Source organism: Megasphaera jansseni (assembly GCF_047974155.1).
Classification (GTDB): Bacteria; Bacillota; Negativicutes; order Veillonellales; family Megasphaeraceae; genus Megasphaera.
Map to the genome: position 1 here is coordinate 57,672 of NZ_JBHYRR010000004.1, position 57,671 is coordinate 115,342.

General features: G+C 55.5%; 45 protein-coding genes, 5 tRNA genes and 1 other RNA gene (2 of these 51 cut by a window edge). 1 reads left to right on the plus strand and 50 read right to left on the minus strand.

Annotated elements, in window-relative coordinates:
• From ACE418_RS02500 to tkt, 18 genes are all read right to left on the minus strand, one after another.
• Positions 1 to 591, minus strand: the 5' portion of a protein-coding gene (locus ACE418_RS02500) for a segregation and condensation protein A (protein ID WP_416449112.1). Its footprint begins 129 nt before the window's first position; the window shows 591 of its 720 coding nt (coding positions 1-591); the start codon lies at positions 589 to 591; the stop codon falls past the left edge of the window.
• Between the two features lie 135 nt (positions 592 to 726).
• Positions 727 to 815: transfer RNA gene (locus ACE418_RS02505), tRNA-Leu, on the minus strand.
• Between the two features lie 19 nt (positions 816 to 834).
• A tRNA-Cys gene (locus ACE418_RS02510) sits at positions 835 to 908 on the minus strand.
• 5 nt (positions 909 to 913) lie between these two features.
• Positions 914 to 988, minus strand: a tRNA-Gly gene (locus ACE418_RS02515).
• Positions 989 to 993: 5 nt separating this feature from the next.
• Positions 994 to 1,069, minus strand: a tRNA-Phe gene (locus ACE418_RS02520).
• A gap of 3 nt (positions 1,070 to 1,072) precedes the next feature.
• Positions 1,073 to 1,149: transfer RNA gene (locus ACE418_RS02525), tRNA-Asp, on the minus strand.
• Between the two features lie 185 nt (positions 1,150 to 1,334).
• Positions 1,335 to 2,870 carry a ribonuclease Y gene (rny, locus tag ACE418_RS02530; RefSeq protein WP_416449114.1) on the minus strand — a complete coding sequence of 512 codons (1,536 nt, stop codon included), beginning with the start codon at positions 2,868 to 2,870 and terminating at the stop codon, positions 1,335 to 1,337.
• Between the two features lie 201 nt (positions 2,871 to 3,071).
• Entirely contained in the window at positions 3,072 to 3,515 is a 444-nt protein-coding gene (locus ACE418_RS02535) for a regulatory protein RecX (RefSeq protein WP_416449115.1), read from the minus strand.
• A complete protein-coding gene (gene recA, locus ACE418_RS02540; protein ID WP_416449116.1) occupies positions 3,516 to 4,592 on the minus strand; it encodes a recombinase RecA in 1,077 nt (358 codons plus the stop codon).
• 15 nt (positions 4,593 to 4,607) lie between these two features.
• Positions 4,608 to 5,867 (minus strand): competence/damage-inducible protein A, encoded by a 1,260-nt coding sequence (locus ACE418_RS02545; RefSeq protein ID WP_416449118.1) that lies wholly within the window; start codon positions 5,865 to 5,867, stop codon positions 4,608 to 4,610.
• 15 nt (positions 5,868 to 5,882) lie between these two features.
• Positions 5,883 to 7,217, minus strand: a complete 1,335-nt coding sequence (rimO, locus tag ACE418_RS02550) for a 30S ribosomal protein S12 methylthiotransferase RimO (protein WP_416449120.1) — start codon at positions 7,215 to 7,217, stop codon at positions 5,883 to 5,885.
• 6 nt (positions 7,218 to 7,223) lie between these two features.
• The gene (locus ACE418_RS02555; protein WP_416449121.1) at positions 7,224 to 8,267 is read right to left on the minus strand and encodes an ABC transporter substrate-binding protein; all 1,044 of its coding nucleotides are present in this window, start codon (positions 8,265 to 8,267) and stop codon (positions 7,224 to 7,226) included.
• Positions 8,268 to 8,272: 5 nt separating this feature from the next.
• Positions 8,273 to 10,162, minus strand: coding sequence for a YgiQ family radical SAM protein (locus ACE418_RS02560; protein WP_416449122.1), 1,890 nt, complete (start codon positions 10,160 to 10,162; stop codon positions 8,273 to 8,275).
• Positions 10,163 to 10,174: 12 nt separating this feature from the next.
• A complete protein-coding gene (locus tag ACE418_RS02565; protein WP_226884402.1) occupies positions 10,175 to 10,579 on the minus strand; it encodes a helix-turn-helix domain-containing protein in 405 nt (134 codons plus the stop codon).
• A gap of 72 nt (positions 10,580 to 10,651) precedes the next feature.
• Positions 10,652 to 13,270 carry an FtsK/SpoIIIE family DNA translocase gene (locus ACE418_RS02570; protein WP_416449124.1) on the minus strand — a complete coding sequence of 873 codons (2,619 nt, stop codon included), beginning with the start codon at positions 13,268 to 13,270 and terminating at the stop codon, positions 10,652 to 10,654.
• A gap of 24 nt (positions 13,271 to 13,294) precedes the next feature.
• Positions 13,295 to 14,614 carry a replication-associated recombination protein A gene (locus ACE418_RS02575; protein ID WP_416449126.1) on the minus strand — a complete coding sequence of 440 codons (1,320 nt, stop codon included), beginning with the start codon at positions 14,612 to 14,614 and terminating at the stop codon, positions 13,295 to 13,297.
• A gap of 78 nt (positions 14,615 to 14,692) precedes the next feature.
• A non-coding RNA gene (ssrS, locus tag ACE418_RS02580) (6S RNA) lies at positions 14,693 to 14,870 on the minus strand.
• 313 nt (positions 14,871 to 15,183) lie between these two features.
• Positions 15,184 to 17,175 (minus strand): transketolase, encoded by a 1,992-nt coding sequence (gene tkt / locus ACE418_RS02585; protein WP_416449127.1) that lies wholly within the window; start codon positions 17,173 to 17,175, stop codon positions 15,184 to 15,186.
• 160 nt (positions 17,176 to 17,335) lie between these two features.
• Here tkt and ACE418_RS02590 point away from each other — a divergent pair, with 160 nt between their 5' ends.
• Positions 17,336 to 18,097, plus strand: coding sequence for an HAD hydrolase family protein (locus tag ACE418_RS02590; protein WP_416449128.1), 762 nt, complete (start codon positions 17,336 to 17,338; stop codon positions 18,095 to 18,097).
• On the opposite strand, the gene ACE418_RS02595 is transcribed toward ACE418_RS02590, so the two are convergent.
• The 32 genes from ACE418_RS02595 to ACE418_RS02750 form a co-directional block, all read right to left on the minus strand.
• A complete protein-coding gene (locus ACE418_RS02595) occupies positions 18,094 to 19,245 on the minus strand; it encodes a toxic anion resistance protein (protein WP_416449130.1) in 1,152 nt (383 codons plus the stop codon). The genes ACE418_RS02590 and ACE418_RS02595 overlap by 4 nt on opposite strands.
• A 9-nt stretch (positions 19,246 to 19,254) precedes the next feature.
• Entirely contained in the window at positions 19,255 to 19,986 is a 732-nt protein-coding gene (locus ACE418_RS02600) for a 5-bromo-4-chloroindolyl phosphate hydrolysis family protein (protein WP_416449165.1), read from the minus strand.
• Positions 19,987 to 20,212: 226 nt separating this feature from the next.
• Entirely contained in the window at positions 20,213 to 21,127 is a 915-nt protein-coding gene (locus ACE418_RS02605) for a lysophospholipid acyltransferase family protein (protein ID WP_416449131.1), read from the minus strand.
• A gap of 12 nt (positions 21,128 to 21,139) precedes the next feature.
• Positions 21,140 to 22,171 carry a UDP-3-O-(3-hydroxymyristoyl)glucosamine N-acyltransferase gene (lpxD, locus tag ACE418_RS02610; RefSeq protein ID WP_416449132.1) on the minus strand — a complete coding sequence of 344 codons (1,032 nt, stop codon included), beginning with the start codon at positions 22,169 to 22,171 and terminating at the stop codon, positions 21,140 to 21,142.
• A gap of 18 nt (positions 22,172 to 22,189) precedes the next feature.
• Positions 22,190 to 22,609, minus strand: coding sequence for an OmpH family outer membrane protein (locus tag ACE418_RS02615; protein WP_020309649.1), 420 nt, complete (start codon positions 22,607 to 22,609; stop codon positions 22,190 to 22,192).
• Between the two features lie 16 nt (positions 22,610 to 22,625).
• Positions 22,626 to 23,561 carry an OmpH family outer membrane protein gene (locus tag ACE418_RS02620; RefSeq protein ID WP_416449133.1) on the minus strand — a complete coding sequence of 312 codons (936 nt, stop codon included), beginning with the start codon at positions 23,559 to 23,561 and terminating at the stop codon, positions 22,626 to 22,628.
• 9 nt (positions 23,562 to 23,570) lie between these two features.
• On the minus strand, positions 23,571 to 24,137 hold the full coding sequence (locus tag ACE418_RS02625) for an OmpH/Skp family outer membrane protein (protein WP_416449135.1): 567 nt from the start codon (positions 24,135 to 24,137) through the stop codon (positions 23,571 to 23,573).
• Between the two features lie 21 nt (positions 24,138 to 24,158).
• On the minus strand, positions 24,159 to 25,439 hold the full coding sequence (locus ACE418_RS02630; RefSeq protein WP_416449136.1) for a hypothetical protein: 1,281 nt from the start codon (positions 25,437 to 25,439) through the stop codon (positions 24,159 to 24,161).
• Positions 25,440 to 25,457: 18 nt separating this feature from the next.
• Entirely contained in the window at positions 25,458 to 27,671 is a 2,214-nt protein-coding gene (locus ACE418_RS02635; RefSeq protein WP_416449138.1) for a BamA/OMP85 family outer membrane protein, read from the minus strand.
• A gap of 16 nt (positions 27,672 to 27,687) precedes the next feature.
• Positions 27,688 to 28,290: a hypothetical protein gene (locus ACE418_RS02640; RefSeq protein ID WP_416449139.1), complete on the minus strand. Its 603-nt coding sequence runs from the start codon at positions 28,288 to 28,290 to the stop codon at positions 27,688 to 27,690.
• Positions 28,291 to 28,459: 169 nt separating this feature from the next.
• Entirely contained in the window at positions 28,460 to 29,095 is a 636-nt protein-coding gene (locus tag ACE418_RS02645; RefSeq protein ID WP_416449140.1) for a sigma-70 family RNA polymerase sigma factor, read from the minus strand.
• A gap of 270 nt (positions 29,096 to 29,365) precedes the next feature.
• A complete protein-coding gene (locus tag ACE418_RS02650) occupies positions 29,366 to 33,652 on the minus strand; it encodes a translocation/assembly module TamB domain-containing protein (RefSeq protein WP_416449141.1) in 4,287 nt (1,428 codons plus the stop codon).
• A gap of 155 nt (positions 33,653 to 33,807) precedes the next feature.
• On the minus strand, positions 33,808 to 35,487 hold the full coding sequence (locus ACE418_RS02655; protein ID WP_416449143.1) for a TolC family protein: 1,680 nt from the start codon (positions 35,485 to 35,487) through the stop codon (positions 33,808 to 33,810).
• 28 nt (positions 35,488 to 35,515) lie between these two features.
• Positions 35,516 to 36,751 (minus strand): MlaD family protein, encoded by a 1,236-nt coding sequence (locus ACE418_RS02660; protein WP_416449144.1) that lies wholly within the window; start codon positions 36,749 to 36,751, stop codon positions 35,516 to 35,518.
• Positions 36,748 to 37,500, minus strand: coding sequence for an ABC transporter ATP-binding protein (locus tag ACE418_RS02665; protein WP_416449145.1), 753 nt, complete (start codon positions 37,498 to 37,500; stop codon positions 36,748 to 36,750). The genes ACE418_RS02660 and ACE418_RS02665 overlap by 4 nt, the downstream gene beginning before the upstream one ends.
• A gap of 8 nt (positions 37,501 to 37,508) precedes the next feature.
• Positions 37,509 to 38,273 carry an MlaE family ABC transporter permease gene (locus tag ACE418_RS02670; protein WP_416449146.1) on the minus strand — a complete coding sequence of 255 codons (765 nt, stop codon included), beginning with the start codon at positions 38,271 to 38,273 and terminating at the stop codon, positions 37,509 to 37,511.
• 319 nt (positions 38,274 to 38,592) lie between these two features.
• Positions 38,593 to 40,608, minus strand: coding sequence for a SpoIVB peptidase S55 domain-containing protein (locus tag ACE418_RS02675; protein WP_416449166.1), 2,016 nt, complete (start codon positions 40,606 to 40,608; stop codon positions 38,593 to 38,595).
• Between the two features lie 11 nt (positions 40,609 to 40,619).
• Positions 40,620 to 40,910, minus strand: a complete 291-nt coding sequence (locus ACE418_RS02680; protein ID WP_292296421.1) for a hypothetical protein — start codon at positions 40,908 to 40,910, stop codon at positions 40,620 to 40,622.
• Between the two features lie 40 nt (positions 40,911 to 40,950).
• Positions 40,951 to 42,021 (minus strand): rod shape-determining protein, encoded by a 1,071-nt coding sequence (gene mreB, locus ACE418_RS02685; RefSeq protein WP_416449147.1) that lies wholly within the window; start codon positions 42,019 to 42,021, stop codon positions 40,951 to 40,953.
• Positions 42,002 to 43,276, minus strand: a complete 1,275-nt coding sequence (murA, locus tag ACE418_RS02690; protein WP_020309665.1) for a UDP-N-acetylglucosamine 1-carboxyvinyltransferase — start codon at positions 43,274 to 43,276, stop codon at positions 42,002 to 42,004. Before murA ends, mreB begins: the two co-directional genes overlap by 20 nt.
• Before the next feature lie 403 nt (positions 43,277 to 43,679).
• Positions 43,680 to 44,645 carry a class II fructose-bisphosphatase gene (gene glpX / locus ACE418_RS02695; RefSeq protein ID WP_416449149.1) on the minus strand — a complete coding sequence of 322 codons (966 nt, stop codon included), beginning with the start codon at positions 44,643 to 44,645 and terminating at the stop codon, positions 43,680 to 43,682.
• A gap of 516 nt (positions 44,646 to 45,161) precedes the next feature.
• On the minus strand, positions 45,162 to 46,442 hold the full coding sequence (gene serS, locus ACE418_RS02700; protein WP_416449150.1) for a serine--tRNA ligase: 1,281 nt from the start codon (positions 46,440 to 46,442) through the stop codon (positions 45,162 to 45,164).
• Between the two features lie 54 nt (positions 46,443 to 46,496).
• A complete protein-coding gene (locus ACE418_RS02705; RefSeq protein ID WP_416449151.1) occupies positions 46,497 to 47,141 on the minus strand; it encodes a histidine phosphatase family protein in 645 nt (214 codons plus the stop codon).
• A 12-nt stretch (positions 47,142 to 47,153) separates the two neighbouring features.
• On the minus strand, positions 47,154 to 48,746 hold the full coding sequence (serA, locus tag ACE418_RS02710; RefSeq protein ID WP_298585930.1) for a phosphoglycerate dehydrogenase: 1,593 nt from the start codon (positions 48,744 to 48,746) through the stop codon (positions 47,154 to 47,156).
• 24 nt (positions 48,747 to 48,770) lie between these two features.
• Positions 48,771 to 49,844: a 3-phosphoserine/phosphohydroxythreonine transaminase gene (gene serC / locus ACE418_RS02715; protein ID WP_416449152.1), complete on the minus strand. Its 1,074-nt coding sequence runs from the start codon at positions 49,842 to 49,844 to the stop codon at positions 48,771 to 48,773.
• 987 nt (positions 49,845 to 50,831) lie between these two features.
• Entirely contained in the window at positions 50,832 to 53,114 is a 2,283-nt protein-coding gene (locus tag ACE418_RS02720; protein WP_416449153.1) for an adenosylcobalamin-dependent ribonucleoside-diphosphate reductase, read from the minus strand.
• Between the two features lie 140 nt (positions 53,115 to 53,254).
• On the minus strand, positions 53,255 to 54,211 hold the full coding sequence (locus ACE418_RS02725) for an alpha/beta hydrolase (RefSeq protein ID WP_416449155.1): 957 nt from the start codon (positions 54,209 to 54,211) through the stop codon (positions 53,255 to 53,257).
• Between the two features lie 6 nt (positions 54,212 to 54,217).
• Positions 54,218 to 54,595, minus strand: a complete 378-nt coding sequence (gene dhaM, locus ACE418_RS02730) for a dihydroxyacetone kinase phosphoryl donor subunit DhaM (protein WP_416449156.1) — start codon at positions 54,593 to 54,595, stop codon at positions 54,218 to 54,220.
• Positions 54,596 to 54,616: 21 nt separating this feature from the next.
• On the minus strand, positions 54,617 to 55,246 hold the full coding sequence (gene dhaL / locus ACE418_RS02735; RefSeq protein WP_416449158.1) for a dihydroxyacetone kinase subunit DhaL: 630 nt from the start codon (positions 55,244 to 55,246) through the stop codon (positions 54,617 to 54,619).
• A gap of 6 nt (positions 55,247 to 55,252) precedes the next feature.
• A complete protein-coding gene (gene dhaK / locus ACE418_RS02740; RefSeq protein ID WP_416449160.1) occupies positions 55,253 to 56,242 on the minus strand; it encodes a dihydroxyacetone kinase subunit DhaK in 990 nt (329 codons plus the stop codon).
• 205 nt (positions 56,243 to 56,447) lie between these two features.
• A complete protein-coding gene (gene pyrR / locus ACE418_RS02745; RefSeq protein WP_292261590.1) occupies positions 56,448 to 56,981 on the minus strand; it encodes a bifunctional pyr operon transcriptional regulator/uracil phosphoribosyltransferase PyrR in 534 nt (177 codons plus the stop codon).
• A 15-nt stretch (positions 56,982 to 56,996) separates the two neighbouring features.
• On the minus strand, positions 56,997 to 57,671 hold the 3' portion of the coding sequence (locus ACE418_RS02750; RefSeq protein WP_416449161.1) for an RluA family pseudouridine synthase. 243 nt of this gene lie beyond the right edge of the window; the window shows 675 of its 918 coding nt (coding positions 244-918); its start codon lies beyond the right edge, outside the window; it ends in the stop codon at positions 56,997 to 56,999.

The following is a 57,671-nucleotide window of genomic DNA, read 5'->3' on the forward strand; positions in this document are numbered from 1 at the left end:
GGTCCGGAAAATGGCGTCGACAGTCATCGTCCCCTGGTTCCTTCGCAAGGCGTACGTGACGCGGCGCATGCACTCTTCGACGCTGTAGATTTCCTTCTGTATACGGATTTCTACGGCTGTCGGCTCGGGAAGGGCCTGGCAGACCTTGTGGAACGCCTGATAAAGGGCCTGTGTGTCGATGTGGCCGGCAAAGCGGGCCTCATAGGGCATGGCTGTCGGCAGGCGCCCCAGCATGAGGCTGCGGGCATCCCACAACTGTCCCATAGCCTGGGACAGGGCTTTCATCTTCTTATATTCGACGAGCTGGCGGACCAGCGCTTCCTGCGGGTCTTCTTCCTCCTCTTCAGCCAGTTTCGGCTGCTTGGGCAGCAGCAGGCGGGACTTGATCTGTAAGAGCGTCGCTGCCATGACGAAGAACTTGCTGGCATAATCGACATCGAAGGTGTCGATGTCCGCCACGTAGGCGTTGAACTGGTCCGTAATCTCGACGATGGGTATGTTATAAATATCGACTTTATTCTTTTCGATGAGATAGAGCAGCAGGTCCAGAGGACCTTCAAAATCCGATACTTTATACTTGTATTCTGTCATGATTCATTATAACTCATTTTCCCATGAATGTGAATTTAACTGGACTGCGAAAAGGAGCTGTCCTAAGACAGCTCCTTTGTTTTGCAAGGGACTCGTCGGCCACGGCCAACGCCGCTTACACGCTCGTTGTTTTTTTGGTGCCGGGGACCGGAATCGAACCGGTACGGATATCTCTATCCGACGGATTTTAAGTCCGTTGCGTCTGCCAGTTCCGCCACCTCGGCATGACGAAAGATGAAAATATGGAGGCGGCACCCAGAATCGAACTGGGGATGAAGGTTTTGCAGACCTCTGCCTTACCGCTTGGCTATGCCGCCATATATGGAGCGGAAAACGAGACTCGAACTCGCGACCCCCACCTTGGCAAGGTGATGCTCTACCACTGAGCTACTTCCGCATTTGTGGTGCTCAGGGACGGAATTGAACCGCCGACACGGGGATTTTCAGTCCCCTGCTCTACCGACTGAGCTACCTGAGCAATTGGCGACCCCGATCAGATTTGAACTGACGATCTTCGCCGTGACAGGGCGACATGTTAAACCGCTACACCACGGGGCCACTTTCTTTCGTTCTTTCGAGGTTGTTTCGGTATTTCTTAGTGCCTCGAACAAAAACTATTCTACTACAAGAAAGATGTTTTGGCAAGTACTTTTTTTATTTTTTTCAAACTTTTTTGGATGGTAAAAAAAGACGCCCGTCATGGCCGAAACCATCACAGGGCGTCCCGATGAATTCAAAAAAGGTTATTTTGCATAATCCACCATCCGCGTTTCGCGGATGACGACGACTTTGATCTGGCCTGGATATTCCAGTTCCGCTTCGATGCGTTTGACGATGTCGTGGACCAGCAGGACACAGTCCGATTCATCCAGCTTGTCCGGTTTGACCATGACACGGATTTCGCGGCCAGCCTGGATGGCGAAGCAGTCTTCGACGCCATCGAAAGATTCGGCGATTTCTTCGAGTTTCGTCAGGCGTTTCAGATAGTTTTCCAGCGTTTCCCGGCGGGCACCCGGACGGGCAGCCGATACGGCATCTGCCGCCGATACCAGGACGGCTTCGACGCTGTGCGGTTCTTCATCGCCGTGATGAGCCGCGATGCAGTTGACGACCAGCTTGGATTCGCCATATTTCTTGGCGATTTCCGTACCGATCGAAACGTGAGTCCCTTCCAATTCGTGGTCCAGGGCCTTGCCGATATCGTGAATCAGGCCAGCCCGTTTCGCCAGGTTTTCATCGACGCCCAGTTCAGCCGCCATGATGCCGGCCAGCTGAGAGACTTCAATGGAATGGCGCAGGACATTCTGGCCATAACTGGTACGATAGCGCAGGCGGCCGAGGATTTTGATGAGTTCAGGATGCAGACCGTGAACGCCCGTTTCATACGTCGCCTGTTCGCCAGCTTCGCGGATCTTCTGATTGACTTCTTTGCGGGCCTTTTCGACCATTTCTTCAATGCGTGCCGGATGGATACGGCCATCGGCAATCAGTTTTTCCAGGGCAATGCGGGCGATTTCGCGGCGGATTGGATCAAAGCACGACAAGATGACGGCTTCCGGCGTATCGTCGATGATGAGGTCGACGCCGGTCAGCGTTTCAATAGCCCGGATATTGCGCCCTTCACGGCCGATGATGCGGCCTTTCATTTCATCGTTCGGCAGGGAAACGACGGATACCGTCGTTTCGGCGACGTGGTCGGCAGCACAGCGCTGGATGGCCATAGAAATGATTTCCCGGGCCTTGCCTTCGGCTTCTTCCTTGGCCTGGTCTTCCAGGTTCTTGATCATCTGCGCCGTTTCGTGCTTCACTTCCGTCTGGACGTTGTTCAGGAGCAATTCCTTGGCATCTTCATATGTCAAGCCGGAAATCCGTTCCAGTTCAGCCATCTTCTGTTCATGAAGAGCTTCAATTTTCTCCTGCATCCGCGTCACTTCATCTTCCTTGCGCTGCAGGGCATCTTCTTTCTTCTCCATGGAATCGGATTTCTTGTCCAAATGTTCTTCTTTCTGCAACAGGCGCCGTTCAAAACGCTGCAATTCATTGCGGCGTTCCTTATGTTCCCGTTCTGCGTCGTTGCGCATCTTGTGGACTTCTTCTTTCCCTTCCAGGACGAGCTCCTTCTTACGGGCTTCTGCGTTCTGCTGGGCTGTGGCAATGATGCGCTGCGCTTCGACTTCAGCCTGGCCGATCTTACCTTCGGCAATCTTCTTACGGTAAATATAGCCCGTACCGCCGCCGATGAGACCGCAGGCGACTGCTGCAGCAATAATCGTTAGCATAGTAATGGATTCACCTCCCCTTTCACAAAAAAAAGCCGAACTCACAGTCCGGCTTTTTTTATGAGTATGTAAAATTTACTTCATGTTCAAAAAACCTACAATTATGCAAAATATAGACCAGTGTATCAAACCGGCTCTCTTAATTGTAAATTTTTTTTATATCAATGTCAAGATAGACTTGACGTTTCTGGCACACTGTCATCACACTTCGTCCCCGCCGCTATCGGCAGTGAAATCTTCCAGGACGTCCCGTATGACAGCTGGCGAAAAACCGCGGTACTGTAAAAAGCGGGCCGCCTTGCGGGCTTCATCAGCGCGATAAGAGAACTTGCGCTTCACCAGGGCCCCGGCCAGGGTATATTCATCGGGCCGCTCGACATCTTCCGGTACGGGCAGGCAGCGGCGGCGCAGGCGGTTGACGATATACAGGTGGCCGTACTGCCCTTTGCGGGCATAATAGCGATACACTTCTCCAGCCAGGCGCTGGTCGTCGAGGAAGTGTTCCTCTTCCAGGGCGGCTACGACGGCTTCGATGACTTGGTCATCGGCACCGCGGCGGCGCAGCTTGGCCTTCAGCTCCCCTTCGCTGAGAAAGCGGACGTTGAGGAGCTGCAAAGCTTTTTCATAGGCTTGGCGATAGTCCATTTATGCTTCGTCGCTGCTTTCAGCAGCTGTATCCGCCGCTTCCAGGGACGCCGTATCTTCTTCTTCCATGGCTTCGTCGAATTTTTCCGGTTCCGCTGCCAGGGTATCGCGGATGATCTTTTCGACTTCGTCCGTGATTTCCGGATGTTCCTTCATGAAAATCTTGACGTTTTCCTTGCCCTGGCCCAGACGTTCGCCCTTATAGGAATACCAGGTACCGCTCTTTTCGATGATATCCATGGACGTGCCCAGGTCGAGGACCGTGCCTTCGCGGGAAATGCCCGTGCCGTACATGATATCGAATTCACAGTGCTTGAAAGGCGGAGCCACTTTGTTCTTGACGACTTTGACCCGCGCCCGGTTGCCGATGACATCACCGCCGGACTTGATGGCTTCGCCCTTACGGATTTCCATGCGGATCGAAGCGTAGAACTTCAGGGCCCGGCCGCCTGTCGTCGTTTCGGGGTTGCCGAACATGACGCCGACTTTTTCACGGAGCTGGTTGATAAAGATGACGATGGCCTTGGACTTGGAAATGATGCCGGTCAGTTTGCGCAGGGCCTGGCTCATGAGGCGGGCCTGGAGGCCGACGTGGGAATCGCCCATTTCCCCTTCGATTTCTGCCTTCGGGACCAGGGCGGCTACGGAGTCGACGACGATGATGTCGACGGCGCCGCTGCGGACGAGTTCTTCCGTGATTTCCAGGGCCTGTTCGCCATTATCCGGCTGAGAGATGAGCAGTTCATTCGTATCGACGCCGAGATGGCGGGCATAGACTGGATCCAGGGCATGTTCGGCATCGATGAAAGCGGCAATACCGCCGCTCTTCTGGGCCGAGGCGATGGCATGCAGGGCCAGCGTCGTCTTGCCGGACGATTCAGGTCCGTAGATTTCGATGACACGGCCGCGGGGATAGCCGCCGACACCGACGGCCAGGTCGACGGCCAGGGACCCGGATGAAATAACTTCCAGGTTCATCTTATCGGCGACATCGCCGAGGCGCATGATGGCACCTTTGCCGAAATCCTTTTCAATCTTGCGCATTGCATTTTCAAGTGCTGTCTGTTTTGCGTCCAAATTGTCTCCTCCTAACTATGCTTTCTTTGTATGTGTCACTATGTAGTGGACTAAGTAATAGACGGCCCGCAGGGCAGCCCGCTGTTTGACTTCAGCCCGGCCGCCGTGGTAGACGTTGCGGTGGGTCACGGTCCCCCAGGGACCGCTGATGCCCGTATAGACCAGGCCGACCGGCTGTTCCGGCGTACCGCCGCCGGGACCGGCGATGCCCGTCGTGCTGACGGCCAGGTCCGTCCCATACAGGCGGCGGCTGCCATCGGCCATTTCCGCAGCCGTCTGTGCGCTGACAGCCGTATATCGTTCCAGCGTATCGTGAGAAACGCCGAGTATTTTTTCTTTCATTTCGTTGCAGTACGTCCCGGCAGAACCGCGGAAGTAATCGGAAGCCCCGGGCACGTCGGTGATGAGCGAACCCACCAGGCCGCCCGTACACGATTCGGCCGCGCTGACGGAATAACCGCCTTGGCGGACGATCTGGCCCAGGACATGGGCCATAGTATCGTCGTCGAAGCTGACGATCTGACCGGCCAGCCGGCGGCGGACTTCCCCTTCCAGCGGAGCCAGCAGGGCCCGCGCCTGGTCTTCCCGGTCAGCCCGGGCCGTCAGGCGGACTTCGACGAAGCCCGGACGGGCATACATGGCCAGTGTCGGATTAGACTGCTCCTTAACCAGGTCCATGAGTTTCTCTTCGATGAAGGCTTCGCCCATGTCGTAGATTTTGATATAGCGCGAAGCGATGCATCCCTGGCTGCCAAAGGTCTGGAGCAGCCACGGTTTCAGGCGGTTTTCATACATCCAGCGCATTTCCGTCGGCGGTCCCGGCAGGTGGACCAGGGTCTTGCCGCCTTGCTGCATAGCCACGCCCGGCGCCGTACCGGCGCCATTATCGAAGAGGACGGCCCCTTGCGGGACCATGGCCTGGCGCTTCTGGTTTTCTGTCATGGCCGCGCTGCCATGATGGACGAGGACCCATTGGCGGACTGATTCGGCAATGGCTTCATCGTAAACGAGGGGCAGCCCCATGAGGCGGGCGCCGATGATTTTGGTCATGTCGCCCTGGGTCGGCCCGAGGCCGCCCGTCGTGATGACCATGTCGACGCGGGACAGTGCCGTTTTGAGGGCTTCTTCCATGCGCTGCGGGTTGTCGCCGACTGTCGTGTGATAAATGACAGAATAGCCGATTTCATTGAGTTTCCTCGATAAGTAAGCTGAGTTATAATTGGTAATTTCACCTAACAGTAATTCGGAACCTGTCGTAACCAGTTCCACTAACATAAGCGATCACCTCGGTTAATCCATCCGTTCCGCTACGAGGTCATAGGCAAAGCCCTGGGCGATGCGGACGGGAATCATATCGCCAGGCTGTACGTCCTGGGCGTCTTCCAGATAGGTCAGGCCATCGACGTCAGGAGCCTGGATTTCAATGCGCCCGACGGCCTGGCGGACACCTTTTTCTTCTTCAACTCGTTCGACGAGCATCGTATGGACGGACCCTTCCAGTTCCTGATTGCGGATTTCCGATACCTTGGCCTGGATAGCCATGAGCTGATGGTACCGTTCTTCCTTGACTTCTTCCGGTATCTGGCCATCCATGAGGGCTGCCGGTGTACCGTCTTCGCGGGAATACGTGAAGACGCCGACGTCGTCGAATTCCGTTTCCTTGACGAAATCACAGAGTTCCTGGAATTCGGCTTCCGTTTCGCCAGGGAAGCCGACGATGAACGTCGAGCGCAGGGTCAGCTTGCGGCCGTGGCTGCAGAGCTTCTTCATGAGGCGGCGTACATCCTCTTCGGAATCGCGGCGGTTCATGCGCTTCAAGACGGATTGGGAAATGTGCTGGAGCGGCAAGTCGACGTAAGGACAGATTTTTTCTTCCTTGACGATAAGGTCCATCAATTCATCGGTAAAGTAATGAGGATAGAGATAGAACAGGCGGATCCAGCGGATGCCGTCGATTTTCACCAGCTGGCGCAGCAGTTCCGGCAAGAGGGAATGACCGGCCAGGTCGACGCCATAACTCGTCGTATCCTGGGCGATGAGGTTGATTTCCTTGACGCCATCAGCTGCCAGTTGCTGTACTTCAGCGACGACGGAATCGACGGGGCGGCTGTACAATTTTCCCCGTACATGTGGGATGATGCAGAACGAACAGCCGTTATTGCAGCCTTCGCCGATTTTCACATAGGCGCTGTACTTCGGCGTCGTCCGCAGACGGCTCGTATTCTGGTTGTAGAGATGGCTGACGTCATCCATAAAGCAGGCCTTGCGCCCTTTCTTGACCGTATCGATGGCTTCCCAGATGCGATCCCACGAACCGGTCCCCAGGAGGGCGTCGATTTCCGGCATTTCCTTCATCAGATCTTCTTTATATTGCTGGCTCAGGCAGCCCGTGACGATGAGTATCTTGCATTTCCCTTCTGTCTTGTAACGGGCAGCCTGCAATATCGTATCAATGGATTCCTGCTTGGCTTTTTCAATGAACGTACATGTATTGACAATAATGATATCCGACTGGGCCAGGTCTTCCGTGATCTCCATATGGCGGTCGCGGAGGATACCCAGCATGACTTCCGTATCAATAAGGTTTTTGGAGCAGCCTAAGCTGACAAATCCGATTTTTTCCATGTATCTTTACTTTTCCTTTCCGAAGCGAATTGATTTGATCCACCAGGCCTGCAAATCGCGGCGGCCTTGATCAGAATACTGTTTTTTTACGGGGAACAAGATGAGCTCCCGGCCTTTGGCATCGACTTCCGGATTGGCCGGCGGCAGGGCTTCGCTCAAAAAAATGTGTTTTTGCCGCAAGACGGCACTGGCATCGGGCGAATAGAGCCAGTCGATGAAGGCGTTGGTCAATTCCCCATCTTCACACCAGTTAGTGACGGCCGCACCGGTCAGCCAATACGACGTACCATCCTGGGGATAGATGATAAAGATCGGCGCCCCATCATTATAATACTGCCGGGCGACGGACGCATCGGCGACACCCATATCGGCTTCGCCGCTGGCTACGCGGCGGACATTGACCGACATGGATTTAGAATAGGCCGCTACATGGCTCTGGAGCGAGCTTAGATAGCGGGCACTGTCTTCCATGCCTCTCATTTCTACGAAAGAACAGAGGAATTCACCGGCCATATCCATGGACGCCAAGTCCGGGAAAGCCAGGACCATTTCTGGATCCGTCAAGAGATCGTCCCAGGTCTGGATCTGCATGCCCCGCCGTTCGTAATAGGACTGGCTGAGGACGAAGACCATGGGATTATACCAGAGGCCGTTCCAAAGCTGTTCCGGATCCTTCATGGACGGCGGCACCTTGTCGGTGACCGGCGAGGCATAGGGCTGTAAGATGCCATTTTTCTTCTGGGCCTGCAAGTTGTTTTCCGAGGCAATGAGGATGTCCGGTTTGATACCGCCGTCGACCTTCAGGGACTGGCGGATGTCGCTGTCGCTTTTGGAATAAATCTGGACGCGCAGATGTGTCTGTTCATAAAAGCGCTGGGCCAGGCCGTCGTTGACATCCTGAGGCAAGTCAGAAAAGACGACGAGATGGCGTTCGGCTTCATACGCCCGCTGTGCTTCTTCCTGCTGGCGCTGTTCCAGGATAGGGCCGCACAGGCCCAGGAGCAGGATGACGAAAAGGCTGAGCACAATAAAAGGCACGAATTTCTTCATTAGCTTCACCTGAATTTTCTAGTCTTAGCCGGTCCCCTCCCCTGCCTGCGGGATGGAGCGGCATGACGGCCGGCCTTATCGGGCCGTCTTCCTGTCTGATGGCGCCGCGGCGCAATGAGGCATTTCGGGCCGTAACCGATGAGGTCCCGCCGGCCAGCCAGGCATAGAGCCTTATAGACAATATCATAATTGGCCGGGTTCTTATACTGCATCAGGGCCCGCTGCATCTGTTTCTCTTCCGGCCGGCGGGCGACGTAGACCTTTTCGCCCGTCAAGGGGTTGAGGCCCGTATAATACATAGCCGTCGACAGGCTGCCCGGCGTCGGGATGAAGTCCTGTACCTGTTCCGGCTGCATATGCATATCCCGCAGGAATTCGGCCAGGGCGACGGCATCCTTCAGGGTGCAGCCGGGATGGCTGGACATGAAATACGGGACGAGATACTGTTTCTTCCCCAGTTCCCGATTGGCTTCATCGAACCAGTCCTTGAACTTCAGGAAGGCATGGACGTCGGCCTTGCCCATGAGGTCCGTCACGTGCTTGACGACGTGTTCCGGAGCTACTTTCAGCTGGCCGCTGACATGGTACTGGCAGAGTTCCTTGACGAAAGCCTTGTTGTGGTCGGCCAGGACGTAATCATAGCGCAGGCCCGAACGGACGAAGACTTTCTTGACGCCTTTGACGCTGCGTATTTCCCGCAGCAGTTTCACGTAATCGTCGTGGGATGTATTAAGGTTAGGGCACGTTTCGCTGCCGATGCAGTGGCGGTTGCGGCAGGCCCCGTCCGTGAGCTGCTTGGCGCAGGCCATGTGGCGGAAGTTCGCCGTCGGACCGCCGACATCGTGGATGTAGCCCTTGAAACCCGGCAGATGAGTCATGCGCTCCGTTTCTCTGATGAGCGATTCATGGCTGCGGTGCTGGATGATGCGGCCCTGATGGCTGGCAATGGCACAGAAATGGCAGTGACCGAAACAGCCGCGCTGGCTGGTCAGGCTGAACTGGACCTCATGGAGGGCCGGAACGCCGCCAGCTGCGTCGTAATCGGGATGCCAGCGCCGCTGGAAGGGCAGTTCGTAGATGGCATCCATCTCTTGGGTCGTCAGCGGCAGGGCCGGCGGCGTCTGGACGACGAAGCGGTTCTCCGATGGCTGGATGAGTGTCTTGCCGTAAAAGGGATCCTGTTCTTCATACTGCATCTTAAAAGCCTTGGCAAAGGCCAGCTTATCGGCCTTGACTTCTTCGTAAGATGGACAGACGACGGTCTTGTCCGAAATGGGCGGCCGGCTGGTGACGTAGCAGATGCCGCGGATGTCGTACATTTCAGCGACCGTCTTGCCTTCGGCCAGGGCGTCGGCGATTTCGACGACGGAATGTTCCCCCATACCGTAGCTGAGGATATCGGCCTTGCTGTCCAAGAGGATGGAATGGCGCACTTTATTGGACCAGTAATCATAATGGGCAAAGCGGCGCAGGCTGGCTTCGATGCCGCCGATGATGATGGGCACGTCCTTATAGGCTTCCCGCATGCGGTTGGCATAGACGATAGTCGCCCGTTCCGGCCGGTGGCCGGCTTCGCCGCCTGGCGAATAATTATCGCGGCTGCGGAATTTCTTGGCTGCCGTCTTTTCATTGAGCATGGAATCGAGATTGCCAGCCGTAATCAAAGCGGCCAGCCGCGGCCGTCCCAGCTTCTTGAACGGTTCGGCACTGTGCCAGTCGGGCTGGGAAATGATACCGACACGATAGCCCCGGCTTTCCAATACGCGGCCGATGAGGGCTGCGGCAAAACCGGGGTGATCGACATAGGCATCGCCATTGATGTAGACAAAATCGAGCTGATCCCAGCCGCGGCGTTCCATGTCCTCCCGGCTGGTTACTAAGAATTTCTCGCGCATATGGCTCCTTATTTAAATTAAAATCCAAATGATGAGCAGCAGGAAAATGATGATGCCGGCAATGATGGTGATTTCCGGCCATTTCCCCTGGCGCTGCTTCTTCTTTTTATTGCTGTCCTTGCGGACTTTCTTTTTCTTTACGGGCATGATGGTCCGCACTTCCGGCTGCGGTGTCCGTTCTTCGACGTTTTCCTTATATTCCCGGGCCAGGGCGATGCCGTCCAGTTCCAGGAAATTGCCGTAATTGCGGATGAAGCCCTTAACGAAGACGGCGCCGGGAATGGCATCGTATTCGTCCTTTTCCAGGGCTTCCAGGTATTCCCGCTTTATATTGAGGGCATCGGACACATCTTGCAGTGTCAGCCCTTGTTGTTCTCTTGCCAGTCGCAGCACTTCTCCGATCGACGATTCATTCACTGTTGTTCCTCTCCCCATTCTCTATAATCGTACCTTTTATTATATAACAGATACGGCCAGGGGTACAGGGGGTCAGCTTAAATACTTCTGCTGGACTTCGTCGGCCGTCATGAGGATTTCCCTGGGCTTGCTGCCGTTATTGGGGCCGACGATATGCATGGCTTCCATCATATCGATCATGCGGGCTGCCCGCGTATAGCCGACGCGGAAGCGGCGCTGGAGCATGGACGTCGAGGCCTGGCCCGTTTCCAGGACCATGTCGATGGCCTGGCGCATGAGGTCGTCTTCAAAGAAATCGATGCTGTCTTCGGGATTTTCCGACTGGGCTTTCTGGACGGCTTCATCGTAATGAGGTCCGCCCTGGGCCTTGATGAATTCGACCATTTCATCGATTTCCGAGTCGGAGATGAAAGCCCCCTGGACGCGGAGCGGCTTGGAAGCGCCGAGCGGATAGAAGAGCATGTCGCCCTTGCCGATCAGTTTTTCTGCCCCGGCCATGTCGAGGATGGTCCGCGAATCGACCTGGCTGGAAACGGCGAAGGCGATGCGGCTCGGGACGTTGGCCTTGATGAGGCCCGTCAGAACATCGACAGACGGCCGCTGCGTGGCCAGGACGAGGTGCATGCCACAGGCACGGGCTTTCTGGCCCAGGCGGATGATGGATTTTTCGACATCGTCCGACGCCATCATCATGAGGTCAGCCAATTCGTCGATGATGATGACGATGAAAGGCATCGTGTCTTCGGGATGGAGTTCATTATAACGGGAAATATCCCGCGTATGCGTGATGGCAAAGCGTTTATAGCGGTCGTCCATTTCCCGGACAGCCCAGCGCAGGACGCTGGCGGCCTTCTTCGGGTCCGTGACGACTGGCGTCAGCAAGTGCGGGATGCCATTGTAATTGGATAATTCGACGACCTTCGGGTCGATGAGGATGAGCTTGACGTCTTCCGGCCGCTGCTTGAAGAGGATGCTGGCAATGAAGGTGTTGATGCAGACACTCTTACCGGACCCGGTCGAACCGGCTACCAGGAGATGGGGCATCTTGGTCAGGTCGGCGACGATGGGGTTGCCGGCAATGTCCTTGCCCAAGCAGACCGGTACGCCGCCGGCAGCCTTGCGGAAGGTGTCCGTATCGATGACGTCGCGCAGATTGACGCCAGTCAGCTTTTTATTCGGTACTTCGATGCCGACAGCCGCTTTACCGGGGATAGGCGCTTCGATGCGGATATCCGTAGCAGCCAGTTTCAAGGCGATATCGTCGGCTAAGTGGACAATCTTGCTGACTTTGACGCCCGCTGCCGGTTCCAGTTCATAGCGGGTAATGGACGGCCCCTGACTGGCATTGAGTATCTTGGCATCGATATTGAAGCTCTGCAGCGTTTCCTGGAGGATACGGGCATTTTCCCGGACTTCGTCGCTCAGGCCGACTGTGTGCTGCGGACCCGGTTTGAGCATGCTCACCGGCGGCAGGCGGTACGTCTTTTCGCCAACCGCTTTGGGGACGGCACTGCTCCCTTCTTCGCTGGTTTCGACAGCGACACTGCTCTTTTCGACTTCGATGGGCTTGAGGTCGTCCATATCATGGCGGAGGACATCGGTTTCCCCGGCCAGCGCCTTGGCTTCCGGTCCCGGCTGTACGTCATGAGCCGTCGGCGTCGTATCGCCGACGACGGTTTCGTGTATCTGGCTGTAAGGCTGGGAATCTTCAGGCGTATCCTCCGACATTTCCGGAACCTCTTCGTAGGAATCGTCGCTGGCCCAGTCGTAAGGCACGTCCTCTTCGATGGGGCTGGCATCGAAACGGACTTCTTCGACACCGTTGCCCAGGTCGCGGGCACCGGAAATGGCCGAAGCCGGTTGTTCCGTGGCTGCGGGATTCCCACAAGCGGGACGCCCAGCCTCTGCTGTCCGTTCCAGCAACCGGCTTGCGCCTTCCGTTGGTCGGCACCCGACGGGCTGGAAAGGCTCCGGGACGTCCCCTACGATAGCTGAAGAAGCCTTGGCTTCTTCAGCTTGCAAATCGAAGATGCGGCGGCGTTCGTGCCACTGTTTCAGGGACTGGGACGCGTCCTGAAGGCCTTCGACGGCCTTGCCCGATACTTTGGCCGCTTCCTGGCCGGCCTTGTCGGCTACGACAGCCACAGGCTTAGAAATAGACCAATTCTTCCAGACCAGGAAAGTGACGATGCAGGCACCGGTAATAGCCATGACAGCTCCAAAAAATCCAAGAAACCGCCGCAGGACTGAGGCCATGACGGCCCCGATGATCCCGCCGCCGACGGACAGGCTGTGAGGCAGGAACTCCGTCCCTTCCGGGATGACCAGCAAATGGACCAGCCCCAGGAGGAGGATATAGATCCACGTCCCGACAGCCCAGGATTTCGATACCGGGCAGGCCTTGCGGATGACGATGTATTTCAGGCCCAGGACGATGAGGGACAGACTGACGACAATCCGCCCCAGACCGAAGATATACGATAAAATATCGTCGACACTGTGACCGATGCGGCCTGTATCGACGCCGATGAAGCCGGCCGTCGCAAAGACGCCGGCGAGGATACAACAAATACCTATGATTTCATATTTCAAAAGTGGCGACGTCCCTGCCTTCCTGGCAGTCTTCGCCTTCTGACGCGTGCCAGCCGTCCGCTTAGTGCGGCTGGTTTTACGGGTCTTTCCTTTTGTCAAAACAGTTCACCTTCTACTAATAGATTACTTGCCGCCGCGGCGCTTATGCCAGGCAGCCGCCATACTTCCTTCCTGTCCATAAGGCCGTTCCTTATAATAGGACGCCCCTTTCAAAGCATCCGGCAGATACTGCTGGGCGACCCATCCCCCATCGAAATCGTGGGGATACTGATAGGTCAGTCCATGGCCCAGGGCGGCGGCGCCGCTGTAATGGCTGTCGCGCAGATAATCCGGTACATCGCCGCAGTCTTTATGGCGGACATCGGCCAGGGCGGCATCGATGGCCATATAGGCGCTGTTGCTCTTAGGCGCGCAGGCCACATAAATGACAGCTTCCGACAGGATGATGCGCCCTTCCGGCCAGCCGACGAACTGGACGGCCTGGGCGGCGGCATTGGCGATGACCAGGGCCTGGGGATCGGCCAATCCTACGTCTTCGGCCGCACAGATGACCAGGCGGCGGGCAATGAAGGACGGCTGTTCGCCGGCGTCGATCATGCGGGCCATATAGTGCAGGGCCGCATCGGGGTCAGACCCGCGCATACTCTTGATGAAGGCCGACACCGTATCGTAATGGGCATCACCTTTCTTATCGTACGTATAGACCTTATGGCCGGCTACTTTTTCAATGGCGTCGTGCGTGATATGACCGCCAGCGGGGACGACCATGCAGACCTGTTCCAGCAGGTTGAGGCCGACGCGGGCATCGCGGTCAGCCAGCCGGGCCAGGGTCCCCAGCATCTCATCGCTGGCCGTAATGCCCAGCGAACCCAGGCCTTTCTCCTTATCGGTCAGGGCCCGCCGCAGGACGGCCATGACGGCCTGTTCCGGCAAGGGCTTCAGCTGGATGACGCGCAGGCGCGACAATAAGGGGCGGTTGACTTCAAAGTAAGGATTTTCCGTCGTCGCCCCGATGAGGATGACCGTCCCGTCTTCGACATAGGGCAACAGGACGTCTTGCTGACTTTTATTGAAGCGGTGGATTTCATCGATGAAGAGGATCGTCCGCTTCTGATATAAATGGATGGCATCCTGCGCCGCTGCGATGACCTTGCGCAGTTCCGCCGTCCCGGCTGTGACGGCGTTGAGGGTTACGAAACGGCTGTCCGTTTCATTGGCAATGACGTGGGCCAGCGTCGTCTTGCCGACGCCAGAGGGACCGTAAAATAAAAGCGACGGGATCGTGTCCTTCTCGATGAGGGTCCGCAGAAAACTGCCGGGCCCGATGAGGTCGTCCTGGCCATAGATGTCATCCAAAGATTCCGGCCGCATACGGACGGCCAGCGGCGCATAGTCCCGGCCACTCCGTTCATCAGCCATAGAAAATAAATCGTCTCCGCTCATTTGTTTGCTCTCCAGACTAAATAGAACGCCGCCAAGTCTCCTCAGCGGCGGACATATAACTAAATTCTCGAATAAGAAAAGAGCCCCACCATGCCGTTTATAAACCGAGTTTTGAGCCTGCCTAAGCAGGTGGGTGTTCTCCTATAAAGGTCGACAGTCCAGTGAAGGCATTGCCTAACAATATAGAGCCCGAACTCCCAATGTAAAAAGTGTTGGTTCAAAACATCGAGACCATTTACGTACACAGTAGGGTTTCTTCTTGCATCTAGTATAATAAAATATAGAAGAAAAATCAAGCCTTGACAAATGAAAAAGGGCTTGTCACACAATGACAAGCCCTTTTAAGGGGTTAGCGGTTAGGGGCTAGGGGTTAGCGGTTAGGGGTTAGGGGGTAGGGGTTAGTAGGGGCGCCACGTGGGGCGCCCGTTTCCGTATATGTGAGAATCCCGCAAAGACGCGGCGGGCCGCCCTTTGGGACGGCCCCTACGAACGGCTAACTGCGACCTGCGGCCTGCGGGACGCCTTTTGACGTTCCCTGCGAGCCACGAACCCCGAGCCACGAACCACGATTATTTTACGACTTTCTTTACGGCAGCTACGACGTTTTCTGTGGTGAAGCCGAATTTCTTGAACAAGACACCGGCCGGCGCGGAAGCACCGAAGGATTTCATAGAAACGGTCGTGCCGTCGAGGCCGACGTATTTGCCCCAGCCGAAGTCCGAAGCGGCTTCGACAGCGACGCGGGCGCGGACAGCTTTCGGGAGTACCTGTTCTTTATAGGCTTCATCCTGCTGTTCGAAGAGTTCCATCGAAGGCATGCTGACGACGCGGACGTCGACGCCTTCTTTAGCCAGTTCGTCTTTCGCATGGACAGCCAATTCGACTTCCGAACCGCTGGCCATGATGATGGCATCGGGAACGGCTTTCTTGGCATCGGCGATGACGTAAGCCCCTTTGAGGGCTTCCTTGCTGCTGCCGGCGAGCTGCGGCAGGTTCTGACGGGTCAGGATGAGAGCCATCGGCGTCTTCTGGCTGGTCGCAGCCAGGTACCAGCCGGCAGCCGTTTCCGTAGCATCAGCCGGACGGAAGACGTTGACGTTCGGAATGGAGCGGAGCATAGCCAGCTGTTCGATTGGTTCATGAGTCGGGCCGTCTTCGCCGACACCGATGCTGTCGTGCGTGAGGACATACGTCGTCGGCAGGCTCATGAGGGCAGCCAGGCGGATCATCGGTTTCATGTAATCGCTGAAGACGAAGAACGTGCCGGCATACGGACGGATACCGCCGTGGAGGGCCAGACCATTGGTGATGGCGCCCATAGCCAGTTCGCGGACGCCGAAGTGGACGTTGCGACCGCTGTAATCGCTCTTGCTGAAGAAGCCTTCGCCTTTCATTTCCGTCTTGTTCGACGGAGCCAGGTCAGCACTGCCGCCGAAGAGCTGGGGCATGATGTCTTTCAGGCGGTTGATCATCGTACCGGACAAGCTGCGCGTAGCCTGCGGTTTATCTTCATAAGCCCAGAAATCTTCATTATTCAGGAGAGCCTGCGCATCGACATCGCTGTGGAAAGCATCCCATTTGGCTTTCATATCGGGGAACTTGGCAGCGTAGTCAGCAAAGAGTTTCTGCCAATCCGCTTCTGCAGCGCCGGCTTTCTGGCTCAATTCAGCATAGTGAGCATAGACTTCGTCGGGGATGTAGAACGTTTCCTGCGGTTTCGGCCAGCCCAGGTTTTCTTTCATAGCGACGATGTTTTCTTCACCCAGCGGCGAGCCATGAGCGGCAGCCGAACCCTGTTTAGCCGGGCAGCCATAGCCGATCTGGGTCTTGATGGTGATGAACGACGGATGTTCCTTATCGGCCTTGGCTTCTTCGATAGCTTTGCCGATGGCGTCGAGATCCGTGCCGTCTTCGACGGTAATCGTCTGGAAGCCGAAAGCAGCCATGCGGGCCTGGACATTTTCCGTAAAGGCGATGTCCGTATTGCCTTCGATGGAGATGTTGTTGCTATCATAGAGGACGATGAGTTTGGAAAGGCCGAGCGTCCCTGCCAGGGAGAAAGCTTCCGACGAGATGCCTTCCATCAGGCAGCCATCGCCGCAGAGAGCGAAGGTGTAGTGGTCGACGACAGGATAGCCCGGTTTATTGAAAATAGCAGCCAAGTGGGCTTCTGCCATGGCCATGCCGACAGCCATGCCCAGGCCGGCACCGAGGGGGCCCGTCGTCGCTTCGACGCCCGTCGTGTGGCCGTATTCCGGATGACCCGGTGTCAAGGAGCCGTCTTGACGGAACTGTTTAATGTCGTCCATGGTCAGGCCGTAGCCGTAGAAATGGAGCAGCGAATACAACAGCATCGAGCCGTGGCCGGCCGAGAGGATAAAGCGGTCGCGGTTCGCCCATTTCGGATCCTTTGCGTTGTGGTTCATGTGGTTTGCCCAAAGTTCGTATGCAATGGGAGCTGCGCCGAGAGGCAGGCCGGGATGGCCGGAGTTTGCCTTCTGGATAGCGTCAGCCGACAATACACGAATGGCATTTACACAAGTCGTATCAATGGTGCTCATTAGTCAAATCGCTCCTTTATATGTGATCGAAAATAAATAGACATTCACTTTATTATGTAAAAAAAGGACCCCTTCTGTCAATGGCAAAAGGGGATTTTGGGAGAAATTTATATATGCTATAATAAAGAAGTTTACTAAATTTCCGAGAAAGGATACTATCATGACGAAAAAATACTTTTTCTTCGATATCGACGGGACCCTGGGGCTGGGGATCTCCAGCGTCATCCCGGCAGATACGCTGTACTGCCTGCGCCGCCTCGTCCAGGAAGGCCATTTCATCGCCATCGCATCGGGACGCCTGCAGCACGATACGCAGACCTTCGCCGACCGCTATGGCATACCGGCTGTCGTCGCCGACGGCGGCAACAGTTTGTCCCTGAATGGGAAAATCCTGGAAATGACAGGCCTGCCCCTGGAGAACTGCAAGGCCCTGCTGCGCGACCTGACGGACCGCCACTATCCCTGGGCCGTCGTCACCGACAACACCATCAACCGCTATACGCCGTATGACGATTTTCCCCATGACGACCCGCGCAATTACATGAAAACCGTCGTCCGCCCCGTCGCCATCGAAAGCCTGACGGCGGTCTATAAAATCATGTACGCCCGGCCGCAGCGCCTCGAAGATGAACCGCCGAAATACGGCCTGCCCCACTTGGAATACATCGATCACACATACCTCATCGAACCGACCGATAAGAGCCGCGGCATCCTGCGCATGCTGGAACTCGTCGGCGGCCGGCCGGAAGACGCTGTCGTCTTCGGCGACGGCATGAACGACATCACCATGTTCCGCAAGCCCTTCTTCTCCATCGCCATGGGCAACGGCCGGGATGAGCTGAAAGCCCATGCCGACTACGTCACCGGCGACAACGATAAGGGCGGGATCCTGGAAGCCTGCAAAAAATTCGGCTGGCTCTAATTGTGACCGGCACCTTTGAGCAGGGCTTCCCGCAGGCGGTCCTCGATCTGGACCAGTTCCGCTTCGGCGGCCTGCCGCTTCTGACGGCCTTCCTGCTGGATGCGCAGCGTGTCTTCGATAGTGCTGATCAAGTCTTCATTGACCTGCTTGACCGTTTCGATATCGACGATGGCCCGTTCATTTTCGACGGCCGTATCATGAGAGTTCTGCTTGAGCATGGCGGCGTTGCGCTTGAGGAGCTCATTGGTCGTATTGGACACGGCCTGTTGCATTTCCAGAGCTTCTTTCTGCCGTCCCAATCCGAGCGCCAGGACCATCTGGTTCTTCCACAAAGGGATGGTATTGTAAATGGCGCTCTGGATGCGGTCGACGAGGATCTTGTCGTTATTCTGGATGATGCGGATCTGCGGCGCCGTCTGGATGGCAATGGTCTTGCTGATTTTCAGGTCGTGGACCTTCTTTTCAAAGCGGTTGACAGAATCCTTGAAATCCTGGACGACCTGGACGGCCATGGGATTATCTGAAACCTGGGCCTGGGCTTCCAATTTGGGAATCGTCGTCAGGTTCAGTTCCTCTATCTTTTCTTCGCCAGCCTGGATATAGAGCTGGAGCTGTTTGAAGTATTCCAGGTTCTTATCGTAAAGGCCGTCGAACATGGCGATATCTTTCATGAGGGTCATCTTCTGGCTGTCCAGGCCGGCCTGTATCTTGTCGATCTGGGCGGCCAGCGTCGTATAGGACTGCGTCAGGGCTTCGCGTTTCTTGAACAGCGAGCCGACGACGGGCAGGCTGGCCAGGAAGCCCTTGTCCTCATCGTTTTCGTCTTCAAAGGTCTTGACCCGTTTGACCAGGTCGTTGAGCAGATCACCGGCTGCCGACGGGTCCGTGCTCTTGACCGTCGACAAGACGCTGTCTGAAAAGGTAGCGATATTCTTCTGGGCGGCGCTGCCATACTGGACGATGGCATTGGAATTGACCAGGTCGATGGCATCTTTGATGGTGTCGACCTGCTGCCGTTCTTCCGGCGTCAAGCTTTCGACCTGGGCATTGAAATGAGCCACTTCATGCTTTTCATCGACAACCGGCAGGGCTTTCTGGCTTTCAGCCTGCTTTTTTTCTAAAAGGTCATTCAAATTGATATCGGCCATAATATCTACCTACTTTCTTTTTGTATTCAAGAACTGGTCGGCTAAATCGATGATCGTCCCGACCAGGTCATCACTGCGCTTGGCCTGCGGTTCCGGCTGGGGCTGTTCCGTCCGGATGCCGTCGGCGGCCATGTTCTGCTTCATGACTTTCATCTCGGCGTCGAGATCCATGAGCTGGGCATTGAGGACCTTGGAGAACTGGTCTTCATAAGCTTCGTCGAATTTATCCAGGATTTCTTTGATGTCCCGCTTCGCCTGCTGCACTTCTTGTGCTTCCAGACCCGTCTTTTCCAGCTCCTGGTACTTGCGGACCAGGAGCAGGGCCCGGTCCTGGTAATAGTCGACGAAGCGCCGGGACAGGCTCATCCGTTCCGGATGCTGCTGCAGATAGGCCAGGAAATTCTTGGCAATGCCCTGCATCTTGCGCAGCTGCTTGCGCAATTCGTTATCATCGATATGTTTCATCTCTTTTTCAATGGCATTGAAATCGTCGACAGCTTTGCTGAAGAGTTCGTCATTCAGTTTGTCCACTTCTTCATTGCCGCTGGAAAATTCCAATTCCGGCTTGAATTTCTTCTTATTGCGTCTGTGTATCCAGTAGAGGATGAAGACGCCGAAAACGAGACTGAACGTCCCGGACAGATGGCCTGTAGCAAACCAGTTGTAACTGGGCACGGCAAAACAGATGATAGCGATGAGATATAAGAAAATGTTCACGATCGTCCCTCCTAAATGAAGAATGTCTTTCCTTAATCATAGCATTTTTTACCCCGTTTGTCGTGGACTGCCAGGCAAAAAAGAGGCTGTCCCATGAAGACAGCCTCTTTTGAGTGGTTAGTGGTTAGTGGCTAGGGGTTAGGGGCTAGGGGTTAGTGGCTAGGGGTTAGGGGCTAGGGGATGCTTTTAAATTTAAAGCCATACGCTAACTACTAACAGCTGGCTGCTAACGGCTTAAAAGGACCTGTCGTCACGCGACAGGTCCTTTTTCAGCTTGTTTTATTTTATACCGTTTAGTCCATTTCCAGCGGTTGTGCAGCCAGAACCAGTCTTCCGGGTACTTGCGGATATGAGCTTCCAGGCGATTGTTGAGTTCCTGTGTCGTTTCGTACATGATGCGGTTCTTTTCCTCTTTTGAGAGCTTATGATCCGCCGTGTACGGCTTGATGGGCGGCAGGACTTCGACGACGTGGTGGTACGGCCGGTCTTCATGGATGAAGGTCGATACGATGGGATAATTGGCGATACCGGCCATCTTGGCCGGCCCGTCAGCCGTCAGGGTATCCATGCCGAAGAGCTTGACCATGATGCCCGTATAGCCCGGATCCTGGTCCATGAGCAGGCCGATGTAGTGACCGTCCCGGAGGAAGCGGACCATGTCGCGGATGCCCGTCTTATAGGTGACGTGCTGTTTCATCATGGCCCGGTACTCGTTGATGAAAGTATCGGCACTCTTGCTGTTCTGTTCCTGGGCAACGGAGATGAGGGGATAGCCATTCATGGCCAGGACGGCTCCCAGGAGTTCCCAGTTGCCGGCATGGGATGCCATGAAGACGGCGCCTTCACCGCTGGCCTTGAGTTCATCCAGGTATTCCTTGCCGTGCCAGGTAATCTTTTCATCGAGGATGTCTTTCGTATAGCGCGGATACGATAGGACTTCGATGATCATCGGCCCGAAACGGACCGTACTGGCCTTGGCGATGGCCATGGCCTTTTCCGGGTCATCGGTCAGGCCGCAGTCCAATATCTGCTGCTGGGCCAGGACCTTGCGCTTCTTCGGGACGAAAGTCCAGAAAAAGGCACCTAAAAAGGTGCCCAGGGCCCGGCGACAGCCTTCTGGAATGTGGCAGATGATCCAGCTCAGACATTTCATAAAGGTGTACATAGGCAAATCCTCTTACTGTTGTTCTAATTTCTTTTCCAGCTCAGCGATTTTTTTCTGCAAGGCCTTGACGGTCTTGGCCATTTCCGGAAGGTGTTTCAGATAGACCTGAGTACGGCTCCATTCCATATGGGGCCGGATGGGGAACCCGGCATAGACCTGATTGCCCTTGACATTGCCCGTAATGCCGGACTTGCCAGCAAAGACGGCATTGTCCCCGATGGTGATATGGCCGGTACAGCCGGTCTGACCGGCAAAGATGACGTGATTGCCGGCCTTGGTGCTGCCAGCGATGCCCGTCTGAGCAATGAGGAAACAGTCTTCGCCGATTTCGACGTTGTGCCCGAGATGGACGAGGTTATCGATTTTCGTCCCCCTGCCGACTTTCGTCGAACCCAGGGTCGCATTATCGAGACACGTGCAGGCACCGATTTCGACGTCGTCGCCAATGGTGACGTTGCCAATCTGCGGGATGCGCGTATGCTTGCCCTTTTCCGTAGCAAATCCGAAGCCTTCGCCGCCGATGACGGCGTGAGCCCGGATGACGGCGTTCTTGCCGAGGACGCAGTTTTCGTGAATGACGGCACCGGGATAGAGGACCGAACCTTCGCCGATCTTGACATTATCGCCTAAAAAGACGTAAGGATAAATCGTCGTGCCCTTGCCGATTTCGACGTTCTTGCCGATGACGGCATAAGGCATGATGGCAACGTCTTCACCAACAACGGCAGTGCTATCGATGATAGCTGTCGGATGGATGCCCGGTGTGACCGACTGGCGGGGGTGAAACAGCACGAGGAGCTGGGAAAAAGCCAGGCGGGGATTTTCTACGACGACGAGCGTATTATCTCCGGCAGGAACTTCTTTTTCGACAATGACGGCACCGGCATGGACCTGCGGCAAATATTCCGTATACGGATCGACGGCAAAGGTAATGTCCTGCAGGCCGGCTTCGGCCAGGCCCTTCACGTCTTCAATGACGGCGTCACCCTTGCCGATGACCGTACCGCCCAGCAATACTGCTAATTCCTGTACTGTTTTCTTCACGATATACAACCCCTTTTTTTACTGCAATTTGGCAATTAAATCGTCGGTTACGTCGATGCCGCCGGAAGGAACGGCTTCTTTGACGACGATGATGCCGACATTTTTATCCTTGGCGATGTCGCCTAACTTGCTCTGGATGTCCGACATGAACTGACGCTGCATGCTGGCACCGAAAATATTGAGTTCCTGCTGGGCCTGCTGCTGTTTCTTCTGGAAATCTTCAGCCGACATGGACTGCTGTGCATCTTGCAATTCCTTTTCGATGGATTTCTGTTTATCTTCGGTCTTCTGCTTATACTGCTGGACCAGGGGCGCTTCTTTCTGTACGCGCGACATATCGACGACGCCTACATTATCTTTTCCGCCACAGCCGGCGAGCATACCCGTCAGGGCCAGCATTGCGGCGACGATTCCTAAGCGCTTCCAAACTTTTTTCATTGCTAAAAGCCTCCTGTTATGCCAACTTGGCAATAATATCATCTGTAACATCCGTAGCCGTGCCAATGCCTTCGTAGTTGGCGAAGATCATCTCGAAGCCCTGTTCCTGGGCCACATCGGCGGCTTTATCGCGGATATCTGCCATGATGGCGTCTTTCACATCTTTCATTTCTTTTTCTTTTGCATCGAGTTTATCTTTCCATTCCTTGTTCCACACAGCCGGTTCCGGCCGGTCCTGCAAGACGCCCAGCTGCTGCTGGAAGACCTGCTGGCTGTCAGCCTTGCGCCCTTCCAGGTCTTTCTTGACCTGCTGGGCGTAGTCATCGAGCTCTTTCTTGGCCTGGGCCTTATCCGGTGCCATGAGGGCTGCGATTTCATCGGCTGTCCGATTGGTCACCTGGACGTCGGCCTGACTGCCTTTGAGCAAGGTTTGGAGCTGTTCCTCCGTCGCTGCCCGTTCTTCTTTGGATAGCGACAGGGTCTTCAGCTTCAACTGGAGATTGACGATTTTCAACGTGTCGGCCTGGGAAATGACAGGCGTCGTCGTCTTCTTTTCCTGAACGAGCGAATCGTACCGCTGCTTCAGCCGGTTATTGAGCTCGTTCTCTTTGAGGGCGACTTTCGCCTGCAGTTCCTGGTCGAGGGCGGCCGTACCTGCGGCATCGGCAGCAGCAAAATTCTGGACCGACGTCCCTTCGGCAGCTGCCTTCTGGGAATAGTTCCACTGTTCAAACTGATATTGGGCAACCATAGCGTTGTATTCCAGTTCTAAATGGTGATACTCGCTATAACGCGGGTGGCTCATGACGACGTGTTCCAGGTCTGCATAGGCATAGACCGGCGTCGCGGCTGTCGAAGCGGCCGGCTGGCTGCGATGGCTGAAGAACCACCAGCCGGCAAGGAGACAGACCATGAGGACCGCGGCACCGGCTGCCGCATATATCCGTTTCATAAAGACTCCTTACTGGTTACTGCTGCTGGAGCTGTCCGAACTGCTGGAACTGCTGGAACTGCTGGAGCTGTTAGCGCTGCTGTCGGAGCTGCTGGAGCTGGAGTTCTTGTTCAGCTCTTTAGCGACCTGGTCGGTAATATCCGTGCCGCCATAGAGGACGACGCTCTTGTCGACGACGAGGCTGAGGCCTTTGGTCTTGGCGACATCGCTGACCGCATTGTCGACTTTATCTTTGATGCCTTTGAAGATTTCCTGACGTTTCGTAGCCAGTTCGCCCTGCATCTTCTGGAAGAGCTGCTGTTTCTGCTGGTCGTCCATGCCGGCCGACTGCTGTTCAAACTGTTTCTGCATATCTTCGCCAGCCTGCTGGAGCTGTTTCTGTGCCGCAACGGCGTCCTGATTATCCGGCGTGATGATCTTGCTCGTATCGACGACGCCGATGTTGCTCGACGGAGCCGCATTGACAGGGTTGCCCGTCTGCATGATAGCCAGGCCGGCGACACTGAAGACGAAGATGGCTGCAATAACAGCCGAAAAAATCTTGATATTGCGTTTCTTACCCATTTCAGACATCATAATAAAACTTCTCCTTTTGTATTACAAATAACCGATAATCCGGAGCCAAGCATCGTGGTCGGACACGATATATTCCAAACCGACATAATCATCGACGCGATAGTGAAGGCCCACTTCGGAATCGTCATGCGTCAGGTCCCGGTCGTAGCGCAGGGTCCACCGCCCGCCTAAGGGCTGGCGCAGCCACAGGTGCTGGCTGTCGTCGAGACTCTCGAACTGGTATCCCGCTTCGGTCCCGCTGCTGAAGCGGTAAAAGTAGCCGGGAATGAAATTCCAGTCCAGCGAAGAAGGCATGAACTTGACGGCACCGTAGATTTCATGATGGCTGCCGATCTTGCGGCCCAGATGGGCCATGAGGACCGTATCTTCGTCGCTGCTGTGGTCACGGCCGGCGTCGATATAGGCGCCGCCGCGGATGTCATAAAATGCCGTCTGCGTCATAAGGTCGATGGTCGTATCTTCACCGAGCGCCAAGGACGGCGTCACGTGGAGTCCGTAGTTCTTGACGACCCACTGGCGCTGGACGTCTTCCTGCAATGCCGCCGCAATGTCGCGCTCATGGCGCTGGACAAAGGCGACGGGCAGACCGTCCAGGCCGGCATAGTCCCGTTCCAGATGGTTGCGGGCACTGAGGAAAATGACCTTGGGCACATCATCGCCTTTGATGGCGACGCGGACATTGCGCACGACCGGCAGCTTGGGCAGCATATAGACGGTGACATCCGTTTCTGGCCCGCCGTGGATGACGATGTGCGGATAAAATTCCGGCACTCGTTCTTCCAGTTCATTCTCCAGAACTGATTTGACGGCCCCGTTGGCCCAATCCAGGGCATCGACGGGCAGTCCCGTGAGCAGGCTCTCGGCCATGTCCCCGGCGTGTTCCAGGTCCTTATCGACCAGAGCCTGGCCCATGGCCGGCAGGGCTCCGTAGTCGATGGCAAAGTGTACTTTGCGGATCGTATCGCCCCAGGGGCGGATGCGTACATCCAGGTCCGTCTGGCTGCCGGGATGGATGGCAATGGATTCCACCGTATAGCCTATGAGGACGCGGTTGATGATATCGTTGACGGTTCGCTCGTATTCTTCATGACGGCTGCTGATTTCCCCACTGTCGTGATTGAGGAATACGTGGTTCCCTACGGTTTGGATGCTGGCAGCAATGCGTTTTTCGACTAATGGCGGAATCGCTTCCTCTACGGAGGCGACATGGACCGTCACTTGTTCTACCGATGCTGCTATAGCACTACTAAGACTAGCACAGACGGCAAAGACAGTCAATAAATAAGTGCGGATCTTCATCATCCACGACCTTTCATTGTCTTAGAACTTACCGCCAAAGCTGAAGTGGAACTTGCCGCCATCCTGGCCTACGCCGTAATCCAGGCGGATAGGCCCGATTGGTGTCGTAATGCGGAAGCCGATACCACCGGAATAATGGAGTTTATTGTTTTCATGGTACCAGGGGATGTTTTCTACGCCGCCCCAGGCATTGCCCAGGTCGGTAAAGACGACGCCCTGGATCTTCTTGGCAATGGGATAGCGGTATTCGATGGTCGCTTCGTACATCTTGTTGCCACGGAATTCATCGTCTTCATAGCCGCGCAATGTGTCGGCACCGCCGAGGGTGAAGAGGTCGTTGTAGGGCATATCGCCGGTTGCGATACCGCCCATGAGGCGGACGGCGATGACGTGGGCCCGGCCGACTTTATAGTACAGACGGTTTTCAGCGATGAACTTGAAGTAGTCGAAGTCGCCACCCATGCCGTGGCCAGCCCAGGTACCCGTGAAGGACAGGCGTTTGCCTTTTGTCGGATCATAAACGTTATCGCGGTTATCGAAGACGTGGGACCAGGTCAGGCTGTTGGTGCGGCCGAAGTTGTTGTTCAAATAATTTCGATATTCCGAAGGCAAAGTCGGATCATTCTGCCATTCGCGATAATTATAGCCGCTATCGTAATCGGTGTATTTCGTGTTCTTCGTTTCCAAGGTGACGTAGTCGCTGACGTATTCGCTGCGGACGCGGCCGTAAGTAATGTTGAAGCCATTGGTCCGGCGGTCGTATTCAGCAACGGAATCGCCTTTTTCATTGTAGTCATCGTATTCCGATTCGCGGTCGAAGATGCTGAAGCCGATGGAGTCGCCGGCATCGTTGAGGTACGGATGGGTATACGAGAAGATATAGTTCTTATTGGTATCCGTGTTGCCGCCGAATTCCCAGCTGATATTGGCTTTATCGCCCGTACCGCGCAGGTTCGTTTCGGCCAGGCCGAGGATGCCGACGAGGCCGTCGGAATCAGAGTAACCGGCACCGATGGTGACCGAACCGGTCTTCTGTTCGGTGACGTCGATTTCGACGATGACGTCTTTCGGATTGCGCTGGCCCGGCAGGAGGCGGACGTTGACGTCTTCAAAATAGCCCGTGTTGTAAACACGCTGGATACTGCGGCTAGCAGCGTTCTTATTGAAGATATCGCCCTTCTTCATACGCAGTTCACGCATGATGACCTTATTCTTGGTCTTGGTATTGCCGCGGAGATTGATATTTTCGATGCGCGGTTCGGAAATAGCAATGTGCAGGGTCCCTTCGTCGTCGAGGCGGACATCGGAGACGCGGCTCATCATATAACCGGCATTGGCAAAGGCCGTGTTGATATTGGCTACGTCGTGGCTGACGACGGCCGTGTTGAGCGTCGCCCCCGGCGTCGTAGCGACGAGTTTCATCAAATCATCGGTGCTGATCGATTCGTTGCCGACGATGTCGATTTTCTTGACGACAGGATTCATCTGGACCGTATAGTTCAGGGACACGCCTTCCGGTACGGTCGTAAAGGACGGCTTGACCGTCGAGAACAGGCCCGTCGCTCCGATGACGTTGAGGTCGTGGCGGATGTAGTCCATGTTGACGGCATCACCGACACGCATGGCCAGCTGAGGCAGGAGCTTCTGTTCAATCTGGGCTTCCGGTACGGGGCCGACCGTAACGGCTGTAGCTACTTTGTCGACATAAGGTTTCAAGTCGGCATCGGTGACGGATTCACCGTAGGGCAGGGAAACATCCTGACCGGCCTGGACGACGGCCATGGGATAACCGGGAATGGACGTATCGAACTGCATGTCGCTGGTGCCGCTCATGTAGCTGACTTTATCGCCAGTGATCTGCGGCGTCGTATCGACAGGAGCCGGATTGAGGATTTCATTTTCCTTGTGGACAGCTTCTGCTGTTTCCTGCTGAACCGCTTCCGGGCTCTTGCCAGCTGCAATAGCTGCCAGTTCTTCTGCCGTTTCGTAGCCGGTCAGGCCCGATTTTGCAGCTTTCATGGCATCCGTTGTCGTTTCATCGCTAGGCGAAGTTACGACCGTATTGACAGCTGTTTTCTGGTCATCCGCCGGAGCGGCTGCCGAGCCAGATGTAACCGTCTGGCTGCCCGACGACTCGTAACCTGTCGCCGCTGTCGTATCATCAGCCCAAACAGGGCACGTCATCATCGCACTGGTTACCATCAGGGCGAGAAGTTTTTTCTTCCGCATATTCATAAAAATCCTCCATTATCTATTTCGTAATACCTGTACCGCGCAAGGTATGACGTGCTTCTTGTACAGTAGCTTGTACCTGGCGGTCCGACAAGACTGCCTTCCTTTCCGTCAGCACCGGAGCCGGTGAGGCCGGCTCCGGTGCTGCTGCAGCCGTCGCGGCTGGCTGCACAGCAGGTTCGTCCCCAGCAGGAGCTGCCGGCGGATCCATGTTCTCCGCCACTGGCGCTGGCCCTTCCTGGACAGGAGGCTGTACGCTCTCTACCGGGGCCGGCTCCGCCACGGGCACAGCCGTATCTACCGGGGGCTGGCCCGGTTCATTCCCTGCGGCTGTCTCATGGACAGCGGCCTCTGCGGCAGTCGATCGTCCTTCCTGCCCTGGCAGGCGGAAGACATACCAGCCGCCCATAGCCAGGCAGAAGGCCGTGACCAGGGCTCCGGCCCGCAGCCAACCTTTGCTGACTGGATGGTGTTTGCGCAAATTCTTCATTTCCGCTTCGGCCAGCATCAGGTTGAGTTCGCCCTTGATATCGGACTCTTCGTCAAACGATGCCTCGGCCTTTTCCAGCCAGGACCGGACGGCCCGGACCCGGTGAACCGTGTCGCGTTGGGAATGTTTCATACGGCCTTCTCCTTTCTGCATAAACGAATACTTTTATAAAATCGGGAAAGGCCATATGATTTTATACCGGCAAAAGGACGCAAAAACATGCCATAATCTATATTTTACAGCATTTTTCGATTCTTTTCACCTAAAAACGGGCCAATTTTAAGAAAATGTAAAAATTTTTTTAGTGCCGGTTTTCATGGATGAACCGGCTGAGCATGCCGCGCACGCGGCGGATTCCCCGTTTCTGCAGGCGATAGACGTAAGGCAGGCTGACATCCAGGCTCTTGGCCAGGTGCTTCTGTTCGACATCATTCAAGTAGACGCCTTCGACGACAGCCTGTTCCTTTTCTGGCAGCCTTTTTAAGACGCGGCCGACCTTTTCCAGCAAGAGCTGGCGGCTCGTGGCTTCGACGGGATCCTGCCGTTCGTCACAGAGTGTATCCTGCAAGGTCACGCCCCGTTCATCCGGTTCATCGAGGGATACGGCACTGACGGCGCCTTCGCGCTTCAGATAATCCAGGATGGCCCCGCGGATGCGGTGGACGGCAAAGAGTGGAAAGGCCACGCCACGGCGGTAGTCATAGCGCTCCACCGCTTCGATGAGCCCCAGCGTCCCTTCCTGCAGGGCGTCGGACAGGATGTCGCGATGGATGTGCCAGCGCATGGCTTCTTTGAAGACCAGCGGCTGGTACTGCTCGATGAGGCGGCTGCGGGCCTCCAAATCCCCATCGTCTTTATAGGCCTGCCACAGGGTCCGTTCTTCATCGGCCTGGAGCAGGGTGATATGCTGTAGTTCCTTCAGATAATCGTCTAACATGGCCTTTTCACCACCTTTTCATTCAAATGGAATTCACACATATATAGGGACGAGCGCCCCACGTGGGCGCCCCTACAAAGGCAATGGCGTATCCACACGTATACCGAGGAAGCCACGGTGTACCCAACATACAAGACGGGCCTGTGTCCCAGCTGTAGGGGCTTGCACGTGGCAAGCCCGCTTCAGGACATGTTGCTTTCCCGTTATTCCTGTATGTATGGCGTCCTGTAATCAATCGCCGGATGCAACGGCATGACCACATATACGGAATCAAAACGAATACTTATATACGCCGCCCATGAAGCTATCGTCGTCAGACTTCCAGGCGTTGACGCTGAACTTGCTGCCCAGGTCGTACATGAAGCCGAAGCGGTCGTCGCCGTGGTTGATGCCGAAGGCCGCTGTGACCATGAAGTCATTGAACAGGTATTTGCCCATTTCAATGTTGTAATAGTTGCGGCTGACATCGGTATTCTTATCATTGAGATTCAGCGAGCCGTTAGTGACAGTGAGCATATCCAGGGACAAGGCCTTTTCCAGGCTCTGGGTGATGCCCAGGCTGTTCAGGGTCATGCGGATACCGGAACCGAGGAGACTGTCCATGTCGTCTTCACTGATAGAGCTCTGAGGCCGGCCGCCGCTGTTGCGCAGGGTGATGAGCGACACGATCTGCTGTTTCGTCAGGGGCGGGTCGGAACGGAGCATGAGGTCCATATTGTCCGCCTGGCCGCGCAGAGTCAGCATGACATTGTACTGGCCGACGCGGCTGAAGCCTTCGGCGTCGATATAGGGCAGGAAGGAATCATACCGCGAGAAATCGGCCTTGGCCTTGGTCACGCGGAAATTGGTATCCAGATAATGGACGGTCCCCCGCGTCGCTTCAAAGCGGCCTGACGGATGGGGATGATTGAGGTTGCCCTGGAAAGTGACCGACCCATTGACCAGCAAGTCATACAGAGCCGGATTGTACAGGCGGACCTTGTTGCCCAGGGTCAGCGTGAAGTCCAGGTCTAAATCAGGGCCTTCACTGCTGCTGGCCAGGGCCAGGGGAATGTCGATAGTCGTATTGTCGACCTGCATGAGACCGCTCACCTTAGGCCGCCCGTCGCCAGGCGTGACGTTGACATAGCCCGTAATGGGGCCGTCATAATAGGGGCAGTTCAGATAGAGGCCGGAAAAATCAGCAGCCAGCGAATAGGAATCTAAGCTGCGGCCGCTCCAGGCGGCTTTGCCATCGAGGCTGATACTGCCGGGATTCTTCTTCCCCTTCTTATCCATGGTCCCGCTGCCGCTGAGGACGGCTGAATGGCCCTTGAAGGCCAGGTCGGCATTGATGTTGGCCAGAGGATAGGCCGTGTCCTTGAATTTGACGGTACCGTTCTTGACGGCAATGTCGCCGCTAATCGTCGGTGCATCCAGCGTCCCGCCGATTTTGACAGCCCCCTGGATAGGCCCGTCGGCTTCGGTAACGTAAGGCGTCAGGAAGGTCAGGACATCGAGGCCGGCATTGTCCAACTGGACAGCGAGGTCCATGGATTCGCCCGTCTTGCCGCCGGACAAAGCGCTGACGGGAATAGTGCCATGGGCGCTGACCTTATAGGGATCGCGGCTGCCGCTGGCCTGCTGCAGCGTGATGAGGCCGTTGCGGATGTTGAACAGGGCATAGGCTCCGGTAAAGGAAACGCCATTGACCGTGCCGCTTCCCAGCTGGGTCGACACATCGGCCTGAAGGTCGTCGCCAGTACCGCTCAAGTCAGCGGCAAAATCGATAGGTGCATCGACGACGACGTCTTTCTGCCCCAGGACGTCGGTCAGGGCCTTGGCCGGGAACTGCTTGGCGGCGACGGATAATTTCACCGGGCCATGCAGGGCATACGTCCCCTGGGCGGCCAGGACGCCGCTGCCGATATTCAGGGCCATCTTGTTGATGGTGACGACGCCGTTTTCCATCTGGACGTCGATGTCAGCCGGTTCGACGGCCTGGCCGCCGAAAGAACCGTTACTGATGGTCCCCTTCATGGAGACCGTCGGATTGTCACCGGTGCCGTTGATATCGATCTGGCCATTCAGTTTGCCCTCGATATCCTGCACCGGCAGGGCTGCGACCTTGAGGAGGCCGGCAATATCGCCATTGACGACCGTCGCCTTACCCCGCAGGAGCGATGATTTCGTATTATATAACAAATTGCCGTCATACGTCCCGCCGAGCTGGGCGAAGTGGAGGTCCGTCAGGCGCAGCATGTCGTCATAATAAGCAAAATCACCGTGGATGTTGTTCAAGGCCATGTGGTTGATGACCAGATTGGCTGCTGTCAGCGAACCGGCCGCCGTCGGGTTGTCCAGGCTGCCGCCGATATGGGCCTGGACGTCGAAGGAGCCGCTGCGCGGCGTCTTATTTTGCGGTACCAGGCGGGAAATATCGACGTTCTTCCCGGTCAAATCGAGATCGAGCGTATCGCCGATAGAGCCGGACAGGGCCAAGGACGCCGTGTAAGAAGAAATATCCCCGTTCGAGAGATAGATGGTCCCATTGTCCAGGCGGTAATCGGCACTGACATTCTTATAGAGGTACCCTGCATAAGAGCCGCTGGTCAGGCGGAACGAGCCGGAAGCTGACGGATTGTCCAGGCTACCGCTGAGGGTAATCGTATTATCGGCCCAGCCAGTGAGCGGCAGGTCTTCCTTGCCGACAGCCGGCAGGAGCTGTTCGATGCGCATATGCGACGTCGTCAGCGACGCCTGTATCGTCCGGGCATCCAGGTCTGCCTGGCCGGTCAGGGTATGAGTCCCATCGCCGCGGCGCCAGTAGAGGGCCGGGATGTCGATGCGGCTGCCCTGTCCCCGGGCCGTCCCGTCGATACTGTCAAAAGGAACGCCCTTGATCTGGCCGCTGCGGGCATTGAAAGCCACATCCCACTGCTGCCCGTCGACATGGCCGGACAAATCGGCCGTCCCATCCAGGGGAATGGATACGAAAGGCGAAGCGGCATCGAGGGGCAGGTCATGCCCGGTAAAGGTCAGATGCGGCGTCTGGCTGTCCACTTCATAAGAACCGCTGACGTCGATGCTGCCGCCTGCCAGGTCCGCGTGGGCGCTGCTCAAGGTCACGACGCGGCCGTCATAGGTTACGTCGCCGCCTGCCGTATCGACAGTCAGGCCGTCATAAGACAAGTCCCCTGCCGTCACGTGGCCCGTCGCCATAATGGACTTATCCTGACTGTTGCCAGCGGCATGGAGCGAGGCCGATACATGGCCCATGACAGCCACGGGCATGCCGGGCACGGCCGCAAGGTCGAGGTCGTTTACGTCGGCATCGGCTTCATAGGCACCGCTCTGGATATCATAGATGCCCTTCCCGGTCAGGGAAGCGCCATAGGCCCGAGCCGTCAGGGAATCGATATCGATCCGGTTCTGGCTATACACCAAGTCTGCCTGGGCTTCGTCGACGGTATAGCCGTTATAGGTCACATCGTGCAGGGACGCCGTGCCGCGGACGTTCACGTCCTGTACCGTCCCCCAGACATTCCCTTTGAAAGCGGCCGTCCCGCTGACGCCAGCGGGCAGATAATCAGCAAAGGCTGTCACGTCAGCGCCAGGGACATCGACTGTCAGGTTGAACACCGGCGTGTCCCCATTGGTCACGATGGTCCCGCCGACGCGGAAATCCTGGCCGTTCACGCGGCCTTCGACGCCCGACAAGGTAATATCTTTGCTTGTCAAGGCCGCATGGCCTTTCAGGCCGTCTACATCGAGGCCCTGGACGGTGACGTGGCCGTCGGATACATCGGCCTGGCCGGACAGGAAAAAGCCGTTATGGCTGTCTGCAACGCGGACTTTGACATTTTCTGCAGTCCCGCTGCGGATGACGACATCGGCCGACGCCGGGATGAATGACGATGCATAAGTCCCATTGATGGCGTCCGCACTGAGTGTAAAGTCATATTGACGGTTCGAGGCATACGTGCCGTGGGCCGTCACCTTTTGCCCATCGACGGTCATAGATGCATCGATGGCTAGCGACGGATAATCGGCAAAGGATACGCTGCCATTGACGCCTTGTCCCGTGACAACCGTGCTGTCCGGCAAGGTTGCGTCGATGGTCCCGTTGTGGACGCTGATGGCCCCGCGGAAACCGGCATCGGTTGTGCTTTGATTTTTCTTGATGAGCGATGCGACGTTCCACGTACCATCATCTTCATTCTGCCAGAGATGCAGAACAGGGTCATCGACATCGGCCGTATCCAGGGCCTGCAGGATTTCCCCCTGCTTCAGGGCCGTCATGATCTTGCCGGGATTGACGTAGACGCGGACGGCGTCGCCTTCGATGACGACCCGCCCTTGTGTATCTTTAATGACTGGTTTGGCCATGACCAGCTGGCCGTTCAGGGATATATCCAGTGAAGAAAACGACAAGGTCCCGTTCAATTTGCTGTTTGCAGTTGTCGTAATTGCCTGGCCTGCCATCTGGGTCAGGGCCGGTTTTTCCATCCACAGGGCAATCCCTGCCGATAGGAAAAAAGCCGTGACGCCGCAGGCAGCCATCCATTTTTTCTTCATAATCGAACTCCACGTATAAAAAAAGAGAGAATCGCACGTTACAATTCTCTCTTTATTCTACCTATGGTATTGAAGAAAATCAAGAAATAGATGACAAATGGCAAGTATTCCCAGCAAAATTGTTAAAAACCTGCCACGCCGTCTTTAAAGATTATTTAACCGCGATAGGTCGTCGCCGTCAAAGACGGATGGATGACGCCCGATTCGACATCGACGCCCATGACCTGTTCCAGTTTGGCAATGCCGACGTTGTAATCGTACAGGGCCTGGATATGGTTGACCTGGGCTTCGTTGAGGCTCAACTGGGCATCGAGGACGTCCAGGTTGATGCCGACACCGGCCTGGTAACGGATATTCTGGATACGGTAGTTTTCACGGGCCTGATCGACGACAGTCTGGGTTTCTTCGACCTTCTGGGCCGCGCTGCGGATGTTGAGGTAAGCCTGCTTGACTTCCAGCTGGACGGCTTCGCGGGTCTTCTGTTCCGTTTCACGGGCGACGAGGAGGTCCTGTTTAGCCTGGTTGACTTTGGCTTTCGTAGCCCCGCCGTCGTAGAAGTTGTACGTGACGCCAGCGCCGATATTCCAGCTGCGCTTATTAGCATCAATGCCAGGGAAGGTGTTGTCGGCCCAGCTGTTACCGCCTGTAATGGCTACGGTCGGTTTATTGCCGGCATTGGCAATGTCGATATTGCGTTCCGCTTCCTGGACAGCTACAGCCGCCTGGAGGACTTCCGGCCGATACTTCATGGCATAGTCCGTCGCTTCCTGGAGGGAAATGTTGTAAGTATCGAAAGGCAGCTGATGATCAGCCAGGTTGAGTTTCGTTTCCAAGGGCAGGCCGAGGATGTTGTTCAAGTTTGATTCGGCAACGGCGACGTTGTTATCCGATGTAATAGCCGTCGTCTTGGCGTTGGCCAGGGAGACATCGGACGAGAGGACGTCGACTTTAGCCTTCGTGCCGACGTTGTACTGAGCCTGGACGTTGTCTAAGTGACCCTGGAGGTTATCGACGGCTTCATGGTAGACGCTCTGCAGTTCCTGATAAGCCAGGAGGGCATAATAGCCTTCGATGGCAGAATATTTCGTCGCCTGTTCGACGCGCAGGATTTCTTCCTGGGCATCGGTCTTGCCTAATTTAGCGACGTCAATATTGCCTTCGACTTTGCCGCCTGTATAGAGAGGAATGGTGACGGATAAATCATTACCAAAAGCATTAGAAATAGCACTCGCACTACGGCCCTGGGCACGGGAAGCAGCCAGGCTGGCATCGGTCGCACGAGAACGCTGTGTATTGAAAGTGTAATCGACGACAGGTGCTCTCCCAGCCCGCGCTTCATCAATCGTGTATTCCGCTTTCTTCAGGGCATACTGGGAATTCTTGATATCCCGGTTATAATCGAGGGCCATCTGAACAGTCTTAGGCAGGTTCAAATCGACCGTGCCGTTCGTCGGTACATGGCCGACGACGATGACTGGATCGACTTCCTGGTTCTTCGCCCGTTTGGCAGCGGCTTTGTCCGCCAATTTTGCCGAATCATCGGCAATCTTCTGGGCCAGTTCTTCACGCAGTTCCGGCGTAATGTCTACAGGACGGACGGCGTCGGCCGCCTTCTTGGCCTTGGCTTCAGCCTTGGCCGCTTTCTTCTGCTGGGCCTTTTCCGCCTTGATTTCCTGCTGTTCCGCTTTGGCGCGGGACTGGATCGCATCGGCCTGCGCTAAGTCGACAGGACGGACAGAAGCCGTCGTATCCGCTGCCGAAGCAGCGGCGACTGCGCTTATGGTCGTAATCATCATGGCGATGACCAATTTCTTGTACAGTTTGTTGTTCATCATGGGTACCCCCGTTTATTTCTATAATCTGCTAAAAAGCGTAACTAATACCATAATAATTGCCACCGTCACTGCGACTCATAGGCCGCGTGAACTGGCTGAAGAGATAGAGATCCGGCGTCAGGCGGTACTGAGCTTTCAAACGGAAGCGCCAGTCATCGGGATCATACCCTTCCAGGGACAAGCGGAAAGGCCCGTCCTGGAAGAAGTCGAAGCCGGCACCAAGGTCGCCGTTGATCAGGCCGGCCCGCGTGTCGAACAGGCGGCCGCGGCGGCCGTACTGCAAGTTGAGGTTCGTACCGTTGCCGATGTTCTCTGCCCCGACGAGGCCGAACGTGTCGCCACGGTACACCTTAAAATTTACAGTGCCGCTGGTCTCATTCTTCGTCGTATTATATAAGAGTCCGGCTTCGCCCTGGACCTTGATGTCCGATGAGCCGCCGAGTATCTTATTCACTTTCGTCGTAATCTGGGCCGTATTATTCAGCGTCGTCTGAATATTGGCCTGGGTCTGCGGATCCGTCGTCATCTTTTCCATCGACTGGGCAATGATCTCGAAGCGGTCCGTAATCTGCTTCATGTTGGCCGCCGTCGCCCGGACGTTGGCCGAAGCCGCGCCGTCACCGTCGAGGTTCTGCATGGACGCGTTCATCTGAGCCGTCATGGCTGCCATATTGGCCGTAATCTGCTGGATATTGCCGGCGTTGGCATCCATCATCTGGCTCGTCTTGCCCGTAATGGCATCGATGTTCTGGATGGAACCGCGCATAGCCGCCTGGGTCTTTTCGTCGCCGATGATGGCATTGATATTCTTGACCATGTCGTCGGCGCTGCCCATGAGCTTGCCGGCACTGTCCATCATATCGTCCATGCTCTTGCTCTGGCTGCCATCGATATAATCGCCGTCGGCCAGAAGATGATTCTTATCATTGCCTGGTGTAATGGCTATGATTTTTTCACCAAGCAAACCGTCCGTCGTAATCGTCACTTTAGAATCGCGCGGGATTTCCGTCCCCTTCTCCAGCTTCATGGCCACATCGACGCCATCGCGGGACGGCTTCACGCTTTCGACTTTACCGACGTGGACGCCGACATAGCGGACGGAATTGCCTTTTTGCAAGCCATTGGCATCCTTGAATTCCGTGTGGACGACGAAGCCGGGCTTACCGAAGATTTCGGCATGGGCCAAGGTCAGGACGACAAAGGTGAATAAGAGGACGCCGACGATGGTGACCAGACCGACCTTCGCTTCTGCACTCCACTTCATAGGCTATCCCCTCTTTCTTCTGGAAAGCGCCCGCCGTGGATAAAGCGCTGCACTTCCTCATCATCTGTATGGGCAAAGGTCTTTTTATCGGCAATGAGCCGGAAGCGCCCGTCCTGTAAATAAGCCAGGCGGTCTGCGACGTAGAAGGCCGAATCCATGTCATGGGTGACGATGACCGACGTCGCATGGATCTGCTTCTGCATACTGACGACCAGGCGGTTGATATCCATACAGCGCAGCGGGTCCAGGCCAGCTGTCGGTTCATCGTAGAGGATGACCTGCGGGTCCAGGGCGATGGCCCTGGCCAGGCTGACGCGCTTCTTCATGCCGCCCGATAAATCATTGGGCATCATGTCCTCAATGCCTTCCAGACCGACGAGACGGAGCTTTTCTTTTACGATGCGCTGAATCGTCGCCTCATCGTCTTTCGTATGCTGGCGCAGGCCAAAAGCGACGTTCTCGCCGACGGTCATGGAATCGAAGAGGGCTGAATATTGGAAGACCATGCCCATGTGACGGCGCACGGCTGTCAGCTGTTCTTCATCGAAGGCGGTAATGTCTTCATCGTGAAAGAAAATCTGACCTTTCGTCGGCTTCTGCAAGCCGATGATCAGGCGCAGGATGGTACTCTTGCCTGAACCGCTGGCACCGAGGATGGCCAGCGTTTCGCCTTGATGGATGTCTAAATTGATGTTGTCTAGTATGACCCGGTCGCCATAGGCGACGGTCACATCGCGAAGACGGATCATGATACTCCTCAATACAACAGAACCGATAAGATATAATTGCAGATAAAAATAAAAATAATCGACGTGACGACGGACTTCGTCGTAGCCTGACCGACGCCTTCGGCCCCGCTCCGGGCATGCATGCCTTCATTGCAGGCGACGAGGGCGATGATACCGCCAAAGAACATGGCCTTGATCAGCCCGTAGACGACGTCGCTGACTTCGGTAAAGAGCTCAATGGAATTAATATACGTAAAATGCGTAAGCCCGGCACCCAACGTCGCGACGCCGTAGCCGCCGGCCGTCCCGATGACGTAGCCATAAAAGGCCAGGATAGGTACCATGACGACGCAGGCTACAAAGCGCGGCACGACCAGATAGGCAATGGGATTGACTGCCATACAGCGCAAGGCATCGATCTGTTCCGTGACCTTCATGGTCCCGATTTCAGCCGTCATGGCCGCACCGACGCGGCCTGCCATGACAACGCCTGTCAGGATAGGGCCTAATTCGCGGCCCATGGCAACAGACATGACGCCGCCCAGCGTCGATTGAGCGCCATAGCGCAAGAGAATGTCGACGATCTGCAAGGTCATGACCATACCGGCAAAGAGCAGGGTCAGGCTGACGATAGGCAGGGAATTGACGCCGAGATGCGCCATCTGGGCAATGGTCAGGCGGCGTTGAATCTTCGGCAGCTGACGCAAGGTCTGACCAAAGAGGATGGCAATGACGCCGACTTGTTCAAAGACATGGAGCGTAAATTTACCGATGCCTTCCAGGATTTCCTGCATGAAAGACCGTCCTTTCTCTAAGTATTATACTACTTTACTATACCATATTAAAAATGGATGTAAAACACCTGTATTCAATTGTGCCTAAATTGTGAGAAACAAAAGAGGGAAAACTAAAATTTAGATTTGAGTTTTCCATAGCTAAAATAATAGCATTTTATGCGAAAAATGGCAAGGGAAAAGGCGCTGTCATATGAAGACAGCGCCTGTTTAGTGGCTCGTGGCTAGTGGTTAGTGGTTAGTGGTTAGTGGCTAGTGGCTCGTGGTTAGCGGCTAGCTGCTGACGGCTGACTGCGACCTGCGGCCTGCGACCGGCGGCCTAATGGAACATATCCAGGTCGACGGTGCGGATGGGGTCGGCCATTTTCTTATCCTGGTCTTTATCGGGTTTCTTGTCGCTTCTTTTGTCGTCTTTTTTGGACGTATCCTTGTTGTCATCGCTGCCCTTATCGGCCTTGACCAGTTCATCATCCTGCGAGGACCCGTCGGTTTCATCACCGATGACGGCTTTCGCTTCGTTGATGTTGTGGTTCTTGGCTAAATAAGCATCGCGTTTTTCCGGCGTGACGACTTTGATGGTAATCTGGCCGTCGCCCTTGACGATGTACGGCGTAGGAATGGACGATTTGGCGTCGTTCGGATTTTCATCGCCGATGTTGTGCTTGCCCGGTTTGATGACATCCTTGGCGCTGGTTCCCGGTTCTTTGCCGCGGATCTTTTCTTTATTCACTTTCGTACCGCTTTCGTTGATCATGCTGACGCCCTGGCTGAGGATTTCGATGACCAAGTCATTGTTGGCATCTTCTTTTTCGATTTCCTTCTTCAGTTCATTGAAATCCTTATAATGGCGAAGGCGCTGGACGATTTCGTCCGTCAAGTTGTAGCGCTGCTTTTCAATGAGGTACGGCAGTGGGATGACGCCGCCGCCGCGTACTTCCAGGACCATATCGCCCAAAGGCTGATTCTTGGGGACGGTGAAGCTCATGGTCTTCACTTCATCGACGCCGCGGTACGGGTGGAGCTTGACCTTGAAATAGACATTATCGCCTGGGCTGACGACGACAGGCGCTGCCGACGCATCGACGATGGTCGCCGATTTGCGGGCCTGAGTGACATCGACGGACATGTTGATGTCCAGGATGGGATAATCGATGAACTCATTGTGCTTGAGGATGTCCAGGACATTGTAGAGCTCGTCGATACTCTTTTCATTGATGTTATCTTCGGAGTAATACATATTATGCCGGGTAATATCCTTATCGCGGCCATTGGACGAACGGATGGTATACGATAAGGTCGCCGTACCGCCGCCAGTGCGGTCGATGGTCTTATTGACCGTGTTGTACACTGTCGTCGCCGCCAGGACCGGCGTCAGTTCATTATCTTCAATGATTTTGACGCGCTTGGTCATGGCCGTATCGGTATCCGTATCCCGGGCTTTGATGATGACCGGGATTCCCGGTGCCAGATAACCGTACTGGCCGCCGATACCGGCGCCGCGGTCCTGGGTAATCTTGCCGACTTCGGCGCCGATGGATCCCAGCTTGAAGGAACTGGACAGGTTATTGACGACCGTGAAGATATAGGCATTGTGCATGAAGTAGTTGATGCTGCCCTTTTTCAGGAAGGGATGGCCGAAGGCGACGATGTGGTCGTTGTCGACATACGTGACCGTCCCGATGGCCCCCATCTTCATATCGCCATTGACGAAGGCAGCGGCGACGCTGCTGCCCGGTTCCAGGGGCAGGGCCGTGCTGTCGCTGCTGGCCGATGCCGTATCGACAGGCATGAAGTTATAGCCCGGCAATTTACTCTGCATCCACGCCGTCGACAGGCTGTCGAAGCCCGACGTCATGAGCGGCGTTGCAATGGGGATGAGTGACGATTCACGGGCATTGAAAGGCCGGATTTCTTCCTTTGTCGGCACATTCCAGAGTTTGAGCATATCGTTGATAGGCGTAATCATGCCGACGCGGGAGTTGGTAAAGGACCAGCCATAGGCGACGGCACCGAGCAGCTTGCCATTGATATAGACCGGGCTGCCGCTCATGCCCTGGGCAATGCCGCCCGTTTCTTCAATGAGGGGCCCAGAGAACTTGGCCAGGACCAAGTCCCCTGACGGGCCGCTGTTCTTCATGACCCCTAAGATTTCGACGGGGAAGGTATCGATTGTCGTACCGTGGACGACGGTCTTGGCATAGCCCGTCATCCCCGGCTGGACTTCACTGATATTCATGAATTCCTGTGCCTGTGCCGAAAGGGCCAAGATACAGGAAAGGGCCGCGGTCAGACAGACCCGGCCCAACGTACGCCGCAAGGCGGAGACTTTCTGCATCATGGTGTATCTCATTTCGTTTCCACCACGACGACAACGGCGCCTTGCTGCACTTGTGATCCCGGCTGGACGAGGACGGTCTTGACGACGCCTTCCTTGTCAGAACGGGCAGCCGGCATCGGACCGGCCAGGGAATTCACCGTAAGCAGGACATCTCCCTCTTTGACGGCTGCACCGACAGGGGCTACGCTGACGACGCTGCCGCTCAGTACCGTCGTGTACGATACGTCAGCAGCTGCAGCCGGCATAGCCATCAGACCTGCTAATCCAGCTAATACGGCGAGTCTGCGAAACTTTTTCATGACGGCTCCCTCCTTTTCAGCTCCGCCTGTGCGGAGCACTCTATAAATCATCAAAACTATCTTTTAAGCGGTCCATTTCCCGCAAAGCCTTGCCGGCTCCGTTGGCAACGCATAACAGCGGCTCATCGCAGAGATACGCTGCCATGCCCGTCGTCTGGGAAATGAGGCGGTCGAAACTATCGAGGAGCAGGCCGCCGCCGGTGAGGACGATGCCATGGTCGGCAATGTCCGCAGCCAGTTCAGGCGGCGTCTTTTCCAGGATGGAAACAATCGTCTTGAGGACGGTCTGGATCGGTTCGTCCAGGGCCTGGCGGATTTCCTGCGAATCGATATCGACCGACGTCGGCAGGCCCGTTTCCGTGCTGCGGCCGCGGACGTCAGCCGTCATGCGCCGGCCGTCACCCATAGCCGTGCCGATGAGTATCTTCAGTTCTTCTGCCGTGTGCTGGCCGATGGCGACGTGTTTGATTTTGTCTAGATAGCGGATAATCGCTTCGTCAAACGTATTGCTGCCGATGCGCAGCGATTCGCTGATGACGATGCCGCTCAGACTGAGAACGGCGACGTCCGTCGTCCCGCCGCCCATATCGACGACCATGGATCCATTGGACGTGGCAATATCCAGCCCGGCGCCGATAGCGGCGGCCAGCGGTTCTTCCATGACCGTCGTCTTGCGGGCGCCGGCCTGCATGGCCGCTTCGATGACGGCCCGTCGTTCCACGTTGGTGACGCTCGACGGGACACAGATGACGACGCGGGGTTTAAAGATCAGGGCCTTGCCGATGGCCTTGCGGATGAAGTAGCGCAGCATATATTCCGTCGCGTCGTAGTCGGCGATGACGCCGTTGCGCAGCGGGTGGTAGGCGTGGATGTTGCGCGGCGTCCGCCCCAGCATGGCCTGGGCTTCGCGGCCGATGGCGACGACTTTGTTTTCCATCGTATCGACGGCGATGACGGCCGGTTCATTGACGACGATGCCCCGGTTCTTGACGAACACGATGATATTGGCCGTCCCCAAGTCGATAGCTATATCGCTGCCGAACCAGTTGGCCAGAAAGAACGAGTGGGACTGTTTCGGCTGTACTCTTTTCTTAGTTTTCTTCTTCCTCAATATTGACGCGAACAATGTCTGCACCTAGCCTTTGTAATTTTAATACGAGATTATCATAACCGCGGTCGATGTGGTATAAATAGCCGACTTCCGTTTCCCCTTCGGCGACAAGGCCGGCCAGGACTAAGGCAGCACCAGCCCGCAGGTCCGTCGCGTTGACAGATGCGCCTTTGAGCTTGGGTACGCCTTCGACGATAGCGCTGCGGCCTTCGATGCGGATTTTGGCACCCATGCGCTTGAATTCGTCGACGTGCATGAAGCGGTTTTCAAAGACCGTTTCGGTAACGACACTCGTTCCCTGGCAGATGGTCGTCAGGGCCATGAACTGGGCCTGCATATCGGTCGGGAAACCAGGATAAGGCAGGGTCTTGATGTCGGCCGGGCGAAGCGGTTCGTGACCGATGACGCGGATGCCGTCGATTTCTTCCTGGACTTCAGCGCCGACTTCCTTCAGTTTGGAAATGAGGGGCTTCAAGTGTTCCGAAATGGCATTCTCTACGAAGACATTGCCCTGGGTCATGGCTGCGCCGACCATGAAAGTGCCTGCTTCGATGCGGTCCGGGATGACGGCGTGGTTAGCACCATGCAGTTCCTTGACGCCTTCGATGCGGATGACGTTGGTGCCGGCACCGCGGATGTTGGCCCCCATACTGTTGAGGTACGTTGCCAGATCGACGATTTCCGGTTCTTCAGCGGCATTTTCCAGGACCGTCTTGCCGTCGGCCATGGATGCTGCCATGAGGATATTTTCCGTAGCGCCGACGCTGGGGAAATCGAGGTAGATCTGTGCCCCTTTGAGGCCATTCGGCGCCGTCGCTTCGATGTCCCCGTTTTCCAGGTTGATGACGGCTCCCATGGCTTCAAAAGCCTTGAGGTGCAGGTCGATAGGACGGGCACCGATAGAGCAGCCGCCGGGCAGAGAAATCTGAGCTCTTCCCTTGCGGGCCAGTAAAGGCCCCATAACCAAAAAAGATGCACGCATACGGCGTACTAAATCATACGGAGCCGTCGTCGATGTCAGCTCATGGGCATCGATGACCAGTGTATCTCTTTCAGGATGTTCTATATGAACGCCGAGGGACGCGATGACGTCACAGACGGTATGTACGTCGGCTAATTTCGGGATCTCTGTCAATGTACTCTGCGTCGTTCCCAACATAGATGCGACAATGATAGGCAGCACGGCATTTTTAGCCCCGCTGACGCGAACCGTACCCTGTAAGGGCTTTCCACCATGAATAACAAGTTTCTCCAATTCTGGTGCCTCCTAATACTATTCGAGTAGTTTATTCTAAATGGCCCAAAGGCAATGGCGCCTAAGGTGCCATTATGAGCATATAATTACTATCAAGTCATTGTACCATAAAAGGGGGAAAAAAAAAAGGGCTTGTCGCCGTGCGACAAGCCCTTTTTAAGTTGTAGGGGGCGCCACGTGGGCGACCCGCTGGATATTTGATGACGTCTCCCCAATCTGGAAAATCACTCATATTCTGGAGCGGGCTTGCCACGTGCAAGCCCCTACAGACGTAATCCCTCGGAAATTTTTCTTCAACCTACAAGCGGGACGCTGACCGCTAGCTGCTGACCGCTAACAGCGGCCTGCTGCGGGCCGCCCTCTGGGACGGCCCCTACGGACTGCGAACTGCGAACGGCGGCTTTTACAAATGAATGCTCCATTTCGCTTTCTTGTCGAAGCGGTGGAACGTGTCGATGAAGCGGATCGTGCCGCTCTTGTAACGCATGACGACGGACATCGTGCGGGCGCCGCCACCGAAGTATTGGACGCCGCGCATCATAGGCGTATCAGTAATGGCCGTCGCCGAGAAGATGCAGTCGTCGCCTTGGACCAGGTCGTCGAGGGTCATGACGCGGTTGATGTCATCGATGCCCATTTCCCAGCAGCGCTTCCGTTCTTCTTCCGTATAGGGGATGAGACGGGCCTGCATATCGCCGCCCAGGCATTTCAGGGCCGCTGCGGCCAGGACGCCCTCCGGAGCGCCGCCGATGCCCATGAGGACGTGGACGCCGGACCCTTCGATGCCGGCGTCGACAGCCGGCGAGACATCACCGTCCGTGATGAGCTTGATGCGGGCACCGGCACTGCGGCATTCATCGATGATTTCCTGATGGCGCGGCCTGTCGAGGATGACGACGGTCAAGTCGTCGATGCCACGTTCCAGGCCTTCAGCGATGCGGCGCAGGTTTTCCTGTACCGGCTGGGTCAGGTCGATGCGCCCTTTAGCCCGCGGGCCGACGCAGAGTTTTTCCATGTACATGTCCGGCGCATGGAGAAGGTTCCCCTTGCGGGCGATGGCCATGACGGCAATGGACCCATCCTGGCCTTTCGCCGTCAAGTTCGTCCCTTCCAGCGGGTCGACGGCAATATCGACTTCCGTGCCGCCGGCGCCGACTTTTTCACCGATATAGAGCATCGGCGCTTCGTCCATTTCGCCTTCGCCGATGACGACGGTCCCATCAATAGGTACTGTCGATAAAATCGAGTGCATACCGTCGACAGCCAGCTGGTCGGCGCCCATCTTGTCGCCCTTCCCCATAAGGCGGCCGGCCTTGACGGCAGCTGCTTCCGTAACGCGGACAAATTCCAAGGTCAATACGCGATCCATAGTGAACCTCCTGTTTAAAAATAATCGAAACACATATATAGTATTACTTCTAGACAGAGTGAAAAAACTCCTGCCTCGCGGCAGGAGTTTTTTCGTGGGTAGTGGCTAGCAATTAGTTGTTAGCAGATGGATTTAAATTTAAAGTTTTCTCGTTCGTCACAGACCTTGCCTCTCCTCATAGGAGAGGTGGCCTGAAAGGCCGGAGAGGTTGAACCGCTCAAATTCACAGGCGGACGCCCCACGTGGGCGCCCCTACAGCGAACTGCGAACTACGGTCTGAAACAAGCGGAGCTGTCGCATCGCGACAGCTCCTTTCAAGTTGTTAGTGGCTAGTTGTTAGTTGTTAGCGGATGGGTTTAAATTTAAAGCTTTTCTCTGCAAACTACAAACTCTGTGCTACAAACTATAAAGTAAACGGGGCATCACATGATGGCAGAAACCTTCGTGCGACAAGCCACTACGAACGCGGCCTGCGACCGGCGACCGGCGGCCTGCGGGACGCCTTCCAGGCGTCCCCTACTGTTTCGTGATTACGTCGCAATGCATGTACGGGCGGAGGACTTCCGGTACGACGACGGAGCCGTCAGCCTGCTGATAGTTTTCCAGGATAGCGGCAACGGTACGGCCGACGGCCAGGCCGGAGCCATTCAAGGTATGGACGAATTCCGGTTTCGATTTCGGTGTGCGGCGGAAGCGGATATTAGCCCGGCGTGCCTGGAAATCTTCCGTATTGGAGCACGACGAGATTTCGCGGTATTTGCCCTGAGCCGGGAACCAGACTTCGACGTCGAAGGTTTTGGCAGCCGAGAAACCGATATCGCCCGTGCAGAGGCAGACGACGTGGTACGGCAGTCCCAAAGCCTTGAGGATATCTTCGGCGTTGTTGGTCAGTTTGTCGAGTTCGTCATAGCTCGTTTCCGGAGCGACGTATTTGACCATTTCGACTTTGTGGAACTGATGCTGGCGGATGAGGCCCCGCGTATCGCGGCCGGCCGAACCGGCTTCGGCGCGGAAGCACGGCGTCATGGCCGTAAAGTAGACCGGCAGCTTGGCGCCGTCGATGATTTCACCGCGGTAGTAGTTGGTCAAGGGAACTTCGGCCGTCGGGATCATGTACATTTCTTCACCTTCGACGTTGAGCTTGTACATATCTTCATAGAATTTCGGCAGCTGGCCCGTCCCGGTCATGGAATCGCGGTTGACGATGTACGGCGGGATGACTTCGGTGTAACCGTCTTTTTCCGTATGCTGGTCGAGCATGAAGTTATAGACGGCGCGTTCCAGACGGGCACCGGCACCGATATAATAGTAGAAGCGGGCACCGGTTACTTTAGCAGCCCGTTCGGAATCGAGGATGCCCAATCTTTCACCGACGTCCCAGTGATTGAGGGGCTGGAAATCGAATTTCGTCGGTTCGCCCCATTTGCGGACTTCCGGGTTGTCGCTGTCGTCGTTGCCGACGGGGACCGAGGGGTGGCACATATTGGGGATCATGAGCTGGATGGCACGCATGTCAGCTTCGACTTTCTTGACTTCTTTATCGAGGACGTCGATGTCGTCGCCGAGTTTCTTCATGGCCGCAATCTGGGCGTCCGCGTTTTCTTTGTTGCGCTTGAGCTGGCTGATTTCCTTGGTGACGGTGTTGCGTTCGTTCTTCATGGCTTCGACTTTCTGAAGAATTTCACGGCGCTGGTTATCCAAGGCGACAAAAGCGTCGACGTCGGCTTTGGCATGGCGGTTCTTAATATTTTCTTTGACTTCTTCCACGTGTTCGCGGATGAATTTCGTATCTAACATGGTAGTTTCTTCCTTCCTCAGTAAATATGCTTGAATACCCCTCGTATTATAGCCTTATAAGCCTTTTTGTTCAATACCGCTGAACAAATACCCCATATGATTCGTAGAATTGAGCAGGACCAGGCGCCATACGCCGTCCTGGCATTCCAGGACATTGATGCAGGTGTTATCCTGCTTGATCTGCCAGAAATGGCTCATATCCAGTCCCAGGACATCGCAGATGATAGCTTTGTTGACGGCGTCATGGGCGGCGACGAGGACGGTCTTGCCATCGTACTGCTGGACGTAGTCATCAAAGGCAGCCCGGGCGCGGACGCGGACGTCTTCCAGGGATTCGCCCCCCTGGCCGGGCATGGTCACCGTATGGGGCTGTGTATGCCAGCGGTGGAATTCTTCAGGATACTTGGCTTCAATTTCATCGGCCAGCTTCCCTTCCCAATCGCCGTGATTGATTTCCAGGAGCCTGTCATCCTTGAGGACCGGCAGGCCGTGGAGGTCAGCACAGAAAGAACAAGTCATGTACGACCGTTCGAGGGGGCTGGAAATGGCTACGTCGATAGGCGTATCTTTCAAGCCTTCAGCGACCATATGGCCCTGCTTGAGGCCCCGTTCACTCAGGTGGGTATCTTCCTGGCCCTGGTAACGGCCTTCAATATTCCATTGTGTTTCGCCGTGGCGAATGAGTATGATGCGTACCATAAGTTCCCCCTGTTAGTGAATATCGCAATGAATGAGCTTCATATCGAGGATACCGTTGATCGAACGGAGCTTGACCATGATGTCGTTGGGAATATCATCCTGGACAGCGATAGCCATGATGTTGTTGCCCGACTTGGTCATGCGGCCGACCTGCATTCCCATGATGTTGATATGGGCCTGGCCGAGGATGGTCGAAATCTGACCAATCATGTTCGGCTGGTCGACGTGCGGTACCAGGAGCAGGTAGCCTTCCGGCGTGAAGTCGACGCGGTATTCATCGATCTGGACGATTTTGGCTTCCGTCCCGTTGAACAAGACGCCGACGATGGCGTGTTCGCCCTTATTGGTGCGGACCCGGACGGTGACGGAATTGACGAAATAGCCATTGGACTGGCTGTTGATTTCTTTGATGGCAATGTGGCGCGTCTTGGCGACTTCTGCGGCGTTGACGTAGTTGACCGATTCCTGGAGGATCGGATTGAGGGCTCCTTTGAGGACGGCCGTCGTCAGCAGGCGTGTTTCCGTATCGGCCAGTTCGCCCGTATATTCGACTTCGATTTCCTTCATCGGTGCATCAGCCAAGTAAACGGCCAAGTTACCCATGCGTTCCATGAGGTCGAAATAAGGATGAATGACGTTGTAGACATTAGGCGGTACCGGAGCCATGTTGACAGCCGTAGCGACCGGTTCCCCTTTCAAGGCTTCCATGACGCCTTCGGCGACGTCGACGGAAACACCGATCTGAGCTTCAACCGTCGAAGCACCGAGGTGCGGCGTGATAACGACATTATCCATGCCCAGGAACGGATTGATATCCTTGGTCAGCGGTTCCGTCGGGAAGACGTCGATAGCAGCGCCGGCGACGTGACCGCTCTTGAGGGCTTCCGCCAAGGCATAAATATCGAGGACAGCCCCGCGGGATACGTTGATGACCCGGACGCCGTCTTTCATCTTAGCGATTTCTTCCTTACCGATGAGGCCCCGCGTTTCCTTGGTCAGCGGCGTATGCATGGTAATGTAGTCCGACCGCTTGAGGAGCGTATCCAGATCGACTTGTTCGACGCCGAGCTGTTTGAACCGTTCTTCCGGGATGTACGGGTCATAGCCGATGGTCTTCATTTCCATAGCCTGCATGCGTTTGGCAATGCGCGAACCGATGCGGCCGACGCCGATGATGCCGATAGTCTTGTTCTGGAGCTGGATACCCGTAAAAGTCTTGCGGTCCCAGTTGCCAGCCATGAGGGAATTGTGGGCCTGCGGGATGTGGCGGGTAATGGCCATGATCATGGCACAGGTATGTTCTGTTGCGGCCAGCGTGTTGGACGTCGGCGTATTGACGACGACGATGCCCCGTGCTGTCGCACTCTTCAAGTCGATGCTGTCGACGCCGACACCGGCGCGGCCGATGACCTTCAAATTCGTAGCCGCTTCGATGACCTTTTCCGTGACGTGGGTCATGGAGCGGGTAATGAGGCCGTCGTATTCACCGATGCAGTCGATGAGGCCCTGTTCATCGAGGTTCTTCTTGACATCTACTTCATATCCATTTTCGCGTAAGAGATCTACGCCTTTCATCGATACGTCATCGCTGACTAAAATCTTCATTGTTTTCTCCCCCTATATGATACCTTAATGTTTTTTCTGGAACGCTTTCATGAAATCGGCCAGAGCCTGGCAGCCTTCTTCGGTGACGGCATTGTAAATCGATGCCCGGCAGCCGCCGATGGAACGATGGCCCTTGACGCCGATGAGGTCGTGATCAGCCGCTTCGGCGACGAACTGGGCTTCCAGTTCCTTCGTCGGCAGGTTGAAGGTGACATTCATGAGGCTGCGCGAATCCACGCGGGCATGGCCGCGGTAGAAGCCGTTGCTGTCGTCGATGACGCCATAGACGATAGCGGCCTTTTTCTTATTCCGTTCAAGCATGGCAGCCAGTCCGCCGTTATCATCGAGCCAGTGAGCGACTTTATTGACGAAATAAATATTGAAGACCGGCGGCGTATTGTACGTCGAATCGTGGTCGACATAGGTCTTATACTGCAGCATGAGCGGTAAGTCGCGGCAGACCTTCTTCAGCAGGTCGTCCTTGATGATGGCTACGACGACGCCGGCCGGACCGACATTCTTCTGGACGCCGGCATAGATGAAATCGAAATTCTTTACATCCACCGGGCGGCTGAGGAAATCGCTGGACATATCACAGAACAAGGGAACGTCGAAAGACGGGAAATCGTGCCATTCCGTCCCATGGATAGTGTTGTTCGATGTCATGTAAATATAGTCCGTATCGGGCTTGACGACAAAGCTGTCTGCCTTGGGGATGTACGTAAAGCCATCGGCCTTGCTCGAAGCGACTTCATAGGTTTCCCCGTAGAAAGAAGCGGCTTCCATGGCCTTATTGGACCATACCCCCGTATTCAGATAACCGCCGCGTTTCTTGAGGAAATTCGCGGCATGCATGACGAACTGCACGCTGCCGCCGCCCTGGATGAAGACGATATGATAGTCATCGGGAACGGCCATGAGCTTCTTCAGTATCGCCACCGTGTCATCCTGCATTTCCTGATAGGCAGCACTGCGATGACTGATTTCGACGATGCTCATTCCTGTGTGATTGAAATCGAGGAATTCATCCTGAACTTCCTTGAGGACTTCCAAAGGCATTGCCGATGGGCCTGCATTGAAATTGTACACTCTCTTCATATTTCCACCTCTTACTGCACGAAGACCGCAGGGAAAGTCTTCTGCCATACCAATAAAAAAACTCCCGTCCCATCAAAGGGACGAGAGTCGATATTCCCGCGTTGCCACCCAACTTGCCTTTCGGCCAACTTGTACCGCTATATCGGGCGTACCCGTCAAATTCATCATTTGCAGCTCCAGAGCGGAACGCCTTACAGCCCTGCTGCCTCGCACCGCCCGGCAGCTCTCTGAAAGGACCCGTAATTTGCTTCTCCTTCATCGCCTTCTGTAAAATTACGTTTATTATAAACACAAACGCCCTGCCTGTCAAGACAAATTTTAACAGGTTTATCCTCCATCTCCCAAGACGGGAGACTGATGCCAGCTAGAAAGACATTAGTTTACCGCTTTCCCCACAAGAGCTGGGACAGCTAGTAGCACAACTCATTGGCTTTTCCAGTCTTTCATAGTACCAGAGTTTGAGGCCGGCTAGGATGATGTCAGTTTGCCGCCTTTCTCCTAAAAAGCCGGGACAGATAGTGACACGACTCATTGGCTTTTCTAGTCTCCCAAGTACAGAGTCTGATGCCGGCTAGGGAGACGTCATTTGCCGCTTTTCCCTACAAAAGCAAGAAAAGCTAGTAACCCGACTCATCGGCTTTTCCAGTCTCTCATACTACCAGAATCTGAGGCCGGCTAGGGTGATATCCGTTTGCCGCCTTTCTCTCAAAAAGCCGGGACAGATAGTGACACGACTCATTGGCTTTTCTAGTCTCCCAAGTACAGAGTCTGATGCCGGCTAGGGTGATGTCTGTTTGCCGCCTTTCTTCAAAAAGTCGGGACAGATAGTGACACGACTCATTGGCTTTTCCTACAGTTCATTGCAGGATAGGCCGCCCTATGCAAGGCGGAGGAAGGAGGCATAGTGGAGCTATGCCGACTGACGACAACGCAGCAGAGGACGGCCTAGGCTGTGACGAACAGGAAAGGGCCAATGAGCCGTGCCACTTAATTGCATTTACTCCAGCCGCAGTTCTTGCAGGTGTTGCAGCCGCCTTCAAAAACTAAGGGTTCACCACACTGCGGGCAGAGCATACTTTCTGCTGTGACTTTTTTTTCTGCTTTCGGCCGGGCCGGCGTCTTCTTGACCGGTGTATGGCCACTGGCGACGGATGCCGTCTGATTCAGTTCTTCCTGGACTTCGTCGAACATATCCAGCAGGGCATTGCCGACGGCCATAGGGCAGCACGAACCGCGGCTGGTATCGCCGCGCGTCGCCCGGCGCACCGAATAGGACGGGCAGTTGCCTGTCGAATTGAGCTGGTCGACGATGGTATAGATATCGATGCCGGCGCGGGCGCTGATGGAAATCATGCGCGACAAGCCGATCATGAAGTTGTTGCAGCCGCCGGTCGACCCCTTGCTGAGGTACGTTTCCAAGAGAGCCCCTGTCTGGGGATCAAAGAAAGCCATGCAGTGCAGGCTGCCGCAGCCCGTGATGAGCTTGCGTTTCTTGCCGATGACGTTATCGTCGATGCTGACGATTTCACCGCGGTCCAGGCCTTCACCAGCCGTGGGGACGCGCTTTTCTTCTTCATGAGTCGTCAGGATGCCGGCCCGCTTGCAGCCATCACGGAATAAAGTCATCCCTTTGCAGCCTTTTTCATAGGCCAGGAGATAGAGGTCTTCCGTATCTTCTACGGTAAAGCTGTTGGGCACGTTGACCGTCGAGCTGATGGACGCATCGATGTGCTGCTGCCAGGCCGCCTGCATTTCGACGCGTTCGTGATAATCCAGGGTCAGGGCCGTGACGAAGTATTCCGGAAGCTGGCCGTCGTCTTTGATGTGGTGCTTCTTCATGTAGCGTTCGACGATAGGCGTGTAGACTTTATAATAGACGTCCGTGCCGTGGAGGGATTCCGTCTTGCGTTCATAGAAGTTCGCATAAATCGGTTCGATGCCGCCGGAAATGCCGAGCATCGTCGACAAAGTCCCTGTCGGGGCGATGGTCAGGAGCTGGGAATTGCGCAGGCCGTATGCCTTGACCAGTTTGGCCGTCGCTTCCGTCGTATTGGCTTTGAAGTACGGCGTACTCATGATTTCATCGATGTGGCATTTCTCGAAGGCCCCACGCTGATGAGCCAGTTCCGCCGATGCCGCAATCGCCGTATCCGCCATGGCGAAGCCGATGTCATGGCAGAAAGCGACGGCATCGGTACTGCCATAGGTCAGGCCCATCTGGATGAGCATGTCGCCGAGGCCCATGATGCCCAGGCCGATCTGGCGCCAGGCTTTGACGCTTTCCCGTTGTTCTTCCAAAGGATGCAGGGGCAGCCCTTCTTCGAGGACATCGTTGAGAGCCCGGACGGCAATGCGGACGCAGCGCTTGAATTCATCGAAATCAAAAGTGGCATTCGGCGTAAAGGGAGCGTTGACGAAGTTGGCCAGGTTCATGCTGCCCAAGAGACAGGAACCGCCAGCCGGCAAGGGTTCTTCGGCGCAGGGATTGACGCCGGCAAAGGAAAATTCCGGTGTATTGGCCAGCAGGTTCCACGATTTAATGCGGTCCCAGAACAGCGCGCCCGGTTCGGCATAATCCCAGTTCGTTTCGGCAACCAGGCGGAAGACATCGGCTGCATTGACCAGGCTTTCGATGACCTGTCCCGTTTCCTGCCGCTTGAAGTGGAGACGGAACTGTTTGTGTTCCTTGACGGCTTCCATGAATTCATTGCTCAGGCGGATGGAAATATTGGCCTTGGTCACCTTATTGAGGTCCGTCTTGAGTTTGATGAAATCCAGGACATCGGGATGAGCACAGTCAATGGAAATCATCAAAGCCCCGCGCCGGCCGTTCTGGCCGATTAGTTCCGTGACCAGCGAATACAGGGTCATAAAGGAAATGGAACCGCTTGTTTCCTTTGCCGCGTTGTTGATGCGCGCTCCCTTCGGGCTCAGGCGGGAAATATCGATGCCGCAGCCACCACCGTAGCTGTAGGTCCGGGCTAATTTACCGGCCCTGTCGAAGATGCTTTCGATGCTGTCTTCCGGCGGCGTCATGACGTAGCAGTTGGACAAGGTGATCTTCTTGCCTTCATATTCCAATCCCCGGTTGGCCAGGATGCGGCCGCCAAAGAGAAATTTCTTGGCTTTGATCAAATCGGCGACTTCTTCATCACCGCCGCTGATGCGGCCGACCCAATGGTCAAAAGTTTCGCCATTATCGCAATATTTATTCTTCCAAATATCGAGGCCGAGCTGATTATCTGCACCGAGCCATTCTTGTTCGTTCATCAATCTTCCTCCTCCACTGCGTATAGCAAACGCATGACCGCCATCTACTACATATAGTAGATGGCGGTCATTAACTATACTAATAATAGCAGGATGACGGGAAATAGTCAAGTATCGGAAATGCATAGTCCGACCTCTTCCTAGTCATCGCTGACATCCTTTTGCAGGAAACGGCTTACGACACGCAAGTATTCGCTGCGGTCCGTTTGAATGCCGACAGCATGAGGCGAGTCAGCAAAAATATAGAGTTCTTTTTTTGGGCTCGTACAATTATCATAAAGGCTCTTCGCTGTCTTGACCGGTACCAGGGCATCATCACTGCCATGCAGGAAGAGGACAGGCATCTTCATCCGCTTGACAGCCTGCGCCGGTTCCAGGGAAGACACGGTCTTGTGCGTATGGTAGAACATAGCTGCCTGGAAGAAAGGATCGAGGAGATCATAACTCCAGATAGCCCGTTTGTCCCCCGAAGCCTGCCACAATTTCTCCCGTCCCAGAGAGATGATGTTGCCATAAGAACTATCGGCGACGACAAAGGATAGGTCCTTTCCGTATTCACTGCCGGCATACAGCAGGGCCATAGCCGCCCCGAGAGAGACGCCGTGCAGGCCGATGGTCATCTGTTCATCGCGGTTGCGCAGCCATTGGCACCACATGGCCAGGTCATCGATTTCCCGGATACCCCATTCCGTGTGGGCGCCTTCACTTTCGCCATGGCCCCGCAGGTCGATGAGCAGGATATTATAGCCCAGGCGGCGGTACACTTCCATATACGGCAGGCACATGGATCGGTTCTGGTAGAGGCCGTGGATGAGGATGACCGTCTTATGGGAATCATGGCGGTTCTCGATATACGTCCCGCGCAGGATCGTCCCGTCCTGGCCATTGACCCGGACCGGTTCCCAGCCCCGTTCCTTTTCCCACTGGCGGACAGTAGACACGTCACGGCTGTGGTTCTCGATGCCCAGGAGCTGGTCCCAGGGGGCATCATAAAATTCTTCATAAGCCATGTTGCCGATATAAGCCCCGATGCCGCCTAAGATGACAGCCAAGCAGACCATGAACAGGAGCAGCCGCTTCAAGAAACGCTTCATCATGACGGCTTACAGCTTCCTATCCCGGCTGGCTTCCACTTTATCCTGCATGGCAGTCAGAGGCGTACCGCCAGCCGCTTCAATGGCGGCAATGACTGCACCTTCGACGAAGGGGCAGTCCAAGAGCTGTATCTGCCGGTCGTCCAGGCTTTCAGCGACCATTTCTGCCGTCATGACGGCACTGCCCATATCCATGATGCAGGCAACGCCATCGCCTTGGTCTGCGGCTTCGACAGCTGCCGTGATTTTCTCAAAACTCGTTCCCAAGCTGCCGTCTTCGAGTCCGCCAGCAGCGATGACAGGCGCATCAGGCGCCATCATGCGGGCCAGTTCAACAGCACCTTCAGCGGCCTTCTGGCTGTGGGAAATCAATACGATTCCTACCATCTTTTCCTTCACTCCTAAAAATCAGGCCATTTCTGCCAGGACCTGCAGTAAATAGAGCGATGACGTAGCGCCGGGATCCTGATGGCCCAGGCTGCGTTCGCCTAAATAGCTGGCACGACCTTTCGTAGCGATAATGGTCTTCGTGTATTCTACGCCTTTTTCCGCAGCTTTGGCTGCATCCTGCAAGGCTTCTTTCAATGATTTTCCGGCAGCCACGTCGTCCTGCATGACCTTCAGCGCCGGGCACAGTGCATCGAGCATGGTCTTTTCGCCTTCCGTCGCTTTGCCGCGCATCTTGATGCCGTCGACAGCGGCTTCCATGGCTTTGACGAAAGCGGGGCCATCGATTTCCGTCAGGCCCTTGCAGGCCATGCCGGCTTTCATGAAGGCCGTCCCATAGAGCGGTCCCGATGCGCCGCCAACCGTCGACACGAGCTGCATGCCGACACCTTTGAGCAGGGCCCCGATATCACCGCCTGCCAGGGATGGCAGCTTCTTTTCAACGGCTTCAAAACCGCGGGCCAGGTTGATACCGTGGTCGCCGTCGCCGATTTCGTTGTCGAGCTCGGTCAAATATTCTTTTTCTGCTTCAATTTTCTTAGCCATCCCTTCGATGATGGCTGCCATCTGTTTCGTATCCAATGAACTCATCCCCTCTTATTTTTTCCAGGCCAGTGTATCGGCCGGTGCGTCATAGAGACCTTTCATTTCGTCATCCAGGCGCAGGAGAGTGATGGAGAAGCCCGCCATTTCGATAGACGTCATGTAATTGCCGACCATCGTGTCATAAACGGTGATTCCCTGTTCCTTGAGATAATCCTGTACGAAGTTGTTGACGATGTACAGTTCCATGAGCGGCGTCCCGCCCATGCCGTTGATAAGGACGACGACTTCATGGCCTTTATAGTCGAGGTCTGCCAGGATCTGGTCGACGAGCATCTTGGCGATTTCATTGGCCGGACGCAGTTTTTCCCGATGCGTCCCCGGTTCGCCATGGATGCCGATACCGATTTCCATTTCGTCATCGGCCAGTTCAAAACCCGGTTTCCCGGCAGCCGGCACGGTGCACGGTTCGATAGCCATGCCCATGGAGCGGACGTTGGCGATGACCTTTTCAGCGACAGCCTTGACTTCCGGCAGTTCAGCGCCCTGTTCGGCTTTGGCACCGGCTATCTTATGGACGAAAATCGTACCGGCTACGCCGCGGCGGCCCGTCGTATACAGGCTGTCCCGGACGGCGACGTCATCGTTGACGACGACATAGTCGGCCTTGATATCTTCATCGGCAGCCATTTCGATGGCCATTTCAAAGTTCATGACGTCGCCCGTATAGTTCTTGACGACGCAGAGGACGCCTTTATCCGTCGCTACAGCTTTGATGCCTTCCAGGACCTGGTCCGGTGTCGGCGACGTGAAGACCGTCCCGGCAACGGCGCAGTCGAGCATCCCTGTACCCACGTAACCGGCATGAGCTGGTTCATGGCCACTGCCGCCGCCACTGACCAGGGCGACTTTGCCTTCTTTTTTGTCTGCCCGGACGACGATGGTCCCATAATCGAGCTTGCGCAGCTTCTTCGGTGCCGATTTGACCAGGCCCTGAATCATTTCCTCTTCGACGTGATTGACATCATTGACAATTTTTTTCATGATACCCCTTCTTTCCATATATAGTTAAAAAGACTTGTCGCACGTGCGACAAGCCCTTTTAAGTGGTTAGTGGCTAGCAGTTAGTTGTTAGCGGATGGTTAAAAATTTACATCAAACCCCAAACATTAAAGCCAAAGTAACCAGATAAGATGGTCGAAAACTTCGTGCGATGTTCACTTAAGTATAGCAAGAAACAAGGGGAAAATCAATTCTGTTCCCGCAGGACGACGCGGTCACACGAATCGGTTTCTTTTAACTGGACCGACACGTCTTCCTTCCGCGACGTCGGCACATTTTTGCCGACATAATCGGCGCGGATCGGCAGTTCCCGATGGCCCCGGTCGACGAGAACAGCCAGTTCGATGAACTGAGGCCGCCCCAATTCCATAATGGCATTGAGGGCCGACCGGACGGTCCGCCCTGTGAACAAGACGTCGTCGACTAAGATGACCGTCTGGCCGTCGGCATCGAATTTCCCGGCATCGCTGACGGCGATAGGGCTCTTGCGGTCGTCGTCGCGATAAGCCGAAATATCGAGATCATATACGGGCACATCCCGGCCTTCGATAGCTGCCAGTTCCCGGCCCAGGCGCTGGGCCAATGGGACGCCGCGCGTATGGATACCGACGAGTACCGTCTTGTCCAGTCCTTTATTGCGTTCAATGATTTCATGGGCAATACGGCGGATAGCCCGGCCGATTGCTTTTTCATCCATGAGCAGTGTCTTTTCTTTCCACATGTGACTCACCACCTGTCAGTCTTTCTCTTCCGCCCGTTCCAGGCAGGCCAGGAAATCAGCCGGCGCCGGCGCTTCAAAATGCATGGCCTTCCCCGTAATCGGATGGATCAAGTCTAAGCAATGGGAGTGAAGAGCCTGGCCGTCGATAGGGAAATCGTCTTTCTTGTAGCCATACAAAGGATCGTTGACGACAGGATGATGGATATAAGCCATGTGGACGCGTATCTGATGAGTCCGGCCCGTTTCCAGCTTACATTCGACCCAAGTGTAATCCCCATAGCGCTTCAATACCCGGAAATGGGTCACGGCTTCACGGCCGCCTTTAAAGGTGACAGCCATCTTGACCCGGTCTTTGGGATGGCGGCCGATAGGCGCATCGACGATGCCCCGTTCTTCCGAGATATTGCCGTGGACCAGAGCCCAGTACGTGCGGTGCGCCGAATGTTCCTTGATCTGTTCAGCCAGTCCCTTATGGGCTTCATCGGTCTTGGCAGCGACCATGACACCTGACGTATCCTTGTCCAGGCGATGGACGATACCCGGACGGATGACGCCGTTGATGCCCGATAATTCTCCTTTGCAGTGATAGAGCAGCGCGTTGACCAGGGTCCCATCGGGATTTCCTGCAGCCGGATGGACGACCATGCCGCGCGCTTTATTGACGACGATGATATCCTTATCTTCATAGAC

Bases quoted from the DNA above. Each gene is read 5' to 3' on its own strand.
- rny (WP_416449114.1), bottom strand. From the start codon at position 2,870: ATGCTAACGATTATTGCTGCAGCAGTCGCCTGCGGTCTCATCGGCGGC.
- ACE418_RS02535 (WP_416449115.1), bottom strand. From the start codon at position 3,515: ATGGACTATCGCCAAGCCTATGAAAAAGCTTTGCAGCTCCTCAACGTC.
- ACE418_RS02545 (WP_416449118.1), bottom strand. From the start codon at position 5,867: ATGTTAGTGGAACTGGTTACGACAGGTTCCGAATTACTGTTAGGTGAA.
- rimO (WP_416449120.1), bottom strand. From the start codon at position 7,217: ATGGAAAAAATCGGATTTGTCAGCTTAGGCTGCTCCAAAAACCTTATT.
- ACE418_RS02555 (WP_416449121.1), bottom strand. From the start codon at position 8,267: ATGAAGAAATTCGTGCCTTTTATTGTGCTCAGCCTTTTCGTCATCCTG.
- ACE418_RS02560 (WP_416449122.1), bottom strand. From the start codon at position 10,162: ATGCGCGAGAAATTCTTAGTAACCAGCCGGGAGGACATGGAACGCCGC.
- ACE418_RS02575 (WP_416449126.1), bottom strand. From the start codon at position 14,614: ATGAGCGGAGACGATTTATTTTCTATGGCTGATGAACGGAGTGGCCGG.
- tkt (WP_416449127.1), bottom strand. From the start codon at position 17,175: ATGAGCACCATTGATACGACTTGTGTAAATGCCATTCGTGTATTGTCG.
- ACE418_RS02590 (WP_416449128.1), top strand. From the start codon at position 17,336: ATGACGAAAAAATACTTTTTCTTCGATATCGACGGGACCCTGGGGCTG.
- ACE418_RS02595 (WP_416449130.1), bottom strand. From the start codon at position 19,245: ATGGCCGATATCAATTTGAATGACCTTTTAGAAAAAAAGCAGGCTGAA.
- ACE418_RS02605 (WP_416449131.1), bottom strand. From the start codon at position 21,127: ATGTACACCTTTATGAAATGTCTGAGCTGGATCATCTGCCACATTCCA.
- ACE418_RS02615 (WP_020309649.1), bottom strand. From the start codon at position 22,609: ATGAAAAAAGTTTGGAAGCGCTTAGGAATCGTCGCCGCAATGCTGGCC.
- ACE418_RS02620 (WP_416449133.1), bottom strand. From the start codon at position 23,561: ATGAAACGGATATATGCGGCAGCCGGTGCCGCGGTCCTCATGGTCTGT.
- ACE418_RS02625 (WP_416449135.1), bottom strand. From the start codon at position 24,137: ATGATGTCTGAAATGGGTAAGAAACGCAATATCAAGATTTTTTCGGCT.
- ACE418_RS02630 (WP_416449136.1), bottom strand. From the start codon at position 25,439: ATGATGAAGATCCGCACTTATTTATTGACTGTCTTTGCCGTCTGTGCT.
- ACE418_RS02635 (WP_416449138.1), bottom strand. From the start codon at position 27,671: ATGAATATGCGGAAGAAAAAACTTCTCGCCCTGATGGTAACCAGTGCG.
- ACE418_RS02640 (WP_416449139.1), bottom strand. From the start codon at position 28,290: ATGAAACATTCCCAACGCGACACGGTTCACCGGGTCCGGGCCGTCCGG.
- ACE418_RS02645 (WP_416449140.1), bottom strand. From the start codon at position 29,095: ATGTTAGACGATTATCTGAAGGAACTACAGCATATCACCCTGCTCCAG.
- ACE418_RS02650 (WP_416449141.1), bottom strand. From the start codon at position 33,652: ATGAAGAAAAAATGGATGGCTGCCTGCGGCGTCACGGCTTTTTTCCTA.
- ACE418_RS02655 (WP_416449143.1), bottom strand. From the start codon at position 35,487: ATGATGAACAACAAACTGTACAAGAAATTGGTCATCGCCATGATGATT.
- ACE418_RS02660 (WP_416449144.1), bottom strand. From the start codon at position 36,751: ATGAAGTGGAGTGCAGAAGCGAAGGTCGGTCTGGTCACCATCGTCGGC.
- ACE418_RS02665 (WP_416449145.1), bottom strand. From the start codon at position 37,500: ATGATCCGTCTTCGCGATGTGACCGTCGCCTATGGCGACCGGGTCATA.
- ACE418_RS02670 (WP_416449146.1), bottom strand. From the start codon at position 38,273: ATGCAGGAAATCCTGGAAGGCATCGGTAAATTTACGCTCCATGTCTTT.
- ACE418_RS02675 (WP_416449166.1), bottom strand. From the start codon at position 40,608: ATGCAGAAAGTCTCCGCCTTGCGGCGTACGTTGGGCCGGGTCTGTCTG.
- ACE418_RS02680 (WP_292296421.1), bottom strand. From the start codon at position 40,910: ATGAAAAAGTTTCGCAGACTCGCCGTATTAGCTGGATTAGCAGGTCTG.
- glpX (WP_416449149.1), bottom strand. From the start codon at position 44,645: ATGGATCGCGTATTGACCTTGGAATTTGTCCGCGTTACGGAAGCAGCT.
- serS (WP_416449150.1), bottom strand. From the start codon at position 46,442: ATGTTAGATACGAAATTCATCCGCGAACACGTGGAAGAAGTCAAAGAA.
- ACE418_RS02705 (WP_416449151.1), bottom strand. From the start codon at position 47,141: ATGGTACGCATCATACTCATTCGCCACGGCGAAACACAATGGAATATT.
- serA (WP_298585930.1), bottom strand. From the start codon at position 48,746: ATGAAGATTTTAGTCAGCGATGACGTATCGATGAAAGGCGTAGATCTC.
- serC (WP_416449152.1), bottom strand. From the start codon at position 49,844: ATGAAGAGAGTGTACAATTTCAATGCAGGCCCATCGGCAATGCCTTTG.
- ACE418_RS02720 (WP_416449153.1), bottom strand. From the start codon at position 53,114: ATGAACGAACAAGAATGGCTCGGTGCAGATAATCAGCTCGGCCTCGAT.
- ACE418_RS02725 (WP_416449155.1), bottom strand. From the start codon at position 54,211: ATGATGAAGCGTTTCTTGAAGCGGCTGCTCCTGTTCATGGTCTGCTTG.
- dhaM (WP_416449156.1), bottom strand. From the start codon at position 54,595: ATGGTAGGAATCGTATTGATTTCCCACAGCCAGAAGGCCGCTGAAGGT.
- dhaL (WP_416449158.1), bottom strand. From the start codon at position 55,246: ATGAGTTCATTGGATACGAAACAGATGGCAGCCATCATCGAAGGGATG.
- dhaK (WP_416449160.1), bottom strand. From the start codon at position 56,242: ATGAAAAAAATTGTCAATGATGTCAATCACGTCGAAGAGGAAATGATT.
- pyrR (WP_292261590.1), bottom strand. From the start codon at position 56,981: ATGTGGAAAGAAAAGACACTGCTCATGGATGAAAAAGCAATCGGCCGG.